General features: G+C 39.9%; 49 protein-coding genes (1 of these 49 running past the window's edge). 42 read left to right on the plus strand and 7 right to left on the minus strand.

Annotation, left to right across the window (positions count from 1 at the left end; genetic code table 11):
* Window positions 1-177: 177 nt before the first annotated feature.
* Together DXB39_RS14800 and DXB39_RS12360 are read right to left on the minus strand one after the other, a co-directional pair.
* Window positions 178-1,002 (minus strand): TPM domain-containing protein, encoded by an 825-nt coding sequence (locus DXB39_RS14800; protein ID WP_158561564.1) that lies wholly within the window; start codon window positions 1,000-1,002, stop codon window positions 178-180.
* Entirely contained in the window at window positions 995-2,590 is a 1,596-nt protein-coding gene (locus DXB39_RS12360; protein ID WP_117842139.1) for a zinc ribbon domain-containing protein, read from the minus strand. Before DXB39_RS12360 ends, DXB39_RS14800 begins: the two co-directional genes overlap by 8 nt.
* 680 nt (window positions 2,591-3,270) lie before the next feature.
* On the opposite strand from DXB39_RS12360, the gene DXB39_RS12365 reads away from it, so the two are divergent.
* Window positions 3,271-3,537, plus strand: a complete 267-nt coding sequence (locus DXB39_RS12365) for an RDAC family protein (protein ID WP_117698453.1) — start codon at window positions 3,271-3,273, stop codon at window positions 3,535-3,537.
* Window positions 3,538-3,587: 50 nt separating this feature from the next.
* On the opposite strand, the gene DXB39_RS12370 is transcribed toward DXB39_RS12365, so the two are convergent.
* A complete protein-coding gene (locus tag DXB39_RS12370) occupies window positions 3,588-4,706 on the minus strand; it encodes a DUF4422 domain-containing protein (protein WP_117842140.1) in 1,119 nt (372 codons plus the stop codon).
* A 135-nt stretch (window positions 4,707-4,841) separates the two neighbouring features.
* Here DXB39_RS12370 and DXB39_RS12375 point away from each other — a divergent pair, with 135 nt between their 5' ends.
* Both DXB39_RS12375 and DXB39_RS12380 read left to right on the plus strand, forming a co-directional pair.
* Window positions 4,842-5,603, plus strand: a complete 762-nt coding sequence (locus DXB39_RS12375) for a LysM peptidoglycan-binding domain-containing protein (RefSeq protein WP_117842141.1) — start codon at window positions 4,842-4,844, stop codon at window positions 5,601-5,603.
* 168 nt (window positions 5,604-5,771) lie between these two features.
* Window positions 5,772-6,200, plus strand: a complete 429-nt coding sequence (locus DXB39_RS12380) for a hypothetical protein (RefSeq protein ID WP_117842142.1) — start codon at window positions 5,772-5,774, stop codon at window positions 6,198-6,200.
* A gap of 783 nt (window positions 6,201-6,983) precedes the next feature.
* Here the strand turns inward: DXB39_RS12380 and DXB39_RS12385 are convergent.
* On the minus strand, window positions 6,984-7,247 hold the full coding sequence (locus tag DXB39_RS12385) for a TIGR03905 family TSCPD domain-containing protein (protein ID WP_022244527.1): 264 nt from the start codon (window positions 7,245-7,247) through the stop codon (window positions 6,984-6,986).
* Window positions 7,248-7,957: 710 nt separating this feature from the next.
* Between DXB39_RS12385 and secA the strand changes: the two genes are divergently transcribed.
* The 9 genes from secA (at window position 7,958) to recD2 (ending at window position 22,808) form a co-directional block, all read left to right on the plus strand.
* The gene (gene secA, locus DXB39_RS12390; protein WP_117842143.1) at window positions 7,958-10,528 is read left to right on the plus strand and encodes a preprotein translocase subunit SecA; all 2,571 of its coding nucleotides are present in this window, start codon (window positions 7,958-7,960) and stop codon (window positions 10,526-10,528) included.
* Window positions 10,529-10,608: 80 nt separating this feature from the next.
* Window positions 10,609-11,808 carry an FprA family A-type flavoprotein gene (locus DXB39_RS12395; RefSeq protein ID WP_117842144.1) on the plus strand — a complete coding sequence of 400 codons (1,200 nt, stop codon included), beginning with the start codon at window positions 10,609-10,611 and terminating at the stop codon, window positions 11,806-11,808.
* 173 nt (window positions 11,809-11,981) lie between these two features.
* A complete protein-coding gene (gene uvrB / locus DXB39_RS12400; protein ID WP_022244524.1) occupies window positions 11,982-13,964 on the plus strand; it encodes an excinuclease ABC subunit UvrB in 1,983 nt (660 codons plus the stop codon).
* 22 nt (window positions 13,965-13,986) lie between these two features.
* Window positions 13,987-16,821 (plus strand): excinuclease ABC subunit UvrA, encoded by a 2,835-nt coding sequence (gene uvrA, locus DXB39_RS12405; RefSeq protein ID WP_117842145.1) that lies wholly within the window; start codon window positions 13,987-13,989, stop codon window positions 16,819-16,821.
* 480 nt (window positions 16,822-17,301) lie between these two features.
* On the plus strand, window positions 17,302-18,297 hold the full coding sequence (locus tag DXB39_RS12410; RefSeq protein WP_022244522.1) for a rod shape-determining protein: 996 nt from the start codon (window positions 17,302-17,304) through the stop codon (window positions 18,295-18,297).
* Between the two features lie 19 nt (window positions 18,298-18,316).
* Window positions 18,317-19,117, plus strand: a complete 801-nt coding sequence (locus DXB39_RS12415; protein ID WP_117698444.1) for a flagellar hook-basal body protein — start codon at window positions 18,317-18,319, stop codon at window positions 19,115-19,117.
* A 111-nt stretch (window positions 19,118-19,228) separates the two neighbouring features.
* Window positions 19,229-20,044, plus strand: a complete 816-nt coding sequence (locus tag DXB39_RS12420; protein WP_117698443.1) for a flagellar hook-basal body protein — start codon at window positions 19,229-19,231, stop codon at window positions 20,042-20,044.
* Window positions 20,045-20,064: 20 nt separating this feature from the next.
* Window positions 20,065-20,424, plus strand: coding sequence for a rod-binding protein (locus DXB39_RS12425; protein ID WP_117698442.1), 360 nt, complete (start codon window positions 20,065-20,067; stop codon window positions 20,422-20,424).
* 179 nt (window positions 20,425-20,603) lie between these two features.
* Window positions 20,604-22,808: an SF1B family DNA helicase RecD2 gene (gene recD2 / locus DXB39_RS12430; protein WP_117842146.1), complete on the plus strand. Its 2,205-nt coding sequence runs from the start codon at window positions 20,604-20,606 to the stop codon at window positions 22,806-22,808.
* 180 nt (window positions 22,809-22,988) lie between these two features.
* Here the strand turns inward: recD2 and DXB39_RS12435 are convergent, their stop codons facing one another.
* Genes DXB39_RS12435 through DXB39_RS12445 form a run of 3 tightly spaced genes read right to left on the minus strand, consistent with a single transcriptional unit; the run spans window position 22,989 to window position 25,760 of the window.
* Window positions 22,989-23,786 (minus strand): ABC transporter ATP-binding protein, encoded by a 798-nt coding sequence (locus tag DXB39_RS12435; RefSeq protein WP_022244517.1) that lies wholly within the window; start codon window positions 23,784-23,786, stop codon window positions 22,989-22,991.
* Window positions 23,779-24,708 (minus strand): ABC transporter permease, encoded by a 930-nt coding sequence (locus DXB39_RS12440; RefSeq protein ID WP_117698468.1) that lies wholly within the window; start codon window positions 24,706-24,708, stop codon window positions 23,779-23,781. The genes DXB39_RS12435 and DXB39_RS12440 overlap by 8 nt, the downstream gene beginning before the upstream one ends.
* A gap of 50 nt (window positions 24,709-24,758) precedes the next feature.
* On the minus strand, window positions 24,759-25,760 hold the full coding sequence (locus DXB39_RS12445) for an ABC transporter substrate-binding protein (protein WP_117842147.1): 1,002 nt from the start codon (window positions 25,758-25,760) through the stop codon (window positions 24,759-24,761).
* A 233-nt stretch (window positions 25,761-25,993) separates the two neighbouring features.
* On the opposite strand from DXB39_RS12445, the gene DXB39_RS12450 reads away from it, so the two are divergent.
* From DXB39_RS12450 to DXB39_RS12595, 30 genes are all read left to right on the plus strand, one after another.
* Window positions 25,994-26,692 carry a ComF family protein gene (locus DXB39_RS12450; protein WP_243006044.1) on the plus strand — a complete coding sequence of 233 codons (699 nt, stop codon included), beginning with the start codon at window positions 25,994-25,996 and terminating at the stop codon, window positions 26,690-26,692.
* Window positions 26,693-26,703: 11 nt separating this feature from the next.
* Window positions 26,704-27,105, plus strand: a complete 402-nt coding sequence (locus tag DXB39_RS12455) for a flagellar protein (RefSeq protein WP_117698439.1) — start codon at window positions 26,704-26,706, stop codon at window positions 27,103-27,105.
* Between the two features lie 97 nt (window positions 27,106-27,202).
* Entirely contained in the window at window positions 27,203-27,625 is a 423-nt protein-coding gene (locus DXB39_RS12460) for a hypothetical protein (protein WP_117842149.1), read from the plus strand.
* A 1-nt stretch (window position 27,626) separates the two neighbouring features.
* The gene (locus tag DXB39_RS12465) at window positions 27,627-28,628 is read left to right on the plus strand and encodes a hypothetical protein (protein WP_117698437.1); all 1,002 of its coding nucleotides are present in this window, start codon (window positions 27,627-27,629) and stop codon (window positions 28,626-28,628) included.
* 21 nt (window positions 28,629-28,649) lie between these two features.
* A complete protein-coding gene (cdaA, locus tag DXB39_RS12470; RefSeq protein WP_022244510.1) occupies window positions 28,650-29,561 on the plus strand; it encodes a diadenylate cyclase CdaA in 912 nt (303 codons plus the stop codon).
* Entirely contained in the window at window positions 29,527-30,909 is a 1,383-nt protein-coding gene (locus DXB39_RS12475; RefSeq protein ID WP_117842150.1) for a CdaR family protein, read from the plus strand. Before cdaA ends, DXB39_RS12475 begins: the two co-directional genes overlap by 35 nt.
* Before the next feature lie 3 nt (window positions 30,910-30,912).
* Window positions 30,913-32,262: a phosphoglucosamine mutase gene (glmM, locus tag DXB39_RS12480; protein WP_117842151.1), complete on the plus strand. Its 1,350-nt coding sequence runs from the start codon at window positions 30,913-30,915 to the stop codon at window positions 32,260-32,262.
* A gap of 17 nt (window positions 32,263-32,279) precedes the next feature.
* Window positions 32,280-32,543: an HPr family phosphocarrier protein gene (locus tag DXB39_RS12485; protein ID WP_022244507.1), complete on the plus strand. Its 264-nt coding sequence runs from the start codon at window positions 32,280-32,282 to the stop codon at window positions 32,541-32,543.
* A 3-nt stretch (window positions 32,544-32,546) separates the two neighbouring features.
* Window positions 32,547-33,422: a dTDP-4-dehydrorhamnose reductase gene (gene rfbD / locus DXB39_RS12490; protein WP_117842152.1), complete on the plus strand. Its 876-nt coding sequence runs from the start codon at window positions 32,547-32,549 to the stop codon at window positions 33,420-33,422.
* 11 nt (window positions 33,423-33,433) lie between these two features.
* Complete coding sequence (locus tag DXB39_RS12495; RefSeq protein WP_117842153.1) at window positions 33,434-34,264, plus strand: glycosyltransferase family 2 protein; 831 nt, start codon at window positions 33,434-33,436, stop codon at window positions 34,262-34,264.
* A gap of 16 nt (window positions 34,265-34,280) precedes the next feature.
* Window positions 34,281-35,222 carry a glycosyltransferase family 2 protein gene (locus DXB39_RS12500; protein ID WP_117842154.1) on the plus strand — a complete coding sequence of 314 codons (942 nt, stop codon included), beginning with the start codon at window positions 34,281-34,283 and terminating at the stop codon, window positions 35,220-35,222.
* A gap of 105 nt (window positions 35,223-35,327) precedes the next feature.
* A complete protein-coding gene (gene rfbB, locus DXB39_RS12505) occupies window positions 35,328-36,413 on the plus strand; it encodes a dTDP-glucose 4,6-dehydratase (protein WP_022244503.1) in 1,086 nt (361 codons plus the stop codon).
* Window positions 36,414-36,640: 227 nt separating this feature from the next.
* Window positions 36,641-37,030, plus strand: a complete 390-nt coding sequence (locus tag DXB39_RS12510) for a hypothetical protein (protein WP_022244502.1) — start codon at window positions 36,641-36,643, stop codon at window positions 37,028-37,030.
* Between the two features lie 2 nt (window positions 37,031-37,032).
* On the plus strand, window positions 37,033-37,428 hold the full coding sequence (locus DXB39_RS12515) for a helix-turn-helix domain-containing protein (protein ID WP_117842156.1): 396 nt from the start codon (window positions 37,033-37,035) through the stop codon (window positions 37,426-37,428).
* A gap of 2 nt (window positions 37,429-37,430) precedes the next feature.
* Window positions 37,431-37,877, plus strand: a complete 447-nt coding sequence (locus tag DXB39_RS12520; RefSeq protein ID WP_117842157.1) for a hypothetical protein — start codon at window positions 37,431-37,433, stop codon at window positions 37,875-37,877.
* A 200-nt stretch (window positions 37,878-38,077) separates the two neighbouring features.
* A complete protein-coding gene (gene rfbA, locus DXB39_RS12525; protein WP_117842158.1) occupies window positions 38,078-38,956 on the plus strand; it encodes a glucose-1-phosphate thymidylyltransferase RfbA in 879 nt (292 codons plus the stop codon).
* 42 nt (window positions 38,957-38,998) lie between these two features.
* On the plus strand, window positions 38,999-39,589 hold the full coding sequence (gene rfbC / locus DXB39_RS12530; RefSeq protein WP_022244498.1) for a dTDP-4-dehydrorhamnose 3,5-epimerase: 591 nt from the start codon (window positions 38,999-39,001) through the stop codon (window positions 39,587-39,589).
* A gap of 33 nt (window positions 39,590-39,622) precedes the next feature.
* Window positions 39,623-41,035, plus strand: a complete 1,413-nt coding sequence (locus DXB39_RS12535) for an ABC transporter permease (protein ID WP_243006045.1) — start codon at window positions 39,623-39,625, stop codon at window positions 41,033-41,035.
* A gap of 13 nt (window positions 41,036-41,048) precedes the next feature.
* Window positions 41,049-42,359, plus strand: coding sequence for an ABC transporter ATP-binding protein (locus DXB39_RS12540; RefSeq protein WP_117842159.1), 1,311 nt, complete (start codon window positions 41,049-41,051; stop codon window positions 42,357-42,359).
* 24 nt (window positions 42,360-42,383) lie between these two features.
* Window positions 42,384-43,307 (plus strand): class I SAM-dependent methyltransferase, encoded by a 924-nt coding sequence (locus DXB39_RS12545; RefSeq protein ID WP_117842160.1) that lies wholly within the window; start codon window positions 42,384-42,386, stop codon window positions 43,305-43,307.
* Between the two features lies 1 nt (window position 43,308).
* Entirely contained in the window at window positions 43,309-44,727 is a 1,419-nt protein-coding gene (locus DXB39_RS12550) for a hypothetical protein (protein ID WP_117842161.1), read from the plus strand.
* Window positions 44,728-44,746: 19 nt separating this feature from the next.
* Window positions 44,747-49,189: a glycosyltransferase gene (locus DXB39_RS12555; protein ID WP_117842162.1), complete on the plus strand. Its 4,443-nt coding sequence runs from the start codon at window positions 44,747-44,749 to the stop codon at window positions 49,187-49,189.
* A 7-nt stretch (window positions 49,190-49,196) separates the two neighbouring features.
* Window positions 49,197-50,762 carry a glucosaminidase domain-containing protein gene (locus tag DXB39_RS15215; protein WP_117842163.1) on the plus strand — a complete coding sequence of 522 codons (1,566 nt, stop codon included), beginning with the start codon at window positions 49,197-49,199 and terminating at the stop codon, window positions 50,760-50,762.
* A gap of 7 nt (window positions 50,763-50,769) precedes the next feature.
* Entirely contained in the window at window positions 50,770-51,855 is a 1,086-nt protein-coding gene (locus DXB39_RS12565) for a DUF6077 domain-containing protein (RefSeq protein WP_117842164.1), read from the plus strand.
* 11 nt (window positions 51,856-51,866) lie between these two features.
* Window positions 51,867-52,739, plus strand: coding sequence for a hypothetical protein (locus DXB39_RS12570; RefSeq protein WP_117842165.1), 873 nt, complete (start codon window positions 51,867-51,869; stop codon window positions 52,737-52,739).
* A 24-nt stretch (window positions 52,740-52,763) separates the two neighbouring features.
* Window positions 52,764-54,137 (plus strand): sugar transferase, encoded by a 1,374-nt coding sequence (locus tag DXB39_RS12575; protein ID WP_117842166.1) that lies wholly within the window; start codon window positions 52,764-52,766, stop codon window positions 54,135-54,137.
* 43 nt (window positions 54,138-54,180) lie between these two features.
* A complete protein-coding gene (locus tag DXB39_RS12580) occupies window positions 54,181-55,425 on the plus strand; it encodes a glycosyltransferase (protein ID WP_117842167.1) in 1,245 nt (414 codons plus the stop codon).
* Window positions 55,426-55,451: 26 nt separating this feature from the next.
* The gene (locus DXB39_RS12585) at window positions 55,452-56,768 is read left to right on the plus strand and encodes a nucleotide sugar dehydrogenase (RefSeq protein ID WP_117842168.1); all 1,317 of its coding nucleotides are present in this window, start codon (window positions 55,452-55,454) and stop codon (window positions 56,766-56,768) included.
* Window positions 56,769-57,494, plus strand: coding sequence for a hypothetical protein (locus DXB39_RS12590; RefSeq protein ID WP_117842169.1), 726 nt, complete (start codon window positions 56,769-56,771; stop codon window positions 57,492-57,494).
* A 13-nt stretch (window positions 57,495-57,507) separates the two neighbouring features.
* A protein-coding gene (locus tag DXB39_RS12595; protein WP_022244485.1) for a WbqC family protein crosses the window boundary here: on the plus strand, window positions 57,508-57,671 show its start. 526 nt of this gene lie beyond the right edge of the window; 164 of the gene's 690 nt are visible here — the first part of the coding sequence; the start codon lies at window positions 57,508-57,510; the stop codon falls past the right edge of the window.

The following is a 57,671-nucleotide window of genomic DNA, read 5'->3' on the forward strand; positions in this document are numbered from 1 at the left end:
ACTATAACGCATAAAAACACCCTCCTTACTGGTTGTCCAGTAAAGAGGGTACATATCAAAACAGAAATATTCTCCATGGGATTTTTGCTATTGCCGGACATCTGCAGGAATTTGCCGGTGGCAGGTTCTACAGGTTATGAAATAGCGGTATGAAACGGCAAAAGGCAGGTCTTGGGATTAGAAGCTGTGACCGCCGCCACCGCCGCCACCGCCACTGCTGCTGCCACCGCCGCCACCGCTGCTGCCACCGCTACTGCCACCGCTGCCGCTGCTGGAAGGCGGACTGTAGACACGGGATTGCCGGATAAAACGGACATTTGGATTGACAATATTGCACTGTGTAAATACCTTTCCTAAAAGATCTGTTTTCGATGGTCTCTTCGCACGGGAGAAGGAACGTACCAGAAAATAATTTAACAACAAAGCAATGATAACTGCTAAAAAGGCATTACTGATATATTTCATCGGCTGCGCAATTTTTCGCCCTTCGAGCAATGTATTAATCTGACCAAAAGCGGTAAATGCACAGGTGTAATAATCACCATCAGAGGCATATTTGTATACATTATCGGTGATAGTGTTGGCATAACTTTTCGTAATGGTTTCATAAATGGTTCCGTTGCTGTGAATCCAGATGTTCCGATTGTCCATATCAATGAGAAATACGGTTGCACTGGTGGAACCGAAGGTGTCGCGGTAATAGCTTCGGATATAATCCTCAGTAGAATAGTAAGGATTGTAATCGATGGATTTAAAAGCAACACTTCCGTAAGTGGTAATCGGAGCCATCTCTTTTCCAAGGGTGGTTTCTTCCTCGTCTGTTAAAAGGTTGGCATCGTCCTCAACGATAACCTGATAACCGGTGCTTTTATTGGTATAGGTCTTGGTTTCGGCTTTGCAGGTAATACTTCCGTTAAGTAAGAGGAAGAAACATGCAAGCAGGCAGCCAAGAATTATTTTTGCAGAAAAAGAGCTGTATTTCTTCTTATATGTATCAGGCACGGTCATCACCTCCCTGTCGGTTAAACTGCGGCAGTTTCCGCATGGTAAGCATATTGTATTCCTTTAAAATGCTAAGAAGCGTAAAAATAATACCGGCAAAAGATACAATTGCACCACCATAGTAATAAAGGTCGGAAACCGGATGCAGGAAAGTAATCATTCCAGCAGCAGCAATGGAAATTAAAGCTCCTAGGAATCCCGGAATTTTTCCACGGGTGGTTGTTTCGCTGAACTGGGAAAATCCAAACAGCGAAGTCAGAACCCCACCGCCGATAACAATAAGCATGACAATTTTAGAAAATGAAAAACCGCCGGAACTAAAGATTCCCATTAGAACCTGAATTGCAAATACACCTAAAAACAGATAAGGAATTATTTTTTCGAATTTAGATTTCATGCTTTTATGGGGCTTTAAGTTTACTTTTACTTTGGCTTCTTTCTTGACATTTCCCTGTTTGGACTGATATCCCCTGTCATTCTCATAGGTTTCCTGACTATGGATTTCGCTCAGCTCCACAAAATAAATAATGGAGGCAAAAAGTGCCAGTGCCGCAGAAAGTATCAGGGTTGAAGCAGGCCGTATGGTAAAGAAAAGATTTAAAAGCAGAAAAACCGGGATAGCCAGTAGAAAGGAACCGAGTAAAAATTTACGTCTATCTACCGGGATATCAGCAGCAACCTTTCCGGTCTGTCCATTGACCGTAGCGTAGGCAACGCGGTCTTTGTTACGGTAGGATAAGAACCATACCGGAAGCATGGCGCTGGCAGCTTCCTTGCATTCCGTATTTAATGCATAACTCATATAATGGTTTGTTTCCGGATAAATAAAATTAAATTCCTGGAAGGCAGGTATTTTTTTGACTTTGGAATAAGTCTGTTCATTGGCAATGGCTTTTGCGTCCTCCAGATAAATATCGCTGTCCACATCGGCAGTATCAGCATAGAAACCACACAGAATGGACGGAGTAAAACTTTTCATGCCGCGCACATCAAAGGGAGCAATATTCTCGCTGATAACATCCGAAAAAGAAGAAGACGCATCATAAGAGAGACCTTTATAATAGGCATCCGTCTGGCAGAGCAGATTATAGTGGTCGGTTACAATATAGTTACCTTCCCGGTGGCTTTTTTCAGCCGGCAGCTGTACTGTACCTTCGTGGGTAATGTTATATACCCAGTAAGGCATATAAATCCCACGGAAATTGTCTACATTGCGAGGGTCTTTCAGTTCCTTAGGGGCAAAAATGGCATGGCGCATCATTTTGCCATAAGCTTTCTTGCAGTCCTCCTTGGTAATCTGGAAAGGAACAATGTAGTCAGGACGTTTTTCCCTGGCAATCCGGCTGTCAAGAATCGTAGAAGCACCACAGAAACTGCAGAATCCGGTTGCAGCATTCTCGGTACTTAAGATTTCACCGCCGCATTGCGGACAGGTGAAAATGTTGACATCATAAGTAGATGTCTCCACAGCATCGTGATCCTTCTGATAGCTGTAAGGATTCAGCTGTGTGTGACAGTAGTCACAGAAAAGTGATTGTGTTGGAATATCAAACCTCAGATTTCCGCCACAATTGGGACATTCATACATAACATTCTCCTCTTTTGATTTAATATACTCAGGTATTGACCGCACAAGGATACGTTGTCCCCGGAAAACTTCTGGTATCGAAAACCTTTGTTTTAGATATAAAAATACCGAATTTCTAATGTGTGTGTTTCACTTTTGGTTATAAAAACTATCTTTCCAATGTTTGACAAAATCACTGTACGGTTCGTCGAAATGCAGATGCCTTATAACGACTGCTAGGGGCACTTGGAATTTCGCCTGAAAACCGGCAACACTGGCACAGGGATGTGCCAGAGAGGTGCATATGAGCATGGATGTGAATTTGCACCGGTTGCCGGATAAAGTGATATATTGTCCGAAATTTCCGGTGCCCCTTGCAGCCGTTAGGTGGCATCTACAATCGACGGACAGTGCAGCGATTTCGTCAAAGCAACGGAAAGACAGTTTACCATCAAGCGAAACACACACATAAGAAATGCAGGTATTTCATATTATAAAAACAAAAGGTTCTTCGATACCAAAGTTTTCCGGTATCAACTTATCTCGTTGACAATGACCTAATGTAATATACTAATATGGTAATAGAAATATAACAGAAAGTAAATACATTTTACTTTATATTTTCAGAAAATTGAGTTATAATATATATATCTAGAAGTAATACGAGAGAGTTGTCATACGACCGTAGAGGAGGGGTGCTTATGAGACAGGAATTTACTTATAACCAGATTGCACACCTGAATGCAGCGTTACATGAACAACGCCTGCCATACCGTATTAGCTTTCATGATGCGGAGACAGCCGTTGTAGAACCGTTAGGATTTTGTGCATGTGATGGTAAAGAGGGTATGCTCAAAGCGGCAATTGAAGCATTTTTTGAAAAAGAGGGAATGACCGTAACATTCTCTGACCATTGCGAAATTATTTCACCGGGATGCCGGACCGTTTCTGTGGCAGCCTGCCAGTAGAAACAGGTGAGACCGGAAAGATGGGCAGATTAGAAGGAAGAAGCCGGAATTCAAAAATCTTTGAGATGGGAACAGATTTTTGAAAATACTTTCTCTTTTAAGTCCTCATCAGAACAGAACATCTGAATCGCTATATCCACTGCTTTCGGAGAGAGAGCAGTGGATTTTTTGAGCCATGAAATATCAGCGGCAGACTCTGTTCCTGTAAGAAAATGATTTACAATTTCATTTAACCGGTGACAAAATTCCATCAGGGAATGATAATCATGAATCATATCTAAAAGGTTATGCCCGTAAAGTTCCTGTTCGAAGGAACAGGTAGAAATCACCTGCATGCAAAGGTGCAGTTCGCCGGTAATATCAGAAGCTTCCATCAGAATATCCGGACGTTTCACATAGTTTTCCATGAAAATGGACTGGGCTTTCTGGTAGTCGCTATCCGCAAAACATTTTGCCAGAGATTCCCGGAGCATTCTTGTTTCATGCTTTTCACCGGACATCCCCACCATACATTCATAGGTGGAGAGATTCTGCTTCGCAATGTAAACTGTTAACAGAAATTCCGACAGGAATCCAAACAACCGCTTGCAGTAATTATCATAGCTGCTGATATCGACCCGGCACTCCACTTCAAAGAGAATGTCAAACAGCCATTCACAGTAGGCATCAAATCGTTCCTTTGAAGTAATGAAAATATTCCCAAAATAAGTATGTACATCATGAACCATATGGTGAAAAACAGGCACATAGTCCGGGTATTTTTCAGAAATGACCTGCTCAGTAATCAGCAGATCCTTCTGGTGATGGTTCTGGCTGAAACCATTAAAATACGAAGTATTTAAAGTCAGAAGCTTTGGTGTGATCATGTCATGATTCTGAATCAGCCGCATCAGCTCTTTTTCCGTGAAAATAAGTCCCTGTCTATTTATGAGATAGCGGCGGTAATGACAGATGCCGATATAATCGCAGGCATGGTAATTTTTCCAGAGCCAGTAAATGCCGGTCAGCTCGCAGAAACTTTTGTTTTTCCGGGAAATATTATCTCCGGTATCATCTGCAAGATAGCCCAATTCCGGAGAAATTGCATGTCCGACCTGCAGGGGAACATACATGGAATCGGTGGGAGCTTTAAATTGTTTGTGGGTCATAACGAATATTTTAATGGACATAATACACCTCGCAAAAACATGCTTTTCCTTTACTGTATACGCAATCGCATTCCCTGGCAAGAGCAAATCGGGGAACCAATCAACATTTTTGACATAAACTAATACGAAAGTAAGAAAGAATGGAAAGAGGTCAGCGTGAACTGCAGCAATTCAATCGAACATACCGTGGAAGCCGGGGATACATTATACAAACTTTCCCGGCAGTATAAGACAACGGTATCCTCTATTATTTTAAGCAATCCAAGGATAAATCCTTACAATTTACAGATTGGAATGAAGATAGAAATATGTCCGGGCAGAGAATACACAAGACCGGAAATGCTGGGAAATACAGGAAATTCCGGGATTTCCAATAACAACGGAAAAGGAAATTTAAAAGAACTGATGCGGATGGCATGGCTGAATCATACTTACCTGCTCCGGATGCTTTTGGTCAGCATGGCGGCGGATTTGCCGGATCAGCAGGAGCTGGTTACTGCATTAATTGATAATGCAGAGGAAATAGCAGACCTTTTCGGCAGATATTATCCGGAAAATACGGTGCACAGCCTCAGAGATTTACTGGTGCGCCATGTAGAACTTACCGGTGGACTGATTACCCAGAAAAAAGAAGGGAGAACGAAGGATACGGTGGAGCAGGTACGCCGGTTAAACGAAAATGCAGACCGCATCGCAGAACTTTTAGCATCTGCAACACCGGAATATGAAGAAAGTGCATTAAAAGAAATGTTCCGTATGCATGTAGAACTGATTGGACAGGAAATCAGTGAGCGGCTTGCCGGTAATTATGAAAAAGATTTACAGACATTCTGGAATATCCAGCGGCAGATTATTGCCATGGCAGATTATCTTGCCAGCGGACTGGAAACAGAGGCAAAGGAATCCGGGCTTCGTTAAAGAAAAGGCATTAAAAAGTATTATTTCTTATGGTTTCACAGCAGAAGCGGCTGTGTTATAATAGAAAAACAGGACAAAAATAACCGGGGCTGTCCGAATGCAACTGCGGACAGCCACAACATAAAAGTACAGAACAAAAACAATAGTAAATAGAAGGAGACAGCAAAAATGACACCAGAATTTTTAAACAGCACATTAGAGCATTTATATGAGAGAACCAAAGAAGGAAAGCAGCACTGGAATGTTGAGATGAAGACCAGCGAATATAAAGAGGAATCCGAAAAGCCGGTTGTAGAAGCCGACGGAAAGCAGTGGGTAGTAGATGAGTGTTATACAGCCTATTCCTGCGAAGAGCATGGAAATGAATTTGCAATGATTACTTATGAAAATATTGAGACTTGTGGAGAAGAAGTGCGGAGCACCAACATGGTATTCCTGCCGGATCCGAATGTCCGCTATTTTGATTTGGACCGGCTGGCCCAGTATGCAATTCTTCCAAGCCAGAAATTGATGGAGACCATTCATCAGTTATTTACTCTTCTGCTTTCTCTTCAGAAGGAAGAAAGTGCCCAGGTAGAGTGGAAAGTCAGCGAATAGGAAATGGCATCGCAGACAGATTACAGTTACATATGTTTCCTGTAGTTGTTTTAACAATTTAAATAAAACTGAAAATTCAGATAATTTACACAATATATGCAATATAATAAAGTAAATACGAAAAATAATTAAGAAAATTCTAAAAATAGTGTTGACAAATGAACTATAGTTAGATATAATCAAATCATCAAAAGAAACAAATGAACGGAAACAAAGTAAGGAGGAGATTCCACCAGAAAGAGAAGGAACAAACTCATAATAATGTAAGAGGAGGTCGATACCACCAGGATATTAAATCAGAATCGGACAAGCGTTTAGACGAAGAGAAACGCAATAGTAAGAAAGGAAGGTACGGTCCAATGCAGAGCTGATAGATATTATGAAACCTGACATAATAAATAATAAAATCAGATTCAGTTCATGGATTCAGAATCGGAAGGAAAACCTGAGGTAAATACAAAAGAAAAGTGGATGGAGAATCAGAACGGCAACGTAAAGATATGGTTCCAGTCCAACAGGACTCAGAAGCGAACGGATTCAGGAGGAAGGGTTCAGGGATTGAAGACGAAATATACGAAATGAGGTAAAAGTCCAATGGACGAAATAGTATGAAAGGGCATCATCTTAAGAGAATTTAGATGATGCCCTTTTTCACTTTACAGGGAATTGCTTTCCTGTAAAGTAAAAAACGCTCCGCGAGGATGCGCACTGCAGCGTATAAGGTAGATGTCGCAAGCGACCGCCGCAGGCGCGGGAATGTGCCAAGGCACATTCTTTGTTCTGTTATGCTTCTTTTTTCTGCGCTTCAAGGGCTGCTAAGCATGCCTGGGCAAGCTGGTCGCCACAGGAAGTGGATTTGAATCCACAGGTGATGCCCTTTAATTTTTCTTCTACTTCTTCTACCGTTAATCCTTCTACCAAAGAAGAGATAGCCTTTAAGTTGCCGTTACATCCGTTGGTAAAGGTAACATGTTTTAAAACATTTCCCTCTAAATCCAAATCAATCTGGGTGGAACAGGTTCCTTTGGTTTTGTATGTGTAATGCATAAGAAACTCCTTTCTATACCTGGACTTGTTGCCAGGCGATTGCAAAATGAAAAATAGTGTATGACATATTTTTTATGAGGTGAAAGGCTCCACCTCCTTTTCCGATATAAAATATTGTAACTCTAAGCACTTTATTTTTCTTTTTGTTATATCAACTGTCTTTCCAATGTTTGACAAGAAATTCCGGAACTGTCCGCCGGAGTGCGGATACCTTGGCAAAGCTGCTAGGGGCACTTGGAATTTCACTGGCAACCGGCAACACTGGCACAGGGATGTGCCAGTGAGGTGTATCTGAACATGGATGTGAATATACACCGGTTGCCGGACATAATCATGATTTCATCGAAATTCCTAGTGCCCCTTGCGGGTTTGGCGTTGTATCCGCAACCGGCGGACAGTTCTGGAATCCTATGTCAAAGCAACCGGAAAGACAGTCTTCAATCAAGAAAAATAAAGTGCTAAGAGTTACGAGATATTTCATATCCATTAAAAAGAAGTGAAGTCTTTCACCTATAAAAATATCTTATTCTGTTTTTCCATTTTGCAATCGCCTGTTCAATCTTTGCCTATTATAGCATCTGTTTGTAAAAAGTCCACTGATTTAACAAAAAGTTTATAAAACGTTCATGGGATTAGATATTGTGAAGAAAGGCAGATAGTGGTACAATATTTCATAGTTGCGTAAGCAAAATTATGGATAGGAGCATTATATGAAAGCAATAGAAAAAATCTTTGGAACACATAGCGAAAGAGAATTAAAAAGAATTTATCCGCTTATAGATAAGATAGAGTCTTATCGGCCTGCCATGCAGGAACTGACTGATGAGCAGTTAAAGGATAAGACAAAAGAGTTCAAAAAGAGACTTGCCAATGGTGAGACACTGGACGATCTGCTTCCGGAAGCATATGCAACCGTTCGTGAGGCAGCAAAGAGAGTGCTTGGAATGGAACATTACCGTGTTCAGCTGATTGGTGGTATTATCCTGCATCAGGGACGTATCGCTGAGATGAAGACCGGTGAAGGAAAAACATTGGTATCTACCCTGCCGGCATACTTAAATGCATTGGAAGGAAAGGGCGTACATGTTGTAACTGTCAACGAATATCTGGCAAAACGTGATGCTGAGTGGATGGGACAGGTTCATGAATTCTTAGGACTGACTGTTGGCGTTGTGTTTAACGGCATGGACACTAAGGAACGTCAGGATGCATATAACTGTGATATTACTTATATTACCAATAATGAATTGGGATTCGATTACCTGCGCGATAACATGGTGATTTACAAGGAACAGTTAGTACAGCGTGGGCTTCATTTTGCAATTATCGATGAGGTCGATTCTGTGTTGATTGACGAGGCAAGAACACCACTTATCATTTCAGGACAGAGTGGCAAATCCACCAGCATTTATGAGGCATGCGATATTCTGGCAAGACAGATGAAACGTGGTGAAGATCAGAAGGAATACACCAAGATGGATGCTATCATGGGAGTGGAAATCGAAGAAGATGGAGACTTCGTGGTAAATGAGAAGGATAAAGTAGTCAATCTGACATTAGAAGGTGTAAAGAAGGTAGAACAGTTTTTCCACATTGATAACCTTGCAGATCCGGATAATCTTGAGATTCAGCATAATATCATTTTAGCACTGCGTGCACACAATCTGATGTTCCGTGATCAGGATTATGTGGTAAAAGATGATCAGGTATTAATCGTAGATGAATTTACCGGACGTATTATGCCGGGCCGGCGTTATTCTGATGGATTACATCAGGCAATTGAAGCAAAAGAGCATGTAAAAGTAAAACGTGAGAGCAAGACCCTTGCCAATATTACGTTCCAGAACTTCTTCAATAAGTATGATAAGAAAGCAGGTATGACCGGTACCGCTTTGACAGAGGAAAAAGAGTTCCGTGACATCTATGGAATGGACGTTATCGAGATTCCTACCAACAGACCGGTTATCCGTGTGGATAAAGAGGATGCTGTTTATAAGACCAAGAAAGAAAAATTCCATGCTGTTGTGGATGAAGTAGAAGAAGCATACAAGAAGGGGCAGCCAGTTCTGGTTGGTACCATCAATATCGATACTTCTGAGCTGGTAAGCTCCATGTTGAATAAGCGTGGTATACCACACAAAGTTTTGAATGCAAAATTCCATGAGTTAGAGGCTGAAATTGTAGCACAGGCCGGTGTACATGGTGCGGTTACCATCGCAACCAACATGGCTGGTCGTGGTACTGATATTAAGCTGGATGATGAAGCAAAGGAAGCCGGCGGTCTGAAAATCATCGGTACTGAGCGTCATGAATCCAGACGTATTGATAACCAGCTGCGAGGACGTTCCGGTCGTCAGGGAGACCCGGGAGAATCCCAGTTCTTCATTTCACTGGAAGATGATTTGATGCGTCTGTTTGGTTCTGAGAAACTGCTTAGCATGTTTAATACTTTGGGTGTGCCGGAAGGCGAGCAGATTCAGCATAAGATGCTGACCAGTGCAATTGAAAAGGCACAGAAGAAGATTGAGGGAAATAACTTTGGAATCCGTAAGAATCTGTTGGAATATGATCAGGTTATGAATGACCAGAGAGAGATTATTTATGCAGAACGTCTCCGCGTATTGAATGGCGAGAGCATGCGTGATGTTATCTATAAGATGATTACCGACAGAGTGGAAAATACAGTAGATACCTGTATTTCGCCGGATTTACCACCGGAAGAATGGGACATTAATGAACTGAACCAGTTATTGATTCCAATTATTCCACTTCGGCAGGTGACACCGGAGCAGGCAAAAGAATACAAGGATCAGAAGAAGTTAAAACATGCTTTAAAAGAACAGGCTGTAAAACTCTACGAGGAGAAGGAAGCAGAGTTCCCGGAGCCGGAAGCTGTCCGTGAATTAGAGCGCGTTATTTTACTGAAAGTTATTGACCGTAAGTGGATGGATCATATTGATGATATGGATCAGCTGCGTCAGGGAATCGGTTTACAGGCTTATGGGCAGAGAGACCCGCTGGTAGAGTATAAGATGAGCGGTTATGATATGTTCGAAGAGATGATTAACAGTATTCAGGAAGATACAGTCCGTCTGTTATTCCATGTCAGAGTAGAGCAGAAGGTAGAAAGAGAGCAGGTTGCAAAAGTAACCGGAACCAATAAGGATGAGACTGCACAGGGCGTACCGAAGAAACGTGCGGCAGCAAAGGTTTATCCGAATGATCCGTGCCCATGCGGAAGTGGCAAGAAATACAAACAGTGCTGCGGAAGAAAAGCTTAAGAATAAAAATCAAAAATTAAATCGACTTATAATAATTAAATTACATTATAACAGTAAATATGACAAAAGGAGGAAAATAGATGCATTGCACAAGAAAAGTAACAGAAGATATAATCTGGATTGGTGGAAGTGACAGGAGACTTGCTTTATTTGAAAACGTATTCCCGATTCCAAGAGGCGTATCCTATAATTCCTATCTTTTAAAAGATGAAAAAACAGTATTATTAGATACCGTAGACCGTTCCATTGCAGGACAGTTTTTAGAAAATCTGGCATTTGCACTGGATGGAAGAAATCTGGATTACATGATTGTAAACCATATGGAACCGGATCACTGTGCATTAATTGAAGAAATCGTAAGAAGATATCCGGAAGTAAAGGTTGTGGGAAATGCTAAGACCTTTGGCATGATACAACAGTTTTATACCTTTGATATTGCAGAACGTTCCGTTACTGTGAAAGAAGGCGAGATATTAAATACCGGAAAACATACCCTTCACTTTGTGATGGCACCGATGGTACACTGGCCGGAAGTAATGGTAACATATGATGAAACGGACAAAGTATTATTTTCAGCAGATGCATTCGGAACCTTCGGTGCATTGAACGGAAATATTTTTAATGATGAAATTGATTTCGATCGCGACTGGCTGGATGACGCAAGACGTTATTATACCAATATTGTTGGAAAATACGGTGGACCGGTTCAGACAACCTTGAAGAAGGCGGCAGGACTGGATATTTCTATTATCTGTCCGCTGCATGGACCAATCTGGCGTTCCAATCTTGGTTACATTCTGGATAAATACAATACCTGGAGCAGCTATGAGCCGGAAGAGAAAGCAGTTATGATTGCTTATGCGTCCATGTATGGAAATACAGAAAATCTTGCAAATGTACTCGCAGCAAAGCTGGCAGAAGCAGATATCCATAATATTGTAGTATATGATGTATCCAATACACATGTTTCCACTTTGATTTCAGAAGCATTCCGTTGCAGTCATATTGTACTGGCAGCGCCAACCTATAATGGAAATGTATATCCGGTTATGGAGAATTTCTTAAATGACATGAAAGCACTTGCAGTTCAGAAGCGTACCGTTGCGATTCTGGATAATGGTACCTGGGCAGCAACAGCTGGAAAACAGATGGCAGATAAGATTACAGAAATGAAAGATATGAAGATTATTGAACCAAAGGTAAGTATTAAATCTTCATTAAAGAACGAACAGCTGGAACAGCTGGATGAGCTGGTGGCAGAGATTAAGAAAGATTTCTAAAGCACTGGCAGTTATCAGAAGATAAAATGAAATAAAATAAAAACGAACAGAGTAAAAATGAGTACAGAACAAACATTCGATTTTGTTCTGTACTTTTTTACTATGGGGTGCTATAATGAGCGGAGAAACGTGGTAATACTAAAGGAAGAGTAAATGAACAGAGGAGAAATTGAGTGGATCATTTTAAATTAGTTTCCAAATATCAACCCACCGGAGACCAGCCGCAGGCAATTGAGAAGCTGGTGAAGGGATTTAAAGAGGGCAATCAGTTTGAAACACTACTGGGTGTAACTGGTTCCGGTAAGACATTTACCATGGCAAATGTCATTGCCCAGATGAATAAACCGACATTGATTATTTCGCATAATAAGACGCTGGCGGCGCAGCTCTATGGAGAATTCAAGGAATTTTTTCCCGAAAATGCAGTAGAGTACTTTGTCTCCTATTACGATTACTACCAGCCGGAGGCATATGTGCCATCCACGGATACTTATATCGCAAAGGATTCTTCTGTGAATGATGAGATTGATAAACTGCGTCTGTCTGCTACAGCAGCATTGACGGAACGGCGGGATGTTATTGTCGTTTCCAGTGTATCCTGTATCTATGGACTAGGTGAACCGGAGAACTTCCAGAAGATGATGGTATCTCTGCGGCCGGGCATGGAACGGGATCGTGATGATGTTATCCGGCAGTTGATTGATATACAATATACAAGAAATGATATGGATTTCCAGCGAGGCACCTTCCGGGTACGGGGAGACGTTTTGGAAATCTTTCCGGCAGACCGTGGAGAGACTGCTATCCGGGTAGAATTCTTTGGCGATGAAATAGACCGGATTACAGAAATCGATGTATTGACCGGCGAGATTAAGAATAGTCTGAATCATATCAGTATTTTTCCGGCATCCCATTATGTAGTGCCAAGAGAGAAAATCCTGCGTGCATGCGATACCATTGAAGCAGAGCTGGAAGAGCGTGTGAAATACTTTAAGGGGGAAGATAAGCTCTTAGAGGCACAGCGGATTGCCGAGCGGACGAATTTTGATATTGAAATGTTAAAAGAGACAGGCTTCTGTAGTGGAATTGAAAACTATTCCAGGCACTTATCCGGACAGCCGGCAGGTTCGAGACCGTTAACACTGATTGATTATTTTCCAGATGACTTCCTGATTATGGTAGACGAGTCCCATATTACGATTCCGCAGATTCGTGGAATGTATGCGGGAGACCAGTCCAGAAAGACAACGCTTGTGGATTATGGTTTCCGTCTGCCTTCGGCAAAAGACAACCGGCCAATGAACTTCGAAGAGTTTGAAAGCCAGATAGACCAGATGCTGTTTGTATCTGCAACGCCAAATGATTATGAAGAAGAACATGAACTTTTGCGGGTAGAGCAGATCATCAGACCGACAGGACTTTTAGACCCTGACGTGGAAGTGCGTCCGGTAGAAGGCCAGATTGACGATTTGATTGGAGAGGTCAATAAAGAGACTGCGGCAGGACATAAGGTGCTGGTAACGACACTGACCAAGAAAATGGCAGAGGATTTGACAGAATATATGCGTGAAGTGGGTATTCGTGTGAAATACCTGCATTCGGATATTGATACTTTGGAAAGGGCAGAGATTATCCGGGATTTACGGCTGGATGTATTTGATGTGCTGGTGGGAATTAACCTTTTGCGGGAAGGACTTGATATACCGGAAATTACATTAGTGGCAATTATTGATGCGGACAAGGAAGGTTTCTTGCGTTCCGAGACTTCACTGATTCAGACTATCGGACGAGCGGCAAGAAACAGTGAAGGTCATGTTATCATGTATGCAGATAAGATTACAGACTCCATGCGGGTTGCGATTGATGAGACAAAGCGCCGCCGTGAGATTCAGCAGAAATATAATGAAGAGCATGGCATTACGCCGACTACCATTCAGAAATCTGTCCGTGAGTTAATCAGTATTTCCAAGAAGGTAGCCAAGAATGAAATGGAATTCAAGAAAGATCCGGAATCCATGGATAAGAAGGAATTGGAGAAGCTGATTGCAGATATTCAGAAGAAGATGAACCATGCTGCTGCAGAGTTGAACTTTGAGGCTGCGGCAGAATATCGTGATAAGTTAATTGAGTTAAAGAAGATGCTTCGCGATTTGTAAGGTAGAGAAAGAGGAAGAAAAAGTGGCAAAGAAAGAGAGAAAATATATCAGGATTCGTGGCGCAAGCGAACATAATTTGAAGCATATTGATGTGGATATACCAAGAGATGAATTTGTGGTACTGACGGGACTCAGCGGCTCCGGTAAATCCTCACTGGCATTTGATACGATTTATGCAGAGGGACAGCGGCGTTATATGGAGAGCCTGTCATCTTATGCAAGGCAGTTCTTGGGACAGATGGAGAAACCGAATGTAGAGAAAATAGAAGGTTTGTCTCCGGCAATTTCCATTGACCAGAAATCCACAAACCGTAACCCGAGATCTACTGTAGGAACGGTAACGGAGATTTATGATTATTTCCGTCTGCTCTATGCGCGGATTGGAATTCCGCACTGTCCGAACTGCGGCAAGGAGATTAAGAAACAGACCGTAGACCAGATGGTAGACCAGATTATGAAGCTGCCGGAGCGTACCAGGATACAGCTTTTAGCACCGGTAGTCCGTGGAAGAAAGGGTGAACACCAGAAGCTCTTTGAACAGGCAAAGCGAAGCGGCTATGTGAGAGTACAGGTGGACGGAAATACCTATGAACTGACGGAAGAGATAAAGCTGGATAAGAACAAGAAACATAATATCGAAATCGTAGTGGATCGTCTGGTGGTAAAGGAAGGTATTGAAAAGCGTCTGACGGATTCTATTGAAAATGTGTTAGAACTTTCAAACGGACTTCTGATGGTGGATATCATTGATGGAGAGACCATGCAGTTTTCCCAGAGCTTTTCCTGCCCGGATTGTGGAATCAGTATTGATGAAATCGAACCGAGAAGCTTTTCCTTTAACAATCCATTCGGAGCCTGCCCGGAATGCTTTGGCCTGGGCTATAAGATGGAATTTGATGAAGAACTGATGATACCGGATAAAAGACTGAGTCTTGCAGAGGGCGCAATTCAGGTAATGGGCTGGCAATCCTCTACTGATAAGAAGAGCTTTACTTATGCAATCCTTAAGGCACTTTCTGAGGAATATGGCTTCAGTCTTGATACACCATATAAGGAATTGCCGGCAGAAGTCCGGAATATGCTGATTCATGGAACCAATGGAAGGTCTGTAAAGGTATATTATAAAGGTCAGCGTGGAGAAGGCGTATACGACATTGCCTTTGAAGGACTGATTAAGAATGTGGAACGCCGCTATCGTGAGACCGGCTCTGATACCATGAAGCAGCAGTATGAGGAGTTTATGCGGATTACACCGTGTAAAAGCTGTGGCGGGCAGAGGTTGAAGAAAGAGTCGCTGGCAGTAACGGTTTCCGGTAAAAATATATATGAAATAACAGCGATGTCCATCCGTAATCTGGATGCCTATTTAAAAGAAATGGAACTGACGGAACAGCAGCATCTGATTGGTGATCAGGTTTTAAAAGAAATCCGGGCGCGGGTAGGCTTTCTGATGGATGTGGGACTGGATTATCTGTCCCTTTCCCGCGCAACCGGAAGCTTATCGGGTGGTGAAGCACAGCGAATCAGACTGGCAACCCAGATTGGCTCCGGACTTGTAGGTGTGGCTTATATTTTGGACGAGCCGAGTATTGGTCTGCACCAGAGGGATAATGATAAACTTTTGAATTCCTTAAAGGGATTAAAAGACCTTGGAAATACACTGATTGTGGTAGAACATGATGAAGATACTATGCGTGCAGCAGATTATATTGTGGATATCGGACCGGGAGCCGGTGAACATGGCGGAGAAGTCATTGCTACCGGAACAGCAGAAGAGATTATGAAAAATAAGAACTCTATTACCGGTGCTTATTTAAGCGGAAGAATCAAGATTCCGGTACCGAAAGAAAGACGGAAACCAACCGGATTCATTACTGTAAAAGGTGCAAGAGAGAATAACCTGAAGAATATTGATGTGAAGATTCCACTGGGTATTATGACCTGCATTACCGGAGTGTCCGGCTCCGGAAAGAGTTCACTGACCAATGAAATCCTCTATAAACGTCTGGCAAGGGATTTGAACCGGGCAAGGTGTATTCCGGGTGCCCATGATGATATTGAAGGTCTGGAACAGTTAGATAAGGTAATTGATATTGATCAGTCTCCAATCGGAAGAACACCCCGTTCCAATCCGGCTACTTATACCGGTGTGTTTGATATGATAAGAGATTTGTTTGCATCCACTCCGGATGCCAAGGCAAGAGGATACCAGAAGGGAAGATTCAGCTTTAATGTGAAGGGTGGCCGGTGTGAAGCCTGCTCCGGTGATGGTATTCTTAAGATAGAAATGCATTTCCTGCCGGATGTATATGTTCCGTGTGAAGTGTGTCAGGGCAAACGATATAACCGTGAAACACTGGAAGTAAAATATAAGGGCAAGAGTATCTATGATGTGCTGAATATGACAGTGGAAGAGGCACTGGAATTCTTTCAGAATGTGCCTTCTATTGCAAGAAAGATACAGACCCTTTATGATGTGGGCTTATCCTATATCCGTCTGGGCCAGCCATCTACTGAACTGTCTGGTGGAGAAGCACAGAGAATTAAGCTTGCAACAGAATTAAGCAAACGCAGTACAGGAAAGACTATTTATATTCTGGATGAGCCGACAACAGGACTTCATTTTGCAGATGTCCACAAATTAATTGAAATTCTGAGGAGATTGTCTGATGGTGGCAATACAGTAGTTGTAATTGAACATAATCTGGATGTAATCAAGACGGCAGATTATATTATTGATATGGGGCCGGAAGGCGGAGACGGTGGCGGAACTGTGGTTGCCCAGGGAACGCCGGAAGAGATTGCCAAAGTACCGGAATCCTATACCGGACAATATGTAAAGAAATATCTGGAATAGTAATACCGGATAAGCATAAGACAATGAAAAATGGCATCTGCTAGAAACTGCCAGTGGCGGGTTCGGCAGGTGCTATTTTCTATAGGCACATTCTTTGTTACTGTTATGTGCACAAAAAAACTGCTGAAACATTCAGCAGTTACTATCTTGGGGAGTACCCTCCGGACATCCCGAGGGACATCCGAAGGGCTGAGTTATGAAAAATTATATTAGCTTAATAGCTAGTACATATATGATAATATAGAAGACTTGTGACTATTATGTGAACAAAAAGTTAAGACAATTAAAAAGCAAAAGAAAGTTAAGAAGATGTTGCGATTTCATTAAAAATAAGTAAAAACAGAAAAAAACCTTTGAAAAATGCCATTTATTGTATATAATGTGATTATATATGTAAGAATATGATTGAATGCGTAGTCTGCCTTTTTTGGGGTAGATTACTCCACATATAATGAAACAGATGAAAGGGGAAACATTGACATGGTTTCAACAGATATTGGAATTGATTTAGGAACAGCCAGCATATTGGTTTATATTAAAGGAAAAGGCGTAGTTTTAAAAGAGCCGTCCGTAGTAGCGTTTGACAGAGATACAAACAAGATTAAGGCGATTGGTGAAGAAGCAAGACTGATGCTTGGTAGAACACCGGGCAACATTGTAGCAGTAAGACCACTCCGTCAGGGCGTTATTTCTGATTATACTGTAACAGAGAAGATGATTAAGTACTTTATTCAGAAGGCACTGGGAAAGAAAACATTCCGTAAGCCAAGAATCAGTGTCTGTGTACCAAGTGGTGTAACAGAGGTTGAGAAGAAGGCGGTAGAGGATGCAACTTATCAGGCAGGAGCAAGAGAAGTTGCAATTATTGAAGAACCAATTGCAGCAGCAATTGGAGCAGGTATCGATATTGCAAGACCTTGTGGAAATATGATTGTAGATATCGGAGGAGGAACCGCAGATATTGCAGTAATTTCACTGGGCGGTTCGGTAGTAAGTACATCAATTAAAATTGCCGGAGATGATTTTGATGAGGCAATTGTCCGTTATATGAGAAAGAAACATAATCTTCTGATCGGAGAAAGAACTGCAGAAGATATTAAGATTAAGATTGGAACCTGTTTCCCACTGGCACAGCCGGAAACTATGGATGTCCGTGGACGTAATCTGGTAACAGGACTTCCTAAGACAGTAACTGTTTCTTCTGAAGAGACTGAGGAAGCATTAAGAGAACCGACTTTACAGATTGTAGAAGCGGTACACAGTGTTCTGGAAAAAACACCACCAGAGCTGGCAGCGGATGTCGCAGACAGAGGAATTGTGCTGACAGGTGGCGGTTCATTACTTAGAGGACTGGAAGAGCTGATTGAAGATAAGACAGGAATTAATACAATGACAGCAGAAGAACCAATGACCTGTGTAGCAATTGGTACAGGTAAATTCGTAGAATTCTTAGCTGGTAAGAGAGACGACGATTAAGATTTCGGGAGGACTGTAGATGGTAAAAGGATTATATACCGCATGGACCGGAATGTTAGACGAACAGAACCGTCTGGATATTCTGACAAATAATCTGGCAAATGCCGACACAACCGGATATAAGAAGGAAGGTACCACAAATCATACATTTGCTGATACACTGGCAATTAAGATTAAGGATACTTCTGATTATGGGCAGCCGCGGGTACTGGGAAATATCAGCATGGGTGTGCATATTGGCGAAGTATATACCGATTTCAGCCAGGGCAGCTTTAAAGTGACAGACAGAAGTACCGATATGGCATTGGATGGAAATGGTTTTTTTACGGTATCATTTACCAATAAGAATGGTGAAACATCTATGAAGCTTACCCGGGATGGAGCATTTACACTGACCAGAGAAGGCTATCTGGTGACCAAAGACGGTGATTATGTGCTGAACCAGAATGGAGCTTCCACTGGCAATCCTGGTGCAGAGAATTATATCCGGATTAATCCGAATCTGGATTTTGAAGTGCTTTCCGATGGAAGCATTATGCAGAATAATCAGGTGGTTGCAAGACTTGGTGTGGTAGATGTAGATAATTATGACTATATCAGCAAATATGGTGAGAATCTCTATGATGTAGTAAATGGCGGACAGCTTGTGGCATCGAATGCGAGAGTAGAGCAGGGTGCATTGGAAGCTTCCAACATTAATGTAGTATCCGAAATGGTAGATATGATTACAATCACCAGAGCTTACGAGGCTGGACAGAAGATTATCCAGACGATGGATTCAACACTGGACAAAGCCGTAAATAATGTAGGTAAAGTATAAAAAGAACTAAAGAAAAGAGCAAAAGAAGCCGATATAAATAAGTAGGAAACAGGTACGTTTCATAAAAGGCTGGCCACGGATGGCGCAAGAGAGATAAGGAGCGCAGGGCTTATGATGAGAGCATTGTGGACTGCTGCATCAGGAATGATTGCACAGCAGACAAATATTGATTCGATTTCTAATAACTTATCGAATGTAAATACAACAGGTTACAAATCCGAACAGGCAGAGTTTAAATCACTGCTGTATCAGACACTGCAGTCTAAAACAACTTCTGCAAATGGTGATGAAAAACCGGTTCCGGTTCAGGTGGGACTGGGAACCAGAGTAGCCTCTATTACATCTGATTTTACCAATGGAGCATTAATTGCCAATTCCAGCAATACAGCATTTGCGTTGGAAGGAAAAGGATTTTTCTCGGTACGTGGAGAAGATGGACAGACATACTATACCAGAAATGGTAAATTTGGCTGGGCAATCGGAACTAATGGAACGACACTTTGCAATGAAGCCGGCCTTCCGGTATTAGATAGTAATGGAAATGAAATTGTTCTGCCGGATGGTGTGACGGCATCATCTATCGAAGTATCAAATGATGGAAAGTTCTATTATAAAGATGCGGCAGGCAATACCATAGATATGAACAGACAGATTGGCGTATATCAGTTTACCAATCCGGCTGGACTGGAAAAGGATTCCGGAAGCCTTTTGGTTGCAACAGCAGCATCCGGTAATCCGATGAATGAGCTGACTACTCCGGGACTGACCAGAAGCAAGGTATGCCAGAATTATCTGGAAGCATCCAATGTCCAGGTGGCAGACGAGATGGTTAATATGATTATTGCACAGCGTGCATATGAATTAAACTCTAAGGCGATTCAGGCAGCAGATGAGATGCTTGGACAGGCAAATTCATTAAGAAGATAGTTCTAAAGGCAGGGTAAAGTATGAGTATATCGATGGATAATATTTCGACATTGCTGAATACAACTTCATCACAGGCAAGTAACAGTTCCAATGGACTGGAGAAGACATTGAATTCAGATTTATCAGGTGCAACGGATGACGAACTGATGGATGTCTGCAAGGAATTTGAGGCATATTTCTTAGAACAGGTTTATAAGGAAATGAAGAAAACCATTCCGGAGAACGAAGACCAGGATGCCAGTATGAGTCAGATGACGGATTATTTTGAAGACGAGATGATACAGAAGCTGGCAAGCCAGTCGGTAGAACAGAGTGGCGGAAGTAACAGTCTGGCACAGCAGCTGTATGAGCAGATGAAGCGTAATTATAATATGGAATAGAATTTAGAAAAGACGATAAAAGGGGCTGTCATCATATGACAGCCTTCTCTTACTTTACAGGAAATTGCTTTCCTGTAAAGTAAAAAACGCTCCGTGAGGATGCGCACTGCGGCGTATAAGGCAGATGTCGCAAGCGACCACCACAGGCACATTCTTTGTTCTATTGGAAAGGAAAGACGATGGAGACGATAACCGGTTATGTAGATCATATCATATATCGAAATGCTGACAATGGCTATACGGTACTGGTGCTGGTTTGCGAAGAAGAAGAGATTACCTGCGTGGGAATCTTTTCGGGAATCAGTGAGGGAGAGAATATCGAAGTGACCGGTGAATATACGGCACATCCGACCTATGGAAAGCAGTTTAAAGCTGAAAGTTATGTGGAGAAAGAACCAACCGATGAACTGTCCATTGAGCGTTATCTTGGCTCCGGAGCAATTAAAGGGATTGGTGCGGCACTTGCAGCAAGAATTGTAAGAAGATTTAAAGGCGATACCTTCCGGATTATCGAAGAAGAACCGGAGCGGTTAGCAGAAGTGAAAGGAATCAGTGAACGGAAAGCAATGGAAATATCAGACCAGGTCTCTGAAAAACGAGATCTGCGTCAGGCAATGATATTTTTGCAGCAGTATGGCATTACACTGAATCTTGCGGTGAAAATCTATAAAGAATACGGACAGGAAGTATACGGCATCATTCAGGAGAATCCATATCGTCTGGCGGATGATATCAGTGGTGTGGGATTCCGGATTGCAGATGAAATTGCTAAGAAAGTCGGTATTCATACAGATTCTGATTTTCGAATCCGAAGCGGTATATTGTATACACTTTTACAGGCATCCGGGGAGGGTCATACCTTTCTGCCGGAGGAAGAACTGACAAAGCGGGCAGGAGAACTTCTGGGTGTAACAGAAGAAGCAATCGAAAAGCAGTATATGGATTTGTCGATAGAGCGGAAAATCATTATGAAACAGGAGGGCGAACAGGTTCAGATTTATGGTGCACCACTCTATTATACGGAAGTAAATACAGCCATGATGCTTAAGAATCTGGATATTGCCTATGATGTGTCAGATGCAGAGATTACCCAGCGAATCCATAAGATTGAGAAGCAGACCGGCATGGAACTGGATGAACACCAGAAAGAGGCTGTTTCGGAGGCAGTAAGAAACGGACTTTTGGTAATCACCGGTGGACCCGGAACTGGTAAGACGACGACAATTAACAGTATTATCAAATATTTTGAACTGGAAGGTCTGGACATTTTCCTGGCAGCACCTACCGGAAGAGCTGCAAAGCGAATGAGCGAAATGACCGGATATGAAGCTAAAACCATACACCGGATGCTGGAATTAAACGGTGGAATGGAAGGAGCGGTAGGATTCGAACGAAATGAAAGTAATCCACTGGAAACGGATGTTGTAATTATCGATGAGATGTCCATGGTGGATATCAGTCTGATGCAGTCCCTTCTGAAGGCAATGGTAGCCGGAACAAGACTGATTCTTGTAGGAGACGTAAACCAGCTTCCGAGCGTAGGACCGGGAAGCGTATTAAAGGATATTATCGACAGCGGACAGTTCCATGTGGTACAGCTTACCAAGATTTTCCGACAGGCATCCCAGAGTGATATCATTGTCAATGCCCATAAAATCAACCGGGGAGAAGAAGTAGTGTTAGATAACAAGAGTATGGATTTCTTTTTTTTGAAACGATATGATGCAGATGTGATTATCAATGTGGTACTGCAGCTGATTATGCAGAAACTGCCTAAATTTGTAAATGCACAGCCTTATGATATACAGGTGCTGACTCCGATGAAAAAAGGAAATCTGGGCGTAGAACGACTGAACAGTATCTTGCAGCAATATTTAAATCCTCCTGTTCCGGATAAGAAAGAAAAAGAGTATGGCGATAAAGTGTTCCGCGAAGGGGACAAGGTCATGCAGATAAAAAATAATTATCAGCTGGAGTGGGAGGTCTTGAGTAAATATGGATTTGCTATTGACCGTGGAACCGGTGTGTTTAATGGGGATACGGGAATTATCCGTGAAATCAATGATTATAAAGAGACAATGACCGTGGTCTATGATGAAGACAAGGTGGTAGAGTACTCCTTTAAAATGTTAGAGGAACTGGAACTGGCATATGCCATTACAATACATAAATCCCAGGGTAGTGAATATCCGGCAGTTGTAATTCCACTTCTTGGGGGACCGAGAATGCTGATGAACAGGAACCTTTTGTATACAGCGGTAACCCGGGCAAGAAAGTGTGTAACACTTGTGGGAAATGAAATGTGCTTCTATGAGATGGAACAGAATATTACAGAACAGACCAGATACAGCGGTCTGCGGGCAAGACTGGAAGAAAATGTGTAGAAGTGGTTGACTGTACAGACATGCAGAACCTTCCACCGACCGCTTCTTACGGGTGCCTGAAAAGAAAGAAAAACCAGCCGAAATGCTGTATTTTGCAGAATTCCGGCTGGTTTTTGCGTGTTTGACAACTTGCAAAGCAAGTCATTTGTCAATTTTTGTTTAAAAACCGGCAGATACCAATTACTTGGATAATAAAGCTTTGTCATTGGCAAATTCTTCGCCGCTGATTTCTTCAAATTTCTCTAATAAATCTTCTACGGTAAGATTCTTTTTCTCTTCTCCGGAAATATCTAAGATAACCTGACCTTCATTCATCATAATTAGACGGTTGCCATGAACAATTGCATCACGCATGTTGTGTGTTACCATCAGAGTGGTAAGGTTCTGCTCTGCAACTATTTTATCCGAAAGAGTAAGAACCTTTGCAGCAGTCTTTGGATCCAGAGCAGCGGTGTGCTCATCTAAGAGAAGCAGCTTTGGACGGTTTAAAGTAGCCATAAGAAGAGTCAGTGCCTGACGCTGACCACCGGAAAGCAGTCCGACTTTAGAGGTAAGACGGTTCTCCAGACCTAAATCCAGCTCTTTTAACAACTCTTTGTAGTGTGCTCTTTCTGCCTTGGTAATACCGCTTCCAAGACCTCTGCTTTTGCCACGACGGGCAGCGAGGGCAAGATTCTCATCGATTCCCATGGTAGCAGCGGTTCCCATCATAGGATCCTGGAATACGCGACCTAAGAAACTGGCACGTCTGTGCTCAGACATTCTTGTAACATCTACGTCATCAATAGAAATGGAACCTTCATCCACAAGGAATACTCCTGCAATAGCATTTAATAAAGTGGATTTTCCGGCACCATTTCCACCGATGACAGTAACGAAATCCCCTTCGTTTAAAGTAAGGGTGGTGCCGTTAAGAGCGGTTTTCTCGTTAATGGTTCCCGGATTAAATGTTTTGTAAATATGATCAACTTTAAGCATTGGTTTTGGCTCCTTTCTTTACTGGTTTTGTAAAATATTTCTTCTTCCAGTAAGGAACTGCAAGGAAGAAAGCAACCACAAGCGCAGATAACAGCTTTAAGTAGTTGGTATCAAGACCAAGCCAGATAACAATCTGAAGTACAGCGTAGTAAATAACAGCACCGATAGCGACAGATAAAAGCTTCAACGCAAAGTTGTGGAAAATCTTTTCGAACAATACAGTACCGATAATAACGGCAGCAAGACCGATTACGATAGCACCACGCCCTGCATTGACATCAGCAAATCCCTGATACTGTGAGTAAAGAGCGCTGGCAAGACCAACAAGACCGTTGGAAATCATTAAACCGATTACGGTATTGAAATTTGTGTTGATACCCTGGGCACGGCTCATATTCGGGTTGCATCCGGTAGCACGGATAGAACAGCCTCTTGCAGTTCCGAAGAACCAGTACAGGATAGCTATAATGGCGATGACAAAGATAGCAACGATAAATATGGTGTTTTTATAAAAAGCCACATTTTTTACATATCGTAAAGATACAATTAAATCGTATTTGTCAGCGCTGATTGCCTGGTTGGATTTGCCGCCAAGAATCTTTAAGTTAATGGAGTATAATCCAAGCTGGGTTAAAATACCTGCAAGGATTACCGGGATTCCCATTTTTGTATGGAAGATTCCGGTAATTAATCCTGCCAGCATACCGGATATGGTAGCGGCAAGGATTGCTACCCAGATATTCTGCCCAGAAGCAATCAGAGTAACACAGACAGCACCGCCAAGACTCATGGTTCCATCCACGGTTAAGTCTGCCACATCCTGTATTTTAAAAGTGATGTATACACCGATTGCCATAATACCCCAGATTAATCCCTGGGCTACAGCACCGGGCATAGCGTTTAATAAATCAGCAATTTGCAATTCCACAATAAGTTCCTCCGGTTTCTAAATAAATAATTCAAAAGTAAAAATTACTCAGACATGTCTAAAGCTTCGTAATCGTCTGGAACAGTGATGCCAAGCTTCTCGCAGATGTCAGGGTTGTACTGTTTGGTAACTGCTGGAGCAAATTCAACTTCCATAGTGGATGGGTCTGCACCATTTACTAAGATTTCGTATGCCATTTTACCTGTCTGATATCCAAGGTCATAGTAGCTGATGGATAAGGTAGCAACACCACATCCTTTACAGATACCGGCTTCACCTGCAATAATTGGAACACCGGCTTCACCCGCAATGTTATTGATAACTTCTGTATTGGAAGCTGCAGTGTTGTCGGTAGGAACGTAAAGAACATCGTTATCATTTACAGCACTCTGGACAACACTTGCAATATCGTTGGAATCAACGAAAGAATATGCAGTACAGGTGTAATTTAATTTTTCTAATTCTTCTTTGATAACATCAATCTGATACTGTGAGTTTGCTTCTGCGGAGCAGTAAAGCAGTCCGACATTTTTAGCATCCGGGAATAATTCGTTTAACATAGCTGCCTGCTCGGACAGAGGAGCTAAGTCAGAAGTTCCAGAAATGTTACGTCCTGTTGTGCCTGACCAGCCAGAAATGTCAAGAGCAGTTGCGTAATCTGTTACGGAAGTTCCAAGAATAGGAATATCTGTAGTTGCAGCAGCTGCAGACTGAAGAGGAGCAGTTGCATTTGCAAGAATCAGGTCTTCGTTTTTGGAAACGAAGGAGTTGACGATAGTTGCACATGTGGCAGAATCACCCTGGGCGTTCTGCTCGTCAAAAACAACGTCATCACCTAATTTCTCGGTAAGATAGTCTTTGAATCCTTTTGTTGCAGCATCTAATGCCTCATGCTGTACGAGCTGACAGATACCAACGGTGTACTTTGCGTTGGATGAACTTTTCTCTGTAGCGTCAGCGTTTTGGGTATCTCCTGCTTTGGAGCCACAGGCGGTCATGCTGAGTGCAAGAACTGCTGCAACTGAAAGAGAGAGAAATTTCTTCATTTTTTCATAATAATTTCCTCCTGAAATATGTAATATTTTTTTGATTTAACGCGTTCATGCGTCTGTGCGTTTATGCATTAAAGCGTTAATTCGAATAGACTAATTATAATAAGTAGAGAAAAATAAGTCAATAAATTAAATCCTATTTTTATCAGGAAAAATTAAGAGAATGTTAATGTTTTTGCAAAAGGGACTGTGCTAATATGTGCAAAGAGAGTTTTGGAAAGGAAATAATGAATATACTGGATATTATATTCCCAAGAAGATGCCCGCTGTGTGATGAGGTAATACCGCCGGATGGGGAAATCTGCCCGGAGTGCATCGGAAAGGCAGAACTGGTGCAGGAACCGGTCTGTAAACGGTGCGGAAAACCCATTGGGAATGCCAGGAAGGAATATTGTGGTGACTGTGACCGGAAAAAACATTTTTTTGATTCGGGAAAGGCAGTATTTGTTTATCAGGGGGCAGTGCAACACTCGCTGTATCGTTTTAAATATGCCAATCGGCGTGAATATGCAGCTTTTTATGGAAAAATGGCATGTATACAGTATGCCCGGTGGATTTCAAGACTGGGGATAGATGCAATCATACCGGTTCCGCTGCATCGGAAACGCAGGAGGGAGAGAGGGTATAATCAGGCAGAACTCTTTGCAAAGGAAATAGGAAAACGTACCGGAATTCCGGTAGAAACGAAATTGCTATATCGGTGTATAAATACCAGACCCCAGAAGGAACTTAATGACCAGGAACGCAAGAAAAATCTGAAAAAGGCTTTTACAATCGCACAAAATATAGTACAATTAAGAAAAGTTCTGCTTGTAGATGACATTTACACAACTGGAAGTACCGTGGATGCAGTAGCAGAATGTTTGAAGGTATCAGGAATACAAGAGGTTTATGTGCTTTGCATTAGCATTGGCAGGGGACATTAGGAGGAGAAAGAATGGACGTAAGAAACTGCAAAGGATGCGGAAGATTATTTAATTATTATGGGGGCGTACCGTTATGTAAAGCCTGCAAAGATAAGCTGGAAGAGAAGTTCCAGGAGGTAAAAGAATATTTGCGGCAGAACCCGAATACTCCGATACAGGTTGTATCGGAAGATAATGATGTTTCTGTAAAACAGATTAAACAGTGGGTGCGTGAAGAAAGACTTGTCTTTTCAGAAGATTCACCACTTGGTCTGGAATGTGAAGGCTGTGGAACAATTATCAAAACAGGACGTTTCTGTGAAAAATGCAAACGTAAAATGGAAACGGACTTCCAGAGTGTAATAAAGAAAAAACCGGTGGAGCCTCAGTTGGATAAGAGACCGAAGGAAAGAGATAAGATGAGATATCTGTAACTGTAGATAAGAACTGCCGCAGTGACTGGTGGCAGTTTTTTCTTTTCAGAAGATAATATCTATGTTATACTAAAGAGAGTTTGTTTAGGAGCAGAGTATGATTAGTAAAGAACGCGTCAGACATATGACAAAGCTGTCAGAATTCGAAAATGAAGAAAGTAAAGCCTGCCAGAAAGCAACACAGTATTTCAGAAGAGATTATGTTGCCATGGAGTTGATAAAAAGCTTTTTTGCCGGAACCATTGCGTTCGGACTTCTTTTTGTGCTGTGGCTTTTTTACGACATGGAGAATCTGGTAAAGAAAATTAATGATATGGATATGATTGGATTTGGCATCCGGATTGTAATGGTGTATCTGGTATTTCTGGCTGCTTATCTGCTTATTACTTATATTATCTATAATCGCAGATATACAAAGGGGAGAAGACAGGTAAAGGAGTATTATAACAGACTGAAGAGGGTGAGCAGTCTGTATCGTGAGGAAGAAAATATATCTAATACGGATGACTGGGAGGTTTAGAATGACGGGTTTACTCGAACTGAAGGAGCGGTTAATCCGCTTTTTTGGAAAAAATGAAATATATGTTGTGCCGGTACTTAAGTTTATTCTGGCAACAGTGGTATTTCTGCTGATCAATCAAAATATTGGCTATATGACCAGACTGGCCGGACTTCCGGTAACACTGGTACTGGCACTGTTATGTGCGGTGCTTCCGGTCAATGCTATCCTGTTGTTTGCGTTCATTCTGATTGCTGCACATTTATTTGCACTGTCTATGGATGTATGCGTGGTAGGACTGATTCTTATGCTGGTTATCGCACTGCTGTATTTACGGTTTTCACCAAAAGATGGTTATTATGCAGTGCTGACACCGATAACATTTACATTACATATCCCGTATATCATGCCGATTTCAGCAGGACTGTTACGGACACCGGCATCTGCTGCATCTATTGTGAGCGGAACTGTGATGTTTTATTTCCTGAAGGGAATAAAGGAAAATGAGGCAGTATTAAGTGCGGTGGAAGAGGACAGCAATGCGGCTTCAAAAATGGTGGTAGCAATCAACCAGCTGCTGGGTAATAAGGAAATGTATCTGGTACTGGCAACTTTTATTGTGATTTTACTGGTGGTTTATGTAGTGCGCCGCCTGTCCATAGATCATGCATGGACAGTAGCATCACTGGCTGGTATTCTGATTGGACTTACTGTGCTGATCAGCGGTTTTGTAATGCTGGGCATCAAGGGACGAATCGTCTGGATTATTGTAGGAAGCGTAATTTCTACGGTGATTGCATTGATACAGCAGTTCCTGTTCTTTAACCTGGATTATAGCAGGACAGAACGGGTGCAGTTTGAAGATGATGAATATTACTATTATGTAAAAGCGGTACCGAAGATTTATGTTACAACCAAGGAGAAAAAGGTAAAACGTATCGCAGCCAAGGATGAGGAAAAAGAACGTATTTCCCGCAAAGCATTGGCAGAGGAAATGGATATAGACGAAGATTTGCTGAAATAAGACAGAGAGGAAGTGGAACAGGTGCAGTCATTTTTGACAGTGTTGGAAAATTTTAAAGAAAATTATCTGGCGTGGGTAAGCGTTTTGAACATTACGGTATCAAAGACTGATATTGTAGAAATGCTTATTATTGCGTTCCTGTTTTATCACGTCCTGAAATGGATTAAGGATACACGGGCATGGATGCTGTTAAAAGGAATTCTTGTGATTTTAGCGTTTGTACTTGTGGCAGCAATCTTCCAGATGAATACAATTCTCTGGATAGCAGAGAAGACGATTAATGTAGCGATTATTGCAATCGTTGTTATCTTCCAGCCGGAGCTCCGGAAAGCACTGGAAGAATTGGGACGAAAGAAATTTATTTCATCCCTCTTTTCTTTTGATTTTGGGAAAGACGGAGTGGAACGTTTCAATGACCATACGATTGGAGAACTGGTAAAGGCAAGCTATGAGATGGGTAAGGTGAAGACCGGAGCCCTGATTGTAGTGGAAAATGAAATTATGCTGACAGAATACGAAAGAACCGGTATTGCACTGGATTCCCTGGTATCAAGCCAGCTTCTGATTAATATATTTGAAAAGAACACTCCGTTACATGACGGAGCTATTATTGTACGTGGGGACAGAGTTGTCTCTGCTACTTGTTATCTGCCACTGTCTGACAGCCTGGAACTGAGCAAGGATCTGGGAACCAGACATCGTGCAGCAGTTGGAATTAGTGAAGTGAGTGATTCTCTTACAATTGTGGTATCAGAGGAAACCGGAAAGGTTTCTATTGCGATGGGTGGACAGCTGTACCGTAATGTGGATGCGGAGTTTCTGCGCAGCAAACTGAAATTTCTCCAGAGCAGCAATATCGAACCAAAGCGCTTCCAATTACTGAAGAGGAGGTTACGCAATGTTAAAAAAGCTGACAAAACTGGTGACGAATAATTTTGGACTGAAGGTTGCAGCATTATTCTTCTCTGTTGTGCTGTGGCTCGTTGTTGTCAACATTGATGATCCGACACAGGCGAAGAACTTTACCACGTCTATTACGATAACCAATTCGGATTATATGACACAGCAGGGCAAATACTTTGAAGCAAAGGACAGTAATCTGCAGGTAACCTTTAAGGTTTCTACTGTGCGTTCTGTTATGAAGAACTTGAGTAATACTGACTTCCGGGCAGTAGCAGATATGGAGAATGTTGAGCAGGTAGACGGTGTATACCGGGTACCGATTGAGATAACTGCAACACGATATGCGTCTGCGGTGAACTTCCAGGGCAAAACACAGTATATGGAAGTAAATGTAGAAGATCTGATGCTGTCACAGTTTTCTATTAAGGCAAAAACGGTAGGAGATGCAGCTGAGAATTATGCGGTGGGAGATGTGCGGGTATCTCCGAACATCTTAAAAGTAACCGGACCGGAATCGGTGGTGAATCAGATTGATCATGTAGAAGCAACCATTGATGTAACAGGTGCATCCGCAGACTTGACGGATAGTGTAGTCCCGGTTGTATATAATGCAAACGGTGAGGCAGTAGATACCTCAAAGCTGAATTTTAATATTGATAAAGTGACAATTTCGGCTACGATACTTAATATCCGTAACCTTTCAGTAGAAATTGAACCGAGTGGAACGGTTGCAGATGGATTTGTATGCACCGGAGTGACGATTAATCCGAATAAGATAGCGATAAAGGGAACACCGGAAGCACTGAACGCAGCCGGAAGTATTGTGATTCCGTCAGACCAGCTGGATATCAGCGATGCAACTGGCAATGTAGTGAAGACAATTAACATTTCTTCTTATCTGCCGGATGATGTAGAGGTGGTCGATGCTGACAATCTGAATGTTGAAGTAACCGCAGTGGTGGAGCAGATTGTGTCAGAATCTTATAGCGTACCGGTTGAAAACATTGCAATTCAGAATCTGAAAGAGGGTTATGAAGCAGCCTTTGCAGAGCGTACAGTTACAATAACCTTAAAGGGACTGCGGAATGATCTGGATAAACTTATGGCAGACAGCATTAAGGGAAATGTAAATGCAGCAGGGCTGGCAGAAGGTAATCATACCGTAACAGTTACCCTGGAGCTGGATGACAGCTTATATTCCGTAAATGGAACACAGTCTGCAGTGATAACCATAACAAAGAAATCAGAAGACACATCAGATACTACAAATACTGGAAATGACAATGGAACCCATACGGGTTCGAATGGTGGTACAGAAACGGGAACGGGCAGTACCAATGGAAATAATACGAATAATGGAAATTCGGAGGAAGATTAGAAAATGAGCAGAATGTTTGGAACAGATGGTGTAAGAGGTGTTGCAGGAGCGGAGCTGACTATTGAACTGGCAACAAAGCTTGGGCAGGCAGGTGCCTATGTGCTGACGAAAGAGCAGGAACATCAGCCGACATTAATTGTAGGATGTGATACAAGAATTTCAGGTGGAATGCTTGCCAATGCACTGATGGCAGGAATCTGTTCTGTAGGAGCCAATGCAATCTATGCAGGGGTAATGCCGACACCGGCGATTGCCTATCTGACCAGAAAACATAAAGTAGATGCAGGCGTTGTGATTTCCGCATCCCATAACCCAATGGAATTTAATGGAATCAAATTCTTTAACGGAGAAGGCTATAAACTTTCTGATGCATTAGAAGATGAAATAGAAGAACTGATCCACAACAATATGAAAGATGTTGTGCTGCCGATTGGTTCGGGCGTAGGAAGAATCGATTACCGGTTTGACCTGAGGGATGAATATGTTTCATTTATGAAGAAATGTGTACCGGTTGATTTGAGCGGAATGAAAATAGTGATAGACTGCGCGGAAGGAGCATCCCACTATACTTCTGTAAAAACATTAAAAGATCTGGGCGCTGATTTGGTAGCAATCCATACGAAACCGGATGGAACCAATATCAATGCCAACTGTGGTTCTACCCATATGGAGGAACTTCAGGCAAGGGTTGTTTATGAAAAAGCAGACGTTGGCCTTGCGTTTGATGGCGATGCTGACCGCATGCTTGCAGTAGATGAAAAAGGTAATCTGGTGGATGGCGACCAGCTTATGGCAATCTGTGGATGCCATATGAAGAAGAAAGGAACTTTGAAGAAAAATACCATTGTAGTAACCGTTATGACCAATCTTGGCTTCAGTCTGATGGGAGAGCGGGAAGGCATCCATGTAGAGAAAACCAAGGTCGGAGACAGATATGTCCTTGAAAATATGCTGGAGAATGGCTATAATATCGGGGGTGAGCAGTCCGGACATATTATATTTTTAGATGATAATACAACCGGTGACGGACTTCTTTCCGGACTTCATTTATTACAGGTAATGAAGGAAACCGGCAGGAAATTATCTGAGCTGGCAGAGGTGATGGAAGTATTGCCGCAGGCACTTGTGAATGCCAAAGTGCCGAATCACAAGAAAGAAAAATTCATGGAATATACTGAGATTGCAGAGGCAATCAAGGCATTGGAAGAGAAATTCAATGGGGAAGGAAGAGTGCTGATTCGTCCATCCGGAACCGAGCCGCTGGTAAGAGTTATGATTGAGGGAAAGAACCAGAGCGAGATTGAAGAAGAAGCACAGAAGCTGGCTGAATTAATTACCAACACAATGCTGTAATCAGGAGGGGAATAGAAATGGTAAGTCAGAAAGTTAAAATAAAGAATCCAACAGGATTACATTTGCGTCCGGCAGGAATACTCTGCAAGGAAGCAATGCAGTATAAATCGTTAGTAACATTTCATTATCGCGGAAATACCGCTAATGCCAAAAGTGTTTTAAGCGTACTGGGTGCGTGCATCAAATTTGGAGATGAAATTGAATTCGTCTGCGAAGGTGATGATGAGGACGAAGCATTAAAGGCAATGGTAGAAGCCGTAGAAAGTGGATTAGGAGAATAAAAGATGAAAAAAATACTGGTAACTGGATGTAATGGACAGTTAGGAAGAGCAATTCGCAAGGAATATGCAGCAAGTGATGTGGAATTTATCAATACAGATGTAGTAGAGGGAGAAGGTGTTGTATCTCTTGATATTACTGATGTAGATGCAGTACTGAAGCTGGTACGTGCAGAGAAACCGGATGTTATCATCAACTGCGCCGCACATACCAATGTAGACAAGTGTGAGGAACAGTGGGATCTTGCATATAAGATTAATGCAATCGGACCAAGAAACTTAAGTATTGCAGCAACCGAAGCAGATGCAAAAATGATTCATGTATCTACGGATTATGTTTTTGAAGGAAATGGGACAAGACCATACACAGAGTTTGATGCACCAAATCCGGTAAGTGCTTATGGAAAGACCAAGTTAGAGGGTGAAAACTTTGTAAAGGAATTTGCAAAGAAACATTTTATCTTAAGAACAGCATGGCTTTATGGGGATGGAAAGAACTTTGTCAAGACAATGCTGGCATTGGCAGAGAACCATGATGAATTAAATGTAGTCTGTGACCAGGTGGGAACACCTACCAGCGCAGTGGAATTAGCAAAAATGATTCATTATCTGGAAAGCACAGAGAATTATGGAACCTTCCATGCAACCTGTGAAGGAGATACCAACTGGGCGGATTTCGCAGAAGCAATCTTCAAAAGAGCAGGAAAGAATGTAAAAGTAAATCATGTAACCAGTAAGCAGTACAAAGAGATGAATCCGGCATCCGCTAACAGACCGGCATACTCTATCTTGGAGGATTATATGATTAAGCTTACCAGTGACTTTGTAATGGCAGACTGGCAGGATGCACTGGATGTCTATATGAAAGAACTGTTGGGATAATAGGTGAAAAAATGGAACCATTAGTAAGCGTATGTATTCCGGCATATAATAATGCGGAATACATTAAAGATACGATTGATTCAATTTTAAATCAGACATATCAGAATATAGAGCTTGTAATTGTGGATGATAATTCAAAAGATAATACTTATGAACTGATTCAGGAAATCGGGGATGAGAGGATTAAGCTTTATCATAATGATAAGAATCTTGGAATGTCAGGAAACTGGAACCGCTGCCTTTCCTTATGCACCGGTAAATATGCAAAGCTTGTCTGTGCAGATGATATTTTATCGCCGGATGCATTGAAGCGGGAAGTAGATGCTTTAGAGGCAAATCCTACAGCAGTGATTGCGGAAAGTGATACCAAGCTGATTGATTTAAATGGAAAAGGAAAAGGCTTTTATAAACGCTATAAGAAGAGCGGACTGGTAGATGGAAAAGAAATCTGCCGGAAGGGCTTCTTTTCACAGGATTATTTCGGAGCACCACAGGCAAATACTTTCCGGAGAGATGTGGCAGAGAAAATCGGAGGATTTGATACAGATTATACCTATATCTTAGACTATGATTTCTTTGTTTCCCTGGCATGTGAAGGCGATGTTTATATCATACACGAACCACTGAATTTCTTCCGTGTGCGGAAAGGTTCAAATACCGGAGAAGTTATGGGGGGCAACAAGGAAAAAACAAAAGTATATGTAGAGGAACATCTGCATTTACTGGAGAAAAACAAAGAACGCTTGAAACTGACACCGAAAGATATCAGACGCAGTGTTATGATTCGCAAGTTCCGCTGTTTTGCGGCATCTGTATATCTGAAACTGTTTGTGCATAAATAAGCGAAAGGGGACTAAAATGGATAAAATTGCAGTATTGATTCCCTGCTATAACGAGAGTAAAACAATCGTAAAGGTAGTAGAGGATTTTAAACGGGTAATTCCGGAAGCTGTTATTTATGTATATGATAATAATTCCAATGATGGAACGGACGAGCTCGCAAGAAGTGCCGGTGCGGTCGTACGTTATGAATATCAGCAGGGAAAAGGAAATGTTATTCGAAGAATGTTCCGTGAAATTGATGCGGAATGTTATATCATGACAGATGGAGATGATACCTATCCGGCAGAATCAGCACCGGAGATGATTAAACAGGTGCTAGAGCATGGAGCAGACATGGTAGTAGGAGACAGACTTTCTTCTACTTATTTCCAGGAAAATACCAGACCATTCCATAACTTTGGTAATTCACTGGTCAGGAAATCCATTAATCTGTTCTTCCGGACGGACATTAAAGATATTATGACAGGTTATCGTGCTTTCAGTTATCAGTTTGTAAAATCATTCCCGGTATTATCCAAGGGATTTGAAATTGAAACAGAAATGAGCATTCATGCAGCAGATAAGAATATGCAGGTAGACAATGTGATTATTGAGTACCGTGACAGACCGGAGGGAAGTGTATCCAAGCTGAATACCTATTCGGATGGATTTAAGGTACTGCGTACCATTGCAAGACTGTACCGGACTTATAAGCCAATGTCATTCTTTGGCATTATTGCATTTATACTGGCTGCTCTTGGAGTTGGTTTCCTGATACCGGTATTGGTAGTATATGCAAAGACCGGAATGGTGCCGAACTTCCCGACTTTATTTGCTTGCTGTTTTACGATATTGGCAGCAACCCAGGCATTCTTCTCGGGACTTATCCTGCAGACCATTGGACAGAAGAACCGGCAGGATTTTGAAATGGAACTGCAGGCAATCGAAGAGAGAAAGAAAAAACTGGATAAAGAATAGAACTGTTAAATTATGTACAAAAATGTGCACAAACTTCTAAAAAGTTGACAAACAAATGAAGACTGTGCCATAATAAAACGATTTTTAAATCAGGAGGAGAATAAGATGAGAACTTATTTAGTAACTGGAGGAGCCGGATTTATTGGCTCAAACTACATTCACTACATGTTTCGTAAATACGACAATGAGATTCGTATTATCAATGTAGACGCATTAACTTATGCAGGAAACCTGGAAAATTTAAAAGACATCGAGAACAGAGACAACTATACATTTGTAAAAGCAGATATTACAGACAAAGAAGCAATCCGCAAAGTGTTTGCAGAAAATGACATTGACCGCGTGGTACACTTTGCTGCGGAAAGTCATGTTGACCGTAGTATCAAAAACCCTGAAGTATTCGTTCATACCAATGTAATGGGCACTGCAGTTATGTTAAACTGCGCAAAAGAAGCATGGGAACTTCCGGATGGAAGCTTCAAGGAAGGTAAGAAATTCCTTCACGTATCCACGGACGAAGTATATGGTTCCCTTCCGGATGATGGAAAGAGCTTCTTCTATGAGACAACACCATATCAGCCACACAGCCCATACTCTGCAAGTAAGGCATCTTCTGATATGTTGGTAAAATCTTATATTGATACTTATCATTTCCCGGCAAATATTACCAATACATCCAATAACTACGGACCTTACCAGTTCCCGGAGAAACTGATTCCGTTAATCATCAACAATGCTTTACACGGAAAGAAACTCCCGGTATATGGTGATGGAATGAACATCCGTGACTGGTTATATGTAGATGACCATGCAAAGGGAATCGATATGGTTCAGGAGCAGGGACGTCTTGGACAGACCTATAACATCGGTGGACATAATGAGAAGCGTAATATCGAAATCATCAACATCATTATTGAAACTTTGCAGGAGATTCTTCCGGATGATGATCCAAGAAAAGCAAATGTAAGCAAAGATTTAATCACTTATGTGGAAGACCGTAAAGGACATGACAGACGTTATGCAATCGCTCCGGACAAAATCAAAGCTGAGATTGGCTGGGAGCCGGAGACCATGTTTAAAGATGGTATCAAGAAGACAATTGCATGGTATCTTGAGCATGAAGACTGGATGAACAATGTAACCAGTGGTGACTACCAGAAATATTATGCAGATATGTATAAAGACAAATAGGCTGTAATAAATAAGTTAATAATTGAAATAATAAAAGGCAGAAAGATTTATCCTATGAGAAAAGTCTTTCTGCTTTTTACTATCATATTATTCGAAGAGACAGTTGATGGTAGACTCTGCAGGTTAGTAACAAGATATGGTAGAAAATGGACCTGAGAAGATATATCTTGTGATTGCAAATATTACTTATAAGTAATATAATGAATAAAAAGGAAAAGGATGATGGCGTGAACAGAGAAACAGTAATGAAGGAGTTGGCCTTGTTACTGGATGATGTACTGATTCATCCTGCAGTTGCAGGGGAGATAAAGCAGTTGATTCTGGGGACGGGCAATGAGAAAAAATTTATAAAACAATTGACAAAACAAGTGGGATTGTTAAAAGAATATGGAATTAATGTAATTCAGCTTCCGCAGTTTGAAAAATTAAAAAACTATAGAGGTTTATATTCTATGCATTTGGAGAGTAATGTATATAATATTAGAATGTTATATACATATGGAAAAGATGGCGAAATTATACTGCATTGCTTTTATGAAAAAGAGGGCAAGGAAGTTACTGGCTATGAGAAACATGCACCAATTGCAATGGAAAGAAAACGGGAAATGGAGGTTTGATTATGAGTGTGAAACCAATGAAATTAAGTGAAGCTTTGGCTGACCTGACACAGGATTTCTCTTTAGCGGATGTTATAGCTACAAAATTACAGGCTAAGATAGCCATAGCAATTACAAAAAAGAGACTTGAATATGGAATGACACAGAAAGAGTTTGCAAAGAAATTAAATGTATCACAAGGCATGGTGTCTAAATGGGAAAGTGAAGATTATAATTTTACAATCGAATCACTGGCACAGATAGCAGAAAAATTAGAATTGAATCTGGAAATTTCGTTGACTCCGGAAAGTGACCAATACAGAAAAATTCAAAGAAGAGAATCAAAATGTGAATGGAATGGAAACATCTGGAAAAATAAGTACAAAGGAAATATTGTTGAGTTGAATAGGGCGGTGTAAAAATGAAAATAGAAAAGGCACTTGCAAATATACAGTTGCTTGGAACTCAGGTAAAGAAAATTGAATTTGAAAATGATTTTATTGTATTCTATGAACAGGATGATACAAAGAAATACCTAGATGTCAGCTACAACATTAAAGAATGCTCGTATGATGAAAAAGCGAAAGAGTATATTGGAATATTGGCATTATATATTGAAATGCAGGTTGAAAATGAAGAAAAGAAGATGAAGCTTGGAATGGAACTTCATGGTTGTTTTCAATCAAATGAAGTAGCGGAAACATGGGAAAAGGAATTTAGAGAATTATTACAGATAAATGGTACAGCGGCACTGTATTCTGTAGCAAGAGGATTAGTTATGAGTATTACGGGACAGTCGTATACAGGAGAGAATATTGTTCTTCCGATGGTTAATGTATTTCGACTTCATGGAGAAAATGAAAAGTAGATAGAAAGATAAGCGGATAGGAAAATACAAGACCTGTCCGCTTTTTTTGTGCGTTTTCGCCAGTATTTCCACGGGTACTACAGAAATTATTAAGGAAAATATAGATGAAAAATACGATGTAATATGTTATAATTAAATGATTTATTAGGTGAAAGAATGCGTTGGAGAACGTAAACAATATGATTAAGGAGGATTTTTCCATGAAAGGTATTATTTTAGCCGGAGGTTCCGGAACAAGACTTTATCCATTAACCAAGGCAGTATCCAAACAGATTATGCCGGTATATGACAAACCAATGATTTATTATCCATTATCTACACTGATGCTGGCAGGAATCCGTGAGGTACTGGTTATCTCTACACCAAGAGACCTTCCGGTATTTGAGGAGTTATTAGGAGATGGAAGCCAGCTGGGAATGTCTTTCTCTTATGCAGTGCAGGAACAGCCAAGAGGACTTGCAGATGCATTTATCATCGGTGAGAAATTCATTGGCAATGATGCAGTGGCATTGGTATTAGGCGATAATATTTTCTATGGACAGAGTTTCTCTAAAGTGCTTCGCAGTGCAGCAGAGCGTACAGAGAGCCAGCCGGGAGCAACCATTTTCGGATATTATGTAAAAGATCCAAGAGAATACGGTGTAGTAGAATTTGATGAGAATGGTAAAGCATTGTCAATCGAAGAAAAACCGGCTCAGCCAAAATCCAATTATGCAGTTCCGGGACTTTACTTCTATGACAATGATGTAGTAGAGATTGCCAAGAATGTAAAACCATCTGCAAGAGGTGAAATTGAAATTACAAGTGTTAATAATGAATATCTGAACCGCGGAACCCTTCAGGTTGAGACCTTAGGAAGAGGATTTGCATGGTTAGATACCGGAAACCATGACATGCTTCTTGATGCAGCAGACTTCGTAGCAGCATTCCAGAAACGTCAGGGATTATATATTTCCTGTATCGAAGAGATTGCATACAAGAGAGGATTCATCGATAAAGAACAGTTAGAGAAGCTGGCACAGCCATTACTTAAGACCGCATATGGTCAGTATCTGATGGACGTTGCTAACGGATTATAAAATAGAGTTGGGTATTATTGTAGAAAAGCGAGGAAGAGAAAAATGGGAAAAATCAAAGTAACAAACGACTGTAATGGAATCAAAGGATTAAAAGTAATTGAACCTGCAGTATTCGGAGATGCAAGAGGATACTTCATGGAGACCTATAACTATAATGATTTCAAGGAAGCAGGAATTGACTGTGAATTCGTACAGGATAACCAGTCTGCATCCAAGAAAGGTGTACTTCGTGGACTTCATTTCCAGTTAAACTATCCACAGGACAAGCTTGTGCGTGTAGTAAACGGTGAAGTATTTGACGTCGCAGTTGACTTAAGAGAAGGTTCTGAAACCTTTGGAAAATGGTTTGGAGTTACTTTGTCTGCTGAGAACAAGAAACAGTTCTTCATTCCAAAGGATTTTGCACACGGATTTATCGTATTAAGTGATTATGCAGAATTCTGCTATAAAGTGACTGATTTCTATCATCCAAACGATGAGGGCGGACTTCTGTGGAATGACCCTGACATCGGAGTAGAATGGCCGATGCCGGAAGGAATGACAGAGGCAGATTTGATTTTATCCGACAAAGATAAAGTATGGCATGGCATCAAGGCATATGCAGAGAATAAGAATAACTGCAAGAAAGACTGATAGACAGTTGAAGTAACATAAGGAGTAAATGATATGTCTAAGAAGAGACTCGCAGCCAGCCTGCTGGTGGTACTGTTTGGTATATTGGCGAACATCCTGGTTTTCAGATATGAACCGGCTTTAAGTGAGAAGAAGGTTACGGTAAAGGTAACACTTACATCCGATGAAGAAAATTATATGGAGATGTTCTATCTGACAGACGGACAGAAAATGCCGGATGATTTCAAGGCAGAACAAAGCAGCGGAGTGAATTATAAAAAAGCTGGAACAGAGAAAACGTTAGAATATGCCGTACCGGCAGATATTTCATATCTTCGCTTTGATTTGGGAAGCGGAGCATCCGAGACAACTATTTCCGGCATAACCATTGAAAGTAATGGACAAACTGCGGTAATAGATCAGAATGTTTTTTCAGAAACAGTGCGTCTGCAGGAAGTAAAACAGAATAATGTTTCAGACGGTATTAACCTGACAGCAGAAAAAGAGGATCCTTACCTGGTATGGAATACAGAGAACTGGGGAATTGCGAAGCTGGTAAAGGACAGCCTCTGGCTCCGGTATCTTCTGGTTAAAATCCTTGCGTGTGTTGTATTGGATATCATTCTTATTGTTGCATTAAAAGCAGGTAAAAAGCTGATTGTTCTTCCGAAAGAGGTGTATCAGAACAGAAAGCTGCTCTGGAATTTGTCAAAGAATGATTTTAAAACTAAATTTGCAGGTTCCTATCTTGGTATTATCTGGGCATTTATACAGCCAATTGTAACGGTAGTGGTATACTGGTTCGTATTTGAAAAAGGATTAAAGGCTGGCGGAATCAACACCAGAGCAGGAATTGATGTTCCGTTTGTACTCTGGCTGGTTGCAGGTCTGGTGCCTTGGTTCTTCTTCCAGGATGCATTAAATGGTGGAACCAACGCACTGATTGAATACAGCTATCTGGTTAAGAAGGTTGTATTTAAGATAAGTATTCTTCCAATTGTGAAAGTAGTATCTGCTCTGTTTGTACATGTATTCTTCGTAGTATTTACGCTGGTGCTGTATAGTGCATATCACTATTATCCGGATTTATATACATTGCAGATTGTGTACTATACCTTTGCCATGTTTATTATGGTATTGGGAATCGTGTATGCAACCTGTGCGATTGTAATCTTTTTTCGTGATTTAACACAGGTGATTAACATTGTTCTGCAGGTTGGGATGTGGATGACACCGATTATGTGGAACATTGATACCATGGAATTATCTCCAGTGCTGATTACCATATTCAAACTGAATCCGATGTACTATATTGTGGCAGGATACCGGGATGCGTTGATTAATAAGGCGTGGTTCTGGGAAAATGCACCACTGACTTTATACTTCTGGCTTCTGACAGCAGTATTATTCGGTATCGGAACCATGATATTTAAGCGGTTGAAGATTCATTTTGCAGATGTATTATAGGAAGGCATAGGATATGAGCGAAGTAGCAATTAGAGTAGATGATGTAAGTAAATTATATAAGCTTTACGATAAACCTTCAGACAGACTGAAGGAATCGTTAGGCCTGACACGAAAGAAATTATATAAGGAACATTATGCACTGCATAATGTTTCTTTTGATGTAAAAAGAGGAGAAACCGTTGGCATAATCGGAACCAACGGTTCCGGAAAATCTACGATTCTTAAGATTATTACTGGAGTCTTGAATCCATCCGGTGGTCATGTAGAGATTGATGGAAGAATTTCTGCACTGTTGGAGCTGGGTGCAGGCTTCAATATGGAATATACCGGAATTGAGAATATCTACCTTAATGGAACCATGATTGGTTTTTCCAGGGAAGAGATTGATGCAAAGATGCAGGATATTCTTGATTTTGCAGATATCGGTGACTTTGTGCATCAGCCGGTCAAGACATATTCTAGTGGTATGTTTGTGCGGCTGGCATTTGCGGTAGCGATTAATATTGACCCGGAAATCCTGATTGTCGATGAGGCGTTGTCGGTAGGAGACGTATTCTTTCAGGCAAAATGCTACAAGAAATTTGAAGATTTTAAGAAAATGGGAAAAACCATCCTTTTTGTCAGCCATGATCTGGGCAGCATCAGCAAATACTGTGACCGTGTTGTACTTTTAAACAGAGGAAAGAAGCTGGCAGAGGGTACACCAAAAGAAATGGTAAGCATGTATAAGCGAATCATGGTCAATCAGGATAAGGCGGAGGAAATCGCAGCACACCAGATGGACATGAGCTCCTTGGAAGAAGATGATGAAAAGGAAATCAAAGAGGCTGTCTGCGAAGGACAGTGGAAGAATCATTACAATCTGAATCCGGATGTGGATGAATATGGCAATGGTGCCGCTGAAATTGAAGACTTTGCTATAATAGATGAGAATGGTAATTATACCAATGCAATTGTAAAAGGAACACGATTCCGGCTGAAATCCAAAGTAAAATTTAAACAGGATGTTCATGATCCGATATTTACCTATACCTTTAAAAATATACAGGGTGTGGCAATAACCGGAACCAATACTATGTATGAGAAGAAGGATGTTCCATTGGCAAAAGAAGGGGAGACTTATGTTGCAACCTTTGAGCAGGATATGTTTCTGCAGGGAGGGGAATACTTATTGTCCATGAGCTGTACCGGATATCGTGACGGTGAGTTCCAGGTATACCACAGATTATATGATGTATGCAATGTGACGGTGGTTTCAGATAAAAATACCGTAGGTTTTTATGATATGAATTCTGTTACGACAGTGGAGAAGATAGATGAGTAAAAAGATAAAGGAAAGACGGCGGAAATGACAGAAAATTGTGGGAAAGTTCAAATTGACAGAAGCAGATATCAGGCAGAGCCTGTGTTTGGAGAACCGATTCCGGATAAAATGATGTTAGAGGACATAAAGCGTTATAGAAAAGACGGCCTGCAGGAAGTGATAAAAGAACGTAAGAGTTATAATTATTTATTCTATTTGTCGGAACTCCGCAAGAATATCATAGAATGGTATCCATTTTTCAGACAGGCAGAAGTGCTTGCAGTGGGTGCGGATGCAGGAATACTTACAGATGCACTGGCACAAAAGGCAGCGCACGTTACCTGCGTGGAAACATCGGAAACGAGAGCCGAAATGAATGCAGCATGGAACGCTGAAAAAGATAATGTCAGAATAATCCTGGGAAATTATCCGGAAGTAGAAGATAAACTCGGCAGCTATGATTACATTACGCTGATTGGAGAATGGAAATATGCCAGGTCCTATTATGAAAATTCAGAAGACGCATATAGAACCTTTCTTCTGGAACTGTTAAAACATTTGAAAACCGGTGGAGAACTGCTTCTTGCTACAGAAAATAAAATGGGAATGAAGTATTGGGCGGGCTGCCAGGATGATTATTATGGTGGTTATTACCGGGGAATTGAAGATTATCCGGGGGAAGATAATGTCCGCACATTTTCAAAAAAAGAACTGGAAGAGGAACTGAGGGGAATAGAGGGGATTTCCTGGAAATTCTATTATCCATATCCGGATTATAAATTTCCAATGGCGATTTATTCTGATGAATATCTTCCAAAAACAGATGAACTTACGATGAATATCCGTAATTTTGACCGGGATCGCTATGTTATGTTTGATGAAGAAAAGGCATTCGGAACGGTAATAAAAGAAGGGCTATTTTCAGAATTTTCCAATTCGTTTATGGTATCTATCAAAAAGGAGCAGTAGCATGAAAACAGTAGTATTCGCAAAATATTCAAATGATCGTGCAGATGAATTTGCAATATGTACGGAAATACTGAAAGATGAAAATGGAAAGAAGAGCATCCGCAAACGTCCGGTGGAAAAAGAGGGAATCCATCATGTGCAGGGCGTTTATGAAAACTATCTGAAGCTTAAGAGGCAGTATCAGAATGTTTTCGGTGTTGCAGCCTGTCAGATGGAAGCACAGGCGGCAGCGTTTGAGTTTGTGAAGGGAACTGCGTTATCTGCAATATTAGAAAACTACATTGAACAGGGTGAAAAAGACAGAATAGAAGAACTGGTACGGGATTATTGCAACCGGATAACATCAATAGAACCAAAAGCAATCTTTCATGTAACAGAGGAATTTAGAAAAGTTTTCGGAGATGCAACATTTGAAAAAGAGCAGAGTTCTGCTGCGGAAATAACAGATATCGATTTGATATTTGAAAATATTATGATAGATGCCGAAAGCTGGAAAGTAATTGATTATGAGTGGAGCTTTGCATTTCTTATTCCAGAGAAATTTGTAATATACAGAAGTATTCTTTACTGGTTTTTAAAACAGAATGTCAGCCAGTTGTTTACCTGGCAGGAGTTAATGGAATTAGTTTCGATTACGGAAGAAGAGGAAGAAAAATTCCGGAAGATGGAAGCAAATTTCCAAAAGTATGTCATTGGTGGAAAGATTCCAGTCCGGGATATGACAGAGTATCTAGGAACAAAAGCAATTCCATTTAGCGCGGTGTTACATCCGGAAACAGAAGCAAAGGACAGGATGCAGGTTTATTATAACAGTGGAAAAGGATTTTCAGAACAGAATTCCTATTTTATTCCGCATACGGATGAAGGGGAGATGGAAGAAATACGTATTCCTGTCAGCGAAAATGAGAAAGAAGTGCGCTTTGACCCAAGTATGGGAAAATGCGTTGTCTATATAGAATCCATACAGGATTCCAACGGAAAGAAAACTGCAATCAAGTGGAACAACGGAAGGTGGCTTTCTAAGCAGAGTATTCTCTTTGAAGAGGAAGATCCACAGATTCTCGTTGAAATAGAAAAAGGAATTTCCTATCTTGAAATAAAATGTATGGTGGCAGCCACAACGACTCTTATCACAGAACTTTCCGATGTGACCAAGTTCTATGATTATGGGAAAGTGAAAAAGACTGCAGAAGAGCGGAAAAATGAAATCGAAGAGCTGAATGAGCAGATTGCACAATATGAAGAGAAACAGAAACAGGGCATAATCCGGCTGGAAGAACAGGGCAGGCAGATAGATGAAATGCGTAAACTGATTATGATAAGGGAAGATGAACTGATGTATCATAAGAATGGACTTTGGTACAGATTCAAAAATAAATTACGCAATTGGAAAAACAGGATATTACATAGAAATCGGTAATAGCTAATGGAGAACAACTATGAGTAATAGAGAAAGCTTTGAAGAATTAAAGAAAAAAATAGAACAGGCAGATGTGGTATCGTTTGATGTGTTTGATACGCTGATTTTACGAATTGTAAATACACCGGAAACCATATTTAAGCTGGTTGGAGATGTCTGCGGCATTAAGGATTATGAGCATATCCGTCAGGAAATGCAGCGGCAGGCAAGTATGGAAGCAGAAGAAAAATGGAACCAGCCTCATGCGGTTATGGATCAGATTTATGATTATATAAAGACACATTCCGGGCTTGAGATGGATTGGGAGAAAGTAAAGCAGACAGAGCTTGAAATGGAATATGATTCACTGGTTGCAAATCCGGAAATGAAAGAAATTTATGAGTTTGCCCAAGCAGCAGGCAAGCGTGTGATAGCAACAAGTGATATGTATTTAAAGAAGGATTTCTTAGAAAAAGTATTGAAAAAATGCGGATATGAAATGGATAAAATCTATGATTCTGCGGATGAGATGCATACAAAATTCCGCGGAGATTTGTACGAGCAGGTGCAGAAGGAAGAAGGAGTTCCTGCATGGAAAATCATACATATCGGTGACAACTGGGAATCTGATGTGGTAAATGCCCAGAAAGCGGGATTCCAGACCTATCATTATCCACAGGAAAAAGCAGATAATAAAAACATGCTTCCGTTCAGCATCGACGAAGGAGTAAAGAACTGTATTCACAAGGAGCATTATGAATTCTGGAAAAATTTAGGTGCAGAAGTGGGTGGACCGCTTTATCTTGGTTTATTCACCTGGTTAAAAAGCTGTCTGAAAAGGGAAAAATATGAGAAGATATTTTTCCTTGCAAGAGATGGTTATAATCTCTATCAGTTGTTTGGCAAATATACCGATGAGAAGACAGAATATCTGATGACTTCCCGCAGAGCCTTGTTATTGGCTGGAATCAGTAAATTAGATGAAGAAACCATGCAGATTCTTCCCCCATTTACATTAGGACAGACCATAAAAGAAGTGTTAGAATATCTCGGAGTGCTTGAAATCTGTCAGGACAGCATAAAGGAAGCTGGCTTTGAAAGTGTAGATGAAATTATTCATACACGGGAAGAAATGGAACAGGTAAAGAAGCTGTATACATTAAATGAGACGGCCTTCTTGAAAAAATGTGAAGAAGAGAGACAGGAAGCATACCGGTATTTTAAGGAAAAAGGTTTCTTTGAAGTAGATAGTATTGTATTTGACTGTGGCTGGAACGGTTCCTCACAGTATCTTCTGGATCGTTTCTTAGAATGTGTCGATTATCAGAAGAAAAATAAATTCTTCTATACCGGAATTTTAAATACAGAGAAGAGTAAACGCCAGTTAAACGGAAGAAAATTTGAAACCTATCTATTTAACTATGATGAAAATTATAATCTGCAGAATAAAGTGAAGGATTCCATTGTCATTATGGAATTGTTCTTCGGTGCACCGATGAACTCTGTTTATAAATATGAAAATGGAGCGGCAGTATTAGAGGATATACCGGAAGAAACTGCATATAAAGAGGCAATCAGCCAGGGTATTATTGCTTTTGTGGAACGTTCTATTGACTTTGTGGAGAAATATAAGATTCGGGTGAAACAGGAACATGCTGTGACTGCTATTTTACGTTTGATTCATGAGCCGACAGAAAAGGAAGCAGTTACAATAGGAAATATCGCCAATGTGGATGGATTTGCCAACCAGAAAGCAATTATAAAATATATCGCAAAACTGGATGAAGCTTCATATAAAGAAAATCCACAGATTGAAATATACTGGGCGGAGGGCTTGTTCAAGAGACCGGACATTGATGAAAAGTTAAAAAAGCAGATTGCACAGGACCGTAATCTGAATTATAAGGATGAGGAAACAGATGATGCAGAACAGGCAAAAGAAAGTCTTTATGAAAAAGATTTAAAGAAGTATGGAAAAGTTACGGCTGATTTCCTGGAAGAAGAAAGAAAGCACAAAAATAAAGATCCATACCAGCGCTTTATCAAAGAAAATGAGACCAATATCGTTACAGGAAGAACCTTTGAGCAAAATCCGCTCATTTCATTTGTAGTGCCGGTATATAATGTGCCGGATGACATGCTGACAGCCTGTATCGATTCCATTATCGGACAGACTTATAAGAACTGGGAATTATGGCTGGTGGATGATTTCTCATCCTGGGAGTCCGTGCGTGAGGTGCTGCACAGCTATGAAACCACACCGGGAGTTCATGTCATCTATCGTACAGAGAATGGAAATATTTCCAAAGCAACAAATGATGGAATTGCAAAAGCAAGTGGTGAATACATCGCATTTATGGACTGTGATGATGTAATAGAATTAAATACGTTAGAAGAAATGGTGGCATTAATCAACGAAAATCCGGAGCTGGATTTCATTTACAGTGATGAGGACAAGCTGACAGAGGACGGAACCAGAAGACATTCTCCGTTCTTCAAGCCGGACTGGTCACCGGATACCTTCTTTTCGATTATGTATACCAACCATCTTGCAATATACCGTACCGCATTGGTGCGCAAGACTGGTGGACTGCGTACGGAATATAATGGAGCACAGGATTATGATTTTACCCTGCGCTTTACAGAACTGACGGATTATAAGCGGATTGGCCATGTGAAGAAAGTATTATATCACTGGCGTGAACGGGCAGAATCCATTGCAGCAAAAATGGAGGCAAAGCCATATGCACTGGAAGCGATGAAGCGCCTGAAAGAAGAAACGCTGGAAAGACGCGGATTAAAGGGAACCGTGGAATTCGTCAGTGACATGTATCAGTACAGAGTCTGCTATGAAGCAGAGGGTAATCCGAAGGTCAGTATTGTCATTCCATCCAAGGATAATTTCAAAATATTAAAGCAGTGTATTGATTCCATAAAGCAGTGCACCATTTATGAAAACTATGAAATTATTGTAGTGGACAATGGCAGTAACGAAGAGAATAAAGCACAGATAGAGAGCTACTTGGAGGAACAGAAGGCAGCTTATATTTATGAGCTGATGAATTTTAACTTCTCGAAGATGTGCAATCTGGGAGTGAAAGCATCGGATGGAGAATATATTCTGCTTTTAAATGATGATATTAAAGTGTATCGTGCAGAGTGGCTGTCTCTTCTGGTGGGACAGGCATCCCTTGATTATGCCGGAGCAGTCGGCGCGAAATTGTTATATCCGGAGACCGACATTATCCAGCATATTGGAATTGCAAATCTTAAGATAGGGCCGTCTCACAGTGAGATAGGATTTTCAGATTCCAATATCTATTATTTTGGCAGAAACCGTGTGAATTATAACTGGCTTGCAGTAACAGCAGCATGTCTAATGGTGAAGAAGAGCAAATATGAAGAAGTAGGCGGTCTGGATGAAGAACTGACTGTTGCTTACAATGATGTAGATTTCTGCTTTAAATTGTACGAAAAGGGCTATTACAACAGCGTGCGGAATGATGTTCCAATGTATCATTATGAATCTATCAGCCGTGGCTCTGATGATGTGGATGAGAAAAAACAGCAGAGATTGCTGAAAGAGAGAGAACACTTATATGCGAAGCATCCGAATCTGAAAGGAAAAGACCCGTTCTACAATGATAATTTAACCCAGAACAAAGTGGATTTCAGCATCAATGTAGAAGAGGAAGAACAGGAATATGCCATCTGTGAGTGGATGAAGCATTATCCGAAAAAAGTAAAAAGTGATTTCAAAGTCTGCATTGATAAAATAACAGATGATAAAGATTTTGCCATTGAAGGCTGGTGTCAGGGAGAAGACGCAGAGAGAGATAATGCGTCAGAACGTTATCTGCTGCTTCGCTCCGAGCAGGGAAAAATCTATCAGTGTAAGATGGAAAAAGTATTCCGTGAGGATGTGGCACAGTCGTTGGGAAGCACCAATTATCTGGCAGGCTTCCGCTGCCGGGTAGACCGAAACCAGATTGCGATGAATCTTCATGCGTATACCATTGGTATTATGCAGAAATATCAAAAAGAAGTCTTTATAAGATGGCTGGATGTCATGAGCGGCAGACAGGAATTAAAAGGAACTGTGGTACGTGATATTGCATTGGAAGAACGTACAGGATGGAAACCAAAACAGATACTGCACAGAATCGATGGCGTAAAGCGTACCGAAGAGCTTTTTGGTATCAAAGGCTGGGCAGTATTAGAACATGCAGATAATATTAATTGTGAGACGCAGATTCTGGTTGTAGAAGGTGACAGGGCAAGAGTATGTTCCACACAGGCAAAGGAACGCTATGATGTAGCGTTATCTATGCCGCATTACAAAAATATTTATCTGTGTGGATTTGCAGCAGAGATTCCAAATGTAGGAAAGGATGCAGTCATTTTCATTGTTAAGAAGAATCTGCACAATGGAAAAGTATATTATCAGCAGTTAAGTGAATCAGAGTTACAAGAGGAAGCATAGAAAAACAATGAAGAGAAAGTTACAGAAAGTATTTCAAAATTTGTGGACAGCAGTACTGCTATGTGCCATGGTGCTGCCGGTAAATACCGTGCAGGCGGCGGAAAAAGAGCCGCAGAGCGTAGTATCGACGATAAATACATATTATGACGGTGGATACAGTATTATGGGACCAACGACGGTAACTATTGGCCAGATGATTAATTATTATCAGGCAAATCAGGCATATCCGGCATTTTATGCCAATTCAGATGCACCGAACATCTATGTATTCTGCATGATGTATATGGAAGAATGTAATGCAGAAGGCGTAAGGGCAGAGGTAGCATTTGCCCAGGCTATGAAAGAGACCGGATTCCTCCGGTATAGAGGAGATGTTCATATTGAACAGTTTAACTTTGCAGGTCTGGGTGCAACTGGTGGAGGCAATCCGGGAAACAGCTTTCCAACCGTCCGGATGGGAATCCGGGCACAGGTGCAGCATTTGAAAGCATATGCAACATCCGCTTCATTGAATCAGGAAGTAGTAGACCCGAGATACAGCCTTGTAAATAAAGGCAGTGCACCATATGTGGAGTGGCTTGGCAAACATGAGAATCCAACGGGAATCGGCTGGGCAACTGCATGGGGCTACGGAAACAGTATTGTCAATGATTACATAGCGAGAATGCGGAATTATTCTACCTATTCCACCTGGTATCAGGGAGTGAACTATGAAGCGGTATATAATCCGGATTATTATATGTTACATAACCCGGATGTGGCAGCAGCCTGTGGTGGCAGCTCGGACAGCCTGCTTTCCCATTTCCTAAACTATGGAATGAAGGAAGGGCGTCAGGGAATCGTATATTTTGATGTAAATTCTTATAAACGACGTTATAAAGACCTTCGAATGGCATTTGGAAATGATTTAAAATTGTATTATCTTCATTATGTTTATTCCGGACAGAATGAGCACAGAATTGCATCCGGAGCGGTTAACAACTTTGATGCAATAACGGTTTATAACGGAGTGGACTATGCATCAGTCTATGATTATAATTATTATGTAAATAAATATCCGGATATCCGGGCAGCATTTGGAGATGATGATATGGCAGTTCTTGCTCACTTTGTAAATTATGGAATGAGCGAAGGGCGGCGTGGAAATGAGGCATTTGATATAAATTCTTATCGGAATGCGTATTCTGACCTCCGAGCAGCTTTTGGAACGGATTTAAGACAGTACTATCTGCATTATATCTATGCCGGTCAGGCAGAGAAACGTGTGACATCAGGAGTAACTGAACTACAGAATCCACTGACAGTATATAATGGGGTAGATTACTCTTACGTATACGATTATAATTATTATACCAATTTGTATCCGGATATCCGTGTAGCCTTTGGCAATGATGACAGAGCAGTGCTTGCACATTTTATAAATTATGGAATGACAGAAGGAAGAAGAGGAAATGCAACCTTTGATGTAGCTGCTTATCGTAATAAGTATGCGGATTTGCAGCAGGCATTCGGAAATGACTGGAAGGGGTATTATGAACATTATGTGCAGTATGGATTAGCGGAAGGAAGATAAAAGTAAGATGATTTATATACAAGGATGGCTTGAAGTTATTGTTGCTTTTGGTATTCTAATTATCTATTTGATGAATTATTTTTTGTTTGGATTTGCATTTGCAACAATATGTAAAAAAGAGAAAAAAAATTTTGGCTTTTGTATGGTCTCAGGCTTTTTTATTTATTCTTTAGTTTTTGGAATTTTTGTTTTGCCATTAAAAACAAATGTGATTTCATTAAATATAATTTCTGAAATATGGAGTATAGTATGGCTGCTTACAATTTTACTAATTATAATATGCTGTTGGAAAGAATTGAAGAAACATTTGAAATTTTGGAAACAGCAATTTGTAGAAAATAAAATTGTAATAATTATTTTTAGCGGAATTACAGTAATACAACTCATTTTTGAAGAGCTATATGGGCGATATACAAATGGAAGCGGGGCAGCATGGTTTAATGCTTATGTATCTGCAGCGGTGTTTGATAATTACCTTGGAATTACTCATCCTGTGTCTGGTGAAAAAATGAAATATTTTTATGAAGCATATTTTTTACAGACATATAATGACCATTCTGCGGTAATATCTAAGCTGACAAAGTTATCTCCTTTAATTGAAACTAGAACTGTTATGTCAACAGTGGTAATCATAATAGGTAACTTGTTAATTTATGAATTGGCTAAAAGTTTATTTAAGGAAAGTAAGAAACAATATCGTATAGTTTTTTTCATACTTTATATAGCGGTTATGGGGATATTTGTTCCTTGTGTGTATTTACCTTCTTATTATTATTATTTTAGAGCATTTGAAGGAAAAAATATATTTGGAATGTTGCTTATACCATTTGTTGTGGTATGTTTATTAAAATTGTATGATAAACCGAATAATGGATATGTACAAAAATCACTTGTTTTAGGTTTACTTGGTTCGTATACATTTTGTATGTCGACAATGTATATTTTACCATTTATTTTTTTGAGTTATATACCTATGGTATTTTATAATAAGAAAATGTTTAAAAATTTATGTGTAGGACTAATTCCGTGTATTGCTGTAATGGGATATTATATGTTAATTAGACAAGGTGTTATTACATTGACGATACGATAAGAGGAGAGAGAATGCATTTTAATTATGATGATTATCCAGGAACACAGTTTTTTTTGAAATGGTGTGCAGTTATTAATAGTACAATGACAAATATGGAACGTGGACTTCTGATAGGATACATTTTATTGATTATATATTACCTTATCAAGGGAAATAAGAAGGAACGAACATTTTTTTCGCTACAACCATTAGCATTAATGGTGATAATATTGAATCCGTGGGCGATGGTGGTATGGCTTAGAATATTTGGTGATTCATTGAGAAGCAGAATATTTCGTTTCTTTTGGCTACTTCCAATACTTATGACGTATTCGTATTTTTTGACTTGTTTGTATGAAAAAACTAAAAAGAAGTTTGCTAAAATAATAATTGCGTTGATTAGTATTATCGGGATTAGCCAGATTGGAATTGGAACGAGATATACATTTACTGGGGTGTATGAAAACCATGGTTGTCAAATGGTAGAAAATCGATATAAAATACAAAATGATACAATTATGGCAGCAGAAATAGTGGAGAAGGATAAAAAAGATAAAGAACAGGCTGTTAATGTTGTTTATGATGGAAATATGTCAATGGAGATTAGAACTTATGATGCATCGATATTATCAGCAACAGGTACTATCTTCTCTTATCAAATTTTAGATAAGGAGACATGGGATATGCTTGTAGATGATGAAAATTGGCAAGCAATTGTAGCAGCACTTGTGAGCGGAGCTATAATGGATGAAAATTGGGTAGATAAGCATATTTTAGAGAGGGCATTTAAAAGCTTAGATGTAAATTATGCAATAGTTCAAAAGGATAATTATTACTTAAGAATATGGCAGGAAGAAGCAGTACAAATAGGAAAAACTGAAAATTATATTGTATTTAAATTATAAATTAGAAGTGTGGGAAGTGTACATATGAGAAAAATAAAAATAGAGTTTTGGAAAAAAATTTATGTGAGAAGTGTAAATTTGTTAATGCTTATTTTAATTAATGGAGCATTCTATTTGACATGGTTGCAGAAATGGAATATGTTGATGAATCGCTATTTTGAAAATAAAGGAAATATACTTATTTCATTGATATATTTAACTCTGAGCACGTTTTTCTTGAAAACTTGGGGGGGATTTGAGGTTGGTTATGCAAAAACGGTTAATTTAGCATTAGGACAAGTTTTTGGAATGATTTGCACTAATTTTGTAATATATATTCAGATTGTATTGATGGTTGGCGATGTTCAATTGGCTAAAAAAATAGCAATAGAAATGATAACATTATTGGTGGGAAACATAGTTATATTACTATTGTGCGATATTATATTTGTAAAATTATATAGAAAAATATTTCCACCATTAAGAATATTGCAGATTAATGGAGAATATAAAAATTTCTTGAATCAAAAAATGAGTGCAAGACGTGATAAATATAAAATTTGCGAGGAGATATCTGTATTTAAACCGGAAAATGAGATTTTTGATAAATTGAACCATTATGATGCAATTTTGTTAAATGATATACCTAGTGAATACAAAAATAAAATATTAAAATATTGTTTTGAACACTCTATCCGTGTTTATTTTACTCCAAAGATTTCGGATATTATTGTAAAAGGAACGGAAGAAATTAATTTATTTGATTCGCCGTTGTTTTTATGTAAAAACATAGGATTAACAATAGGGCAGAGGGTGTTTAAAAGGATTTTTGATATTCTACTTTCACTTGTGGGACTGATAATTACATCACCGTTTATGCTTATTGCTGCAATATGTATAAAGGTTTATGATGGAGGTCCAGTATTTTTTAAACAGGAACGTTGTACATATGGTGGAAAAGTATTTTGGATTTATAAATTTCGCTCTATGATTGTTGATGCAGAAAAGGATGGAAAATCGAAACCAGCAACAGATGATGATGATCGAATAACTCCAGTGGGAAGATTTATTCGAAAGACAAGGATAGATGAATTGCCTCAGCTTTTAAATATATTTAAGGGAGACATGAGCATTGTGGGTCCGAGACCAGAAAGAATTGAACATATTGAAAAATATGGAAAGGAAATACCAGAATTTACGTATCGTTTAAAGGTAAAAGGAGGACTGACAGGATATGCACAGGTTTATGGAAAATATAATACAACAGCTTTAGATAAGCTCAAAATGGATTTGCTTTATATTGTTAATTATTCTATTTTGGTAGATTTTCAAATATTATTTGAAACGGTAAAAATTATATTTCAGAAAGAAAGTACAGAAGGTTTTACAGAGGAGCAAAAGCAGAAAATAGAAAAATAAAAATAATGCACATTAAATATGCAGAAAAAGAGGAGGCTATAGAGTGAAAGAAAGACCAATATTAATTCATGAAGTGCGTGATATGTGGCCAGAAACTTTGGTGGTAGGATATGGGATGAAAAGATATAATCCATTTGTATGGCTATTGCAAAGGGCAGAAAATAGTGCGTATCGTAGGTCCGATTATGTTGTTTCAACCTTAGAATATGCCAAGGAACATATGCTTAAGCATGGTTTAAAGGAAAGTAAATATAGATATTTAACAAATGGAGTTACACTTCAAGATTGGGAGAATCCTTTAGAATTGCCGAAAATGCATAAGGATGCTCTTCAAAAAATTAAAAAGCAAGGAAAATTCCTAATTGGATATTTTGGAGGAATGACTCCGCTTGATACATTAGATTTTTATCTTGATGCAATAAAAAAAGTGAATTGTGACTCAATACAGTTTGTTTTAGTCGGAGATGGACGAGAAAGAGAGCGACTGGAACAAAGAATAAGGAGTGAAAAAATTACAAATTGTCTCATATTGCCAAGAATAGAAAAAAAGTCCATACCTAATTTGTTAAAGTGGTTTGATTGTATATATATGGGGACGGAGTATACAGAATTAAACAAGTATGGAATTAGTCTTACGAAAATGACAGATGCCATGATATCAGGAGTTCCTATTATATTTCGAACTAATATAGATAATTTAGTAAGTCAGAATAATGCAGGGATTATTGTAGATACAAAAAATCCACAGAAATTAGCAGACAAATTTATAGAAATATATGAAATGGATGCAGATGAGCGAAGAAAAATGGGGTTAAATGGTCATAATGCGGTTGTAAATAATTATACATATGAAAAAATAGCAGAAAACTATACAAAATTATTCCCGGCAAAGGAGAATTTACATATTTTAATGATACAACATTATGCAGGTTCAAATAATATGGGAATGGTTTTTCGACCTTATTATCTTGCACGAGAGTGGGTAAAACGAGGATACAAGGTTGATATAATTGCGGCAAGTTATTCTCATCTTCGTGTTAAAAATCCGGAGATAGAAAAATCATTTAAAAAACAAGAAATAGATGGAATTGTATATCATTGGGTAAAAACAAGAACATATGAAGGAAATGGGATTAAAAGAGCGTTTTCTATTTTTGATTTTGTAGGTCAGACATTAGTACATGCTTCAGAAATAGCGAAAACATTGCAACCGGATGTAATTATTGCAGGCTCTACTTATATGTTAGATACTTATATAGGACAAAAAATTAGAAGAAAAAGAAAATAAATGATTATACGGAAAAGGAGATAAAAATGAATAAGAAATTAGTATTAGAAAAAATTGAAAAAAAAGAAATTGTAGTAGGAGTTGTCGGATTAGGATATGTAGGACTCCCATTAGCCGTTGAAAAGGCAAAGGCTGGATTTAAAACAATTGGTTTTGATGTGCAGAAATCTAAAGTTGAAATGGTGAATGCAGGACATAATTATATTGGTGATATTGTTGACAGTGATTTAAAAAAATTGGTAGAAGAAAAAAAATTACAAGCAACATCAGATTTTTCTTTTGTTAAAGACGTAGATTTTATAGCTATTTGTGTTCCAACACCATTGGATAAGCATCAACAGCCAGATATTAGTTGCGTGAAAAATTCAACGGAGGAGATTGCCAAGTATCTAAAAAAAGACACTATGGTGGTATTGGAATCAACAACATATCCGGGAACAACAGAAGAATTAATTAGACCAATTTTAGAGAAGGGATCTGGATTAAAATGTGGAGAAGATTTTTACTTAGGATTTTCACCAGAGCGTGTTGATCCAGGTAATCTGATTTATAAGACAAAGAATACCCCTAAAGTAGTTGGCGCAATTGGAAAAGATGCAACAGAAGTAATTGCAGCAATGTATCGCGCGGTACTAGAAGGTGACGTTTATGAAGTGTCTTCTCCTGCCATAGCAGAAATGGAAAAAATACTAGAAAATACTTATCGTAATGTAAATATTGGACTTGTAAATGAATTAACGATGTTATGTCAAAAAATGGGTATTAGCATGTGGGAAGTGATAGAGGCAGCAAAGACAAAGCCATATGGTTTTCAAGCATTTTATCCTGGACCAGGATTAGGTGGACATTGTATACCCCTTGATCCATATTATTTATCATGGAAGGCTAGAGAGTATGGATTTCATACATCTATGATTGAAAGTTCTATGATGATTAATGACAAAATGCCAGAATATTGCGTAGAAAGAGCTGAAAAGATTTTAAATAAATTTAAAAAGTCAATGAATGGAGCAAAGGTTTTAGTATTAGGGGTGGCATACAAACAAGATATTGATGATTATCGTGAAAGTCCAGCACTCCGTGTGATTGAAATCTTAAAAAGGGAGCATGCAGAGGTGAGTTATTTTGATCCATGGATTCCAGAATATAAGTATGAAGGAAAGGAGGTTAGAGGAATTGAAAAGATAGATCCGGAAATTATTTCTAGCTATGATCTTGTTATTGTGACGGCAGCTCATACAAATATTGATTACGAGATGATTCAGAAAAATGCAAAAGCTATTTTTGATACCAAGAATGCCATGAAAAATATTTTAAAAAGAGATAATATAGAGGTATTATAAATGAATTTTACATATGAAGATTATGAAAAAATGATAGAATTATTATGGAAAAAAGGGTATTCATTTTGCAATTATAAAGAAACTTATACAGAAAAAAAAGTTTGTGTATTACGGCATGATGTGGACACAGATATTGGGGCGGCTTTGAAATTTGCTCAAATAGAAAAAAAGTTGGGTGTAAAATCGACTTACTTTATATTGAGCAGAAGTGATTTTTATAATCCATATTCAAAGCAAAATACCGATAGAATTCATAAGATACATGAATTTGGACACGATATAGGTTTGCATTTTGATGAAAAAATATGCAAAGTACAAAATGAATTAGAATGTATTTCACGAATTTCCGAAGAGGCTATATGTATGGAAAAAATGTTAAATCTGCCAATCAGTAGTGTGTCTATGCATCGCCCATCAAAACAGACTTTGGAAGCAAACTATAGAATTCCTGGGATAATAAATAGTTATTCAAAAATGTTTTTTGAAGAGTTTAAATATGTGTCAGATTCGAGGAGAAACTGGCGGGAAGATATAGAACAGATTATTGAATCGGAACAATATTCATACTTGCATATTTTAACACACCCGATTTGGTATAGAGAAAATGAATTGGAAACAAGGGAAATATTATTGGATTTTATTCGTAATGGAAATAAGGAAAGATATGTAACATTATCAGGTGAATTTACAAAACTAGAGGAGTTTGTGTCAGAAAAAGATATATAGGGAGAAAGAAAAAATGATTGTTGGAATACATCAACCGAATTTTATACCATGGATTGGGTATTTTTACAAAATATATCGTAGTGATATATTTGTTTTACTAAATGATGTTCAGTTTGTGAAGAATAGTTATGCAGATCGTAATTCAATAAAGACTTCAAATGGATGCTGCTATTTAAA

It is taken from the genome of Roseburia sp. OM03-7AC (assembly GCF_003462625.1).
GTDB lineage: Bacteria > Bacillota > Clostridia > Lachnospirales > Lachnospiraceae > Roseburia_C > Roseburia_C amylophila.

Bases quoted from the DNA above. Each gene is read 5' to 3' on its own strand.
- rfbD (WP_117842152.1), top strand. From the start codon at position 32,547: ATGAAAAAAATACTGGTAACTGGATGTAATGGACAGTTAGGAAGAGCA.
- recD2 (WP_117842146.1), top strand. From the start codon at position 20,604: ATGGAGACGATAACCGGTTATGTAGATCATATCATATATCGAAATGCT.
- DXB39_RS12545 (WP_117842160.1), top strand. From the start codon at position 42,384: ATGACAGAAAATTGTGGGAAAGTTCAAATTGACAGAAGCAGATATCAG.
- DXB39_RS12540 (WP_117842159.1), top strand. From the start codon at position 41,049: ATGAGCGAAGTAGCAATTAGAGTAGATGATGTAAGTAAATTATATAAG.
- glmM (WP_117842151.1), top strand. From the start codon at position 30,913: ATGAGCAGAATGTTTGGAACAGATGGTGTAAGAGGTGTTGCAGGAGCG.
- DXB39_RS12535 (WP_243006045.1), top strand. From the start codon at position 39,623: ATGTCTAAGAAGAGACTCGCAGCCAGCCTGCTGGTGGTACTGTTTGGT.
- DXB39_RS12520 (WP_117842157.1), top strand. From the start codon at position 37,431: ATGAAAATAGAAAAGGCACTTGCAAATATACAGTTGCTTGGAACTCAG.
- DXB39_RS12575 (WP_117842166.1), top strand. From the start codon at position 52,764: ATGAGAAAAATAAAAATAGAGTTTTGGAAAAAAATTTATGTGAGAAGT.
- DXB39_RS12565 (WP_117842164.1), top strand. From the start codon at position 50,770: ATGATTTATATACAAGGATGGCTTGAAGTTATTGTTGCTTTTGGTATT.
- DXB39_RS12550 (WP_117842161.1), top strand. From the start codon at position 43,309: ATGAAAACAGTAGTATTCGCAAAATATTCAAATGATCGTGCAGATGAA.
- secA (WP_117842143.1), top strand. From the start codon at position 7,958: ATGAAAGCAATAGAAAAAATCTTTGGAACACATAGCGAAAGAGAATTA.
- DXB39_RS12360 (WP_117842139.1), bottom strand. From the start codon at position 2,590: ATGTATGAATGTCCCAATTGTGGCGGAAATCTGAGGTTTGATATTCCA.
- DXB39_RS12365 (WP_117698453.1), top strand. From the start codon at position 3,271: ATGAGACAGGAATTTACTTATAACCAGATTGCACACCTGAATGCAGCG.
- rfbC (WP_022244498.1), top strand. From the start codon at position 38,999: ATGGGAAAAATCAAAGTAACAAACGACTGTAATGGAATCAAAGGATTA.
- DXB39_RS12485 (WP_022244507.1), top strand. From the start codon at position 32,280: ATGGTAAGTCAGAAAGTTAAAATAAAGAATCCAACAGGATTACATTTG.
- DXB39_RS12395 (WP_117842144.1), top strand. From the start codon at position 10,609: ATGCATTGCACAAGAAAAGTAACAGAAGATATAATCTGGATTGGTGGA.
- DXB39_RS12385 (WP_022244527.1), bottom strand. From the start codon at position 7,247: ATGCATTACACATACAAAACCAAAGGAACCTGTTCCACCCAGATTGAT.
- DXB39_RS12445 (WP_117842147.1), bottom strand. From the start codon at position 25,760: ATGAAGAAATTTCTCTCTCTTTCAGTTGCAGCAGTTCTTGCACTCAGC.
- DXB39_RS12410 (WP_022244522.1), top strand. From the start codon at position 17,302: ATGGTTTCAACAGATATTGGAATTGATTTAGGAACAGCCAGCATATTG.
- rfbB (WP_022244503.1), top strand. From the start codon at position 35,328: ATGAGAACTTATTTAGTAACTGGAGGAGCCGGATTTATTGGCTCAAAC.
- DXB39_RS12500 (WP_117842154.1), top strand. From the start codon at position 34,281: ATGGATAAAATTGCAGTATTGATTCCCTGCTATAACGAGAGTAAAACA.
- DXB39_RS15215 (WP_117842163.1), top strand. From the start codon at position 49,197: ATGAAGAGAAAGTTACAGAAAGTATTTCAAAATTTGTGGACAGCAGTA.
- DXB39_RS12465 (WP_117698437.1), top strand. From the start codon at position 27,627: ATGACGGGTTTACTCGAACTGAAGGAGCGGTTAATCCGCTTTTTTGGA.
- DXB39_RS12455 (WP_117698439.1), top strand. From the start codon at position 26,704: ATGGACGTAAGAAACTGCAAAGGATGCGGAAGATTATTTAATTATTAT.
- DXB39_RS12450 (WP_243006044.1), top strand. From the start codon at position 25,994: ATGAATATACTGGATATTATATTCCCAAGAAGATGCCCGCTGTGTGAT.
- DXB39_RS12585 (WP_117842168.1), top strand. From the start codon at position 55,452: ATGAATAAGAAATTAGTATTAGAAAAAATTGAAAAAAAAGAAATTGTA.
- DXB39_RS12425 (WP_117698442.1), top strand. From the start codon at position 20,065: ATGAGTATATCGATGGATAATATTTCGACATTGCTGAATACAACTTCA.
- DXB39_RS12570 (WP_117842165.1), top strand. From the start codon at position 51,867: ATGCATTTTAATTATGATGATTATCCAGGAACACAGTTTTTTTTGAAA.
- DXB39_RS12420 (WP_117698443.1), top strand. From the start codon at position 19,229: ATGATGAGAGCATTGTGGACTGCTGCATCAGGAATGATTGCACAGCAG.
- DXB39_RS12370 (WP_117842140.1), bottom strand. From the start codon at position 4,706: ATGTCCATTAAAATATTCGTTATGACCCACAAACAATTTAAAGCTCCC.
- DXB39_RS12415 (WP_117698444.1), top strand. From the start codon at position 18,317: ATGGTAAAAGGATTATATACCGCATGGACCGGAATGTTAGACGAACAG.
- DXB39_RS12555 (WP_117842162.1), top strand. From the start codon at position 44,747: ATGAGTAATAGAGAAAGCTTTGAAGAATTAAAGAAAAAAATAGAACAG.
- DXB39_RS12435 (WP_022244517.1), bottom strand. From the start codon at position 23,786: ATGCTTAAAGTTGATCATATTTACAAAACATTTAATCCGGGAACCATT.
- DXB39_RS12590 (WP_117842169.1), top strand. From the start codon at position 56,769: ATGAATTTTACATATGAAGATTATGAAAAAATGATAGAATTATTATGG.
- DXB39_RS12495 (WP_117842153.1), top strand. From the start codon at position 33,434: ATGGAACCATTAGTAAGCGTATGTATTCCGGCATATAATAATGCGGAA.
- DXB39_RS12515 (WP_117842156.1), top strand. From the start codon at position 37,033: ATGAGTGTGAAACCAATGAAATTAAGTGAAGCTTTGGCTGACCTGACA.
- DXB39_RS12475 (WP_117842150.1), top strand. From the start codon at position 29,527: ATGTTAAAAAAGCTGACAAAACTGGTGACGAATAATTTTGGACTGAAG.
- DXB39_RS12460 (WP_117842149.1), top strand. From the start codon at position 27,203: ATGATTAGTAAAGAACGCGTCAGACATATGACAAAGCTGTCAGAATTC.
- DXB39_RS12380 (WP_117842142.1), top strand. From the start codon at position 5,772: ATGACACCAGAATTTTTAAACAGCACATTAGAGCATTTATATGAGAGA.
- rfbA (WP_117842158.1), top strand. From the start codon at position 38,078: ATGAAAGGTATTATTTTAGCCGGAGGTTCCGGAACAAGACTTTATCCA.